The 57,671-nt window shown below is 38.7% G+C and carries 59 protein-coding genes and 1 rRNA gene (1 of these 60 running past the window's edge); 32 read left to right on the top strand and 28 right to left on the bottom strand.

The features are described 5' to 3' along the window. Positions 1-362 carry the 5' end (the start) of a DUF6503 family protein gene (locus CWD91_RS11115; RefSeq protein ID WP_103441032.1) on the bottom strand. It extends 385 nt beyond the left edge of the window, so the window shows 362 of its 747 coding nt (coding positions 1-362); its start codon is at positions 360-362; its stop codon lies off the left edge, out of view. 136 nt (positions 363-498) lie between these two features. Between CWD91_RS11115 and smpB the strand changes: the two genes are divergently transcribed. Continuing rightward, a complete protein-coding gene (smpB, locus tag CWD91_RS11110; protein ID WP_103441031.1) occupies positions 499-960 on the top strand; it encodes an SsrA-binding protein SmpB in 462 nt (153 codons plus the stop codon). 8 nt (positions 961-968) lie between these two features. Here the strand turns inward: smpB and CWD91_RS11105 are convergent, their stop codons facing one another. Next, complete coding sequence (locus tag CWD91_RS11105; protein WP_103441030.1) at positions 969-1,610, bottom strand: protein-L-isoaspartate(D-aspartate) O-methyltransferase; 642 nt, start codon at positions 1,608-1,610, stop codon at positions 969-971. A 276-nt stretch (positions 1,611-1,886) separates the two neighbouring features. Between CWD91_RS11105 and CWD91_RS11100 the strand changes: the two genes are divergently transcribed. The 7 genes from CWD91_RS11100 (at position 1,887) to CWD91_RS11075 (ending at position 8,247) form a co-directional block, all read left to right on the top strand. Continuing rightward, on the top strand, positions 1,887-2,855 hold the full coding sequence (locus CWD91_RS11100; protein WP_103441029.1) for a Gfo/Idh/MocA family protein: 969 nt from the start codon (positions 1,887-1,889) through the stop codon (positions 2,853-2,855). A 72-nt stretch (positions 2,856-2,927) separates the two neighbouring features. Continuing rightward, entirely contained in the window at positions 2,928-3,815 is an 888-nt protein-coding gene (locus tag CWD91_RS11095; RefSeq protein ID WP_103441028.1) for a 3-hydroxyacyl-CoA dehydrogenase family protein, read from the top strand. A gap of 85 nt (positions 3,816-3,900) precedes the next feature. Next, positions 3,901-4,554 carry a YggS family pyridoxal phosphate-dependent enzyme gene (locus tag CWD91_RS11090; protein WP_103441027.1) on the top strand — a complete coding sequence of 218 codons (654 nt, stop codon included), beginning with the start codon at positions 3,901-3,903 and terminating at the stop codon, positions 4,552-4,554. A gap of 71 nt (positions 4,555-4,625) precedes the next feature. After that, a complete protein-coding gene (locus tag CWD91_RS22805; protein WP_192877658.1) occupies positions 4,626-5,993 on the top strand; it encodes an exonuclease domain-containing protein in 1,368 nt (455 codons plus the stop codon). Between the two features lie 3 nt (positions 5,994-5,996). Beyond that, entirely contained in the window at positions 5,997-6,824 is an 828-nt protein-coding gene (locus CWD91_RS22800) for an ion transporter (protein ID WP_192877657.1), read from the top strand. Further along, a complete protein-coding gene (gene miaA / locus CWD91_RS11080; RefSeq protein ID WP_103441026.1) occupies positions 6,824-7,738 on the top strand; it encodes a tRNA (adenosine(37)-N6)-dimethylallyltransferase MiaA in 915 nt (304 codons plus the stop codon). The genes CWD91_RS22800 and miaA overlap by 1 nt, the downstream gene beginning before the upstream one ends. Then, entirely contained in the window at positions 7,735-8,247 is a 513-nt protein-coding gene (locus tag CWD91_RS11075; protein WP_103441025.1) for a gluconokinase, read from the top strand. The genes miaA and CWD91_RS11075 overlap by 4 nt, the downstream gene beginning before the upstream one ends. Positions 8,248-8,445: 198 nt before the next feature. On the opposite strand, the gene CWD91_RS11070 is transcribed toward CWD91_RS11075, so the two are convergent. The 13 genes from CWD91_RS11070 to CWD91_RS11010 all read right to left on the bottom strand — a co-directional run bounded on the left by CWD91_RS11070 (position 8,446) and on the right by CWD91_RS11010 (position 21,153). Next, positions 8,446-9,153: a response regulator transcription factor gene (locus CWD91_RS11070; protein WP_103441024.1), complete on the bottom strand. Its 708-nt coding sequence runs from the start codon at positions 9,151-9,153 to the stop codon at positions 8,446-8,448. A gap of 7 nt (positions 9,154-9,160) precedes the next feature. Further along, entirely contained in the window at positions 9,161-10,735 is a 1,575-nt protein-coding gene (locus CWD91_RS11065) for a sensor histidine kinase (protein WP_103441023.1), read from the bottom strand. Positions 10,736-10,815: 80 nt separating this feature from the next. Then, on the bottom strand, positions 10,816-11,403 hold the full coding sequence (gene coaE, locus CWD91_RS11060) for a dephospho-CoA kinase (RefSeq protein ID WP_103441022.1): 588 nt from the start codon (positions 11,401-11,403) through the stop codon (positions 10,816-10,818). Next, positions 11,400-12,356, bottom strand: a complete 957-nt coding sequence (locus CWD91_RS11055) for a YbbR-like domain-containing protein (RefSeq protein WP_103441021.1) — start codon at positions 12,354-12,356, stop codon at positions 11,400-11,402. Before CWD91_RS11055 ends, coaE begins: the two co-directional genes overlap by 4 nt. 2 nt (positions 12,357-12,358) lie before the next feature. After that, entirely contained in the window at positions 12,359-13,366 is a 1,008-nt protein-coding gene (locus CWD91_RS11050) for a glycosyltransferase (protein WP_103441020.1), read from the bottom strand. A 163-nt stretch (positions 13,367-13,529) separates the two neighbouring features. Beyond that, positions 13,530-14,342, bottom strand: coding sequence for an enoyl-ACP reductase FabI (locus CWD91_RS11045; protein ID WP_103441019.1), 813 nt, complete (start codon positions 14,340-14,342; stop codon positions 13,530-13,532). Between the two features lie 204 nt (positions 14,343-14,546). Further along, complete coding sequence (gene recN, locus CWD91_RS11040; RefSeq protein WP_103441018.1) at positions 14,547-16,199, bottom strand: DNA repair protein RecN; 1,653 nt, start codon at positions 16,197-16,199, stop codon at positions 14,547-14,549. A 122-nt stretch (positions 16,200-16,321) separates the two neighbouring features. Further along, positions 16,322-17,212, bottom strand: a complete 891-nt coding sequence (gene porD, locus CWD91_RS11035) for a type IX secretion system protein PorD (protein ID WP_103441017.1) — start codon at positions 17,210-17,212, stop codon at positions 16,322-16,324. After that, positions 17,205-18,410: a bifunctional phosphopantothenoylcysteine decarboxylase/phosphopantothenate--cysteine ligase CoaBC gene (gene coaBC, locus CWD91_RS11030; protein ID WP_103441016.1), complete on the bottom strand. Its 1,206-nt coding sequence runs from the start codon at positions 18,408-18,410 to the stop codon at positions 17,205-17,207. The genes porD and coaBC overlap by 8 nt, the downstream gene beginning before the upstream one ends. A 3-nt stretch (positions 18,411-18,413) precedes the next feature. Beyond that, on the bottom strand, positions 18,414-18,746 hold the full coding sequence (locus tag CWD91_RS11025; protein WP_103441015.1) for a DNA-directed RNA polymerase subunit omega: 333 nt from the start codon (positions 18,744-18,746) through the stop codon (positions 18,414-18,416). 15 nt (positions 18,747-18,761) lie between these two features. Next, positions 18,762-19,583: an outer membrane protein assembly factor BamD gene (locus CWD91_RS11020; RefSeq protein ID WP_103441014.1), complete on the bottom strand. Its 822-nt coding sequence runs from the start codon at positions 19,581-19,583 to the stop codon at positions 18,762-18,764. Between the two features lie 143 nt (positions 19,584-19,726). Further along, the gene (dapA, locus tag CWD91_RS11015) at positions 19,727-20,617 is read right to left on the bottom strand and encodes a 4-hydroxy-tetrahydrodipicolinate synthase (protein WP_103441013.1); all 891 of its coding nucleotides are present in this window, start codon (positions 20,615-20,617) and stop codon (positions 19,727-19,729) included. Continuing rightward, on the bottom strand, positions 20,617-21,153 hold the full coding sequence (locus tag CWD91_RS11010; RefSeq protein ID WP_103441012.1) for a DUF6913 domain-containing protein: 537 nt from the start codon (positions 21,151-21,153) through the stop codon (positions 20,617-20,619). Before CWD91_RS11010 ends, dapA begins: the two co-directional genes overlap by 1 nt. Positions 21,154-21,224: 71 nt before the next feature. Between CWD91_RS11010 and CWD91_RS11005 the strand changes: the two genes are divergently transcribed. From CWD91_RS11005 to CWD91_RS10975, 7 genes are all read left to right on the top strand, one after another. Continuing rightward, complete coding sequence (locus tag CWD91_RS11005) at positions 21,225-21,989, top strand: 5'-nucleotidase C-terminal domain-containing protein (RefSeq protein ID WP_103441011.1); 765 nt, start codon at positions 21,225-21,227, stop codon at positions 21,987-21,989. A gap of 2 nt (positions 21,990-21,991) precedes the next feature. Then, complete coding sequence (locus CWD91_RS11000) at positions 21,992-22,903, top strand: bifunctional metallophosphatase/5'-nucleotidase (RefSeq protein ID WP_103441010.1); 912 nt, start codon at positions 21,992-21,994, stop codon at positions 22,901-22,903. A gap of 10 nt (positions 22,904-22,913) precedes the next feature. Then, positions 22,914-23,747 (top strand): formate dehydrogenase accessory sulfurtransferase FdhD, encoded by an 834-nt coding sequence (gene fdhD, locus CWD91_RS10995; RefSeq protein WP_103441009.1) that lies wholly within the window; start codon positions 22,914-22,916, stop codon positions 23,745-23,747. Between the two features lie 66 nt (positions 23,748-23,813). Further along, positions 23,814-24,188, top strand: coding sequence for a DUF7009 family protein (locus tag CWD91_RS10990; protein ID WP_103441008.1), 375 nt, complete (start codon positions 23,814-23,816; stop codon positions 24,186-24,188). Continuing rightward, complete coding sequence (locus CWD91_RS10985) at positions 24,188-26,497, top strand: FdhF/YdeP family oxidoreductase (protein WP_103441007.1); 2,310 nt, start codon at positions 24,188-24,190, stop codon at positions 26,495-26,497. Before CWD91_RS10990 ends, CWD91_RS10985 begins: the two co-directional genes overlap by 1 nt. A 59-nt stretch (positions 26,498-26,556) precedes the next feature. Beyond that, positions 26,557-27,006, top strand: a complete 450-nt coding sequence (locus CWD91_RS10980; protein WP_103441006.1) for a GNAT family N-acetyltransferase — start codon at positions 26,557-26,559, stop codon at positions 27,004-27,006. 68 nt (positions 27,007-27,074) lie between these two features. After that, positions 27,075-27,851 carry an NIPSNAP family protein gene (locus CWD91_RS10975; RefSeq protein WP_103441005.1) on the top strand — a complete coding sequence of 259 codons (777 nt, stop codon included), beginning with the start codon at positions 27,075-27,077 and terminating at the stop codon, positions 27,849-27,851. 154 nt (positions 27,852-28,005) lie between these two features. Here the strand turns inward: CWD91_RS10975 and CWD91_RS10970 are convergent, their stop codons facing one another. From CWD91_RS10970 to CWD91_RS10940, 7 genes are all read right to left on the bottom strand, one after another. Further along, positions 28,006-28,314: a hypothetical protein gene (locus CWD91_RS10970; RefSeq protein ID WP_103441004.1), complete on the bottom strand. Its 309-nt coding sequence runs from the start codon at positions 28,312-28,314 to the stop codon at positions 28,006-28,008. Between the two features lie 23 nt (positions 28,315-28,337). After that, on the bottom strand, positions 28,338-29,171 hold the full coding sequence (locus CWD91_RS10965) for a fumarylacetoacetate hydrolase family protein (RefSeq protein WP_103441003.1): 834 nt from the start codon (positions 29,169-29,171) through the stop codon (positions 28,338-28,340). Positions 29,172-29,181: 10 nt separating this feature from the next. After that, positions 29,182-30,516, bottom strand: a complete 1,335-nt coding sequence (locus CWD91_RS10960; RefSeq protein ID WP_103441002.1) for a GntP family permease — start codon at positions 30,514-30,516, stop codon at positions 29,182-29,184. A gap of 94 nt (positions 30,517-30,610) precedes the next feature. Further along, the gene (ligA, locus tag CWD91_RS10955; protein ID WP_103441001.1) at positions 30,611-32,605 is read right to left on the bottom strand and encodes an NAD-dependent DNA ligase LigA; all 1,995 of its coding nucleotides are present in this window, start codon (positions 32,603-32,605) and stop codon (positions 30,611-30,613) included. Next, positions 32,606-33,187, bottom strand: a complete 582-nt coding sequence (locus tag CWD91_RS10950; protein WP_103441000.1) for an LOG family protein — start codon at positions 33,185-33,187, stop codon at positions 32,606-32,608. It abuts the gene before it with no gap. Between the two features lie 85 nt (positions 33,188-33,272). Then, entirely contained in the window at positions 33,273-34,133 is an 861-nt protein-coding gene (gene prmC / locus CWD91_RS10945; RefSeq protein WP_103440999.1) for a peptide chain release factor N(5)-glutamine methyltransferase, read from the bottom strand. A 67-nt stretch (positions 34,134-34,200) separates the two neighbouring features. Next, positions 34,201-34,686: a GNAT family N-acetyltransferase gene (locus CWD91_RS10940; RefSeq protein ID WP_103440998.1), complete on the bottom strand. Its 486-nt coding sequence runs from the start codon at positions 34,684-34,686 to the stop codon at positions 34,201-34,203. Between the two features lie 42 nt (positions 34,687-34,728). On the opposite strand from CWD91_RS10940, the gene ribD reads away from it, so the two are divergent. From ribD to CWD91_RS10920, 4 genes are read left to right on the top strand one after another with little or no spacing between them, the layout of a single operon-like run. Further along, positions 34,729-35,778, top strand: a complete 1,050-nt coding sequence (gene ribD / locus CWD91_RS10935) for a bifunctional diaminohydroxyphosphoribosylaminopyrimidine deaminase/5-amino-6-(5-phosphoribosylamino)uracil reductase RibD (RefSeq protein ID WP_103441419.1) — start codon at positions 34,729-34,731, stop codon at positions 35,776-35,778. After that, a complete protein-coding gene (locus CWD91_RS10930; protein WP_103440997.1) occupies positions 35,771-36,373 on the top strand; it encodes an HAD family hydrolase in 603 nt (200 codons plus the stop codon). Before ribD ends, CWD91_RS10930 begins: the two co-directional genes overlap by 8 nt. A 1-nt stretch (position 36,374) precedes the next feature. After that, positions 36,375-37,238, top strand: a complete 864-nt coding sequence (locus tag CWD91_RS10925; RefSeq protein WP_103440996.1) for a DMT family transporter — start codon at positions 36,375-36,377, stop codon at positions 37,236-37,238. A 9-nt stretch (positions 37,239-37,247) separates the two neighbouring features. Continuing rightward, entirely contained in the window at positions 37,248-37,859 is a 612-nt protein-coding gene (locus CWD91_RS10920; protein WP_103440995.1) for an IMPACT family protein, read from the top strand. Here the strand turns inward: CWD91_RS10920 and CWD91_RS10915 are convergent. Beyond that, positions 37,848-38,246: an acyl-CoA thioesterase gene (locus CWD91_RS10915; protein ID WP_103440994.1), complete on the bottom strand. Its 399-nt coding sequence runs from the start codon at positions 38,244-38,246 to the stop codon at positions 37,848-37,850. The genes CWD91_RS10920 and CWD91_RS10915 overlap by 12 nt on opposite strands. A 199-nt stretch (positions 38,247-38,445) precedes the next feature. Here CWD91_RS10915 and dnaA point away from each other — a divergent pair, with 199 nt between their 5' ends. Genes dnaA through CWD91_RS10900 form a run of 3 tightly spaced genes read left to right on the top strand, consistent with a single transcriptional unit; the run spans position 38,446 to position 41,075 of the window. Then, on the top strand, positions 38,446-39,870 hold the full coding sequence (gene dnaA, locus CWD91_RS10910; RefSeq protein WP_103440993.1) for a chromosomal replication initiator protein DnaA: 1,425 nt from the start codon (positions 38,446-38,448) through the stop codon (positions 39,868-39,870). Positions 39,871-39,883: 13 nt separating this feature from the next. Continuing rightward, complete coding sequence (locus CWD91_RS10905; RefSeq protein WP_103440992.1) at positions 39,884-40,342, top strand: low molecular weight protein-tyrosine-phosphatase; 459 nt, start codon at positions 39,884-39,886, stop codon at positions 40,340-40,342. A 10-nt stretch (positions 40,343-40,352) separates the two neighbouring features. Beyond that, a complete protein-coding gene (locus tag CWD91_RS10900; RefSeq protein ID WP_239985744.1) occupies positions 40,353-41,075 on the top strand; it encodes an SAM-dependent methyltransferase in 723 nt (240 codons plus the stop codon). A gap of 53 nt (positions 41,076-41,128) precedes the next feature. Here CWD91_RS10900 and CWD91_RS10895 read toward each other — a convergent pair whose 3' ends face one another. The 4 genes from CWD91_RS10895 to dapF form a co-directional block, all read right to left on the bottom strand. Next, on the bottom strand, positions 41,129-41,758 hold the full coding sequence (locus tag CWD91_RS10895; protein WP_103440991.1) for a hypothetical protein: 630 nt from the start codon (positions 41,756-41,758) through the stop codon (positions 41,129-41,131). Between the two features lie 157 nt (positions 41,759-41,915). Beyond that, positions 41,916-42,959 (bottom strand): endolytic transglycosylase MltG, encoded by a 1,044-nt coding sequence (gene mltG, locus CWD91_RS10890; RefSeq protein WP_103440990.1) that lies wholly within the window; start codon positions 42,957-42,959, stop codon positions 41,916-41,918. After that, positions 42,959-43,483, bottom strand: coding sequence for a GNAT family N-acetyltransferase (locus CWD91_RS10885; RefSeq protein WP_103440989.1), 525 nt, complete (start codon positions 43,481-43,483; stop codon positions 42,959-42,961). Before CWD91_RS10885 ends, mltG begins: the two co-directional genes overlap by 1 nt. Then, positions 43,470-44,252: a diaminopimelate epimerase gene (gene dapF / locus CWD91_RS10880; RefSeq protein WP_103440988.1), complete on the bottom strand. Its 783-nt coding sequence runs from the start codon at positions 44,250-44,252 to the stop codon at positions 43,470-43,472. The genes CWD91_RS10885 and dapF overlap by 14 nt, the downstream gene beginning before the upstream one ends. Before the next feature lie 127 nt (positions 44,253-44,379). On the opposite strand from dapF, the gene CWD91_RS10875 reads away from it, so the two are divergent. From CWD91_RS10875 to CWD91_RS10830, 10 genes are all read left to right on the top strand, one after another. Beyond that, positions 44,380-45,774 carry a S1C family serine protease gene (locus CWD91_RS10875; protein ID WP_103440987.1) on the top strand — a complete coding sequence of 465 codons (1,395 nt, stop codon included), beginning with the start codon at positions 44,380-44,382 and terminating at the stop codon, positions 45,772-45,774. A gap of 116 nt (positions 45,775-45,890) precedes the next feature. Continuing rightward, complete coding sequence (locus CWD91_RS10870; RefSeq protein WP_103440986.1) at positions 45,891-47,339, top strand: glyceraldehyde-3-phosphate dehydrogenase; 1,449 nt, start codon at positions 45,891-45,893, stop codon at positions 47,337-47,339. Between the two features lie 146 nt (positions 47,340-47,485). Further along, the gene (locus CWD91_RS10865) at positions 47,486-48,106 is read left to right on the top strand and encodes a tRNA (guanine-N1)-methyltransferase (protein ID WP_103440985.1); all 621 of its coding nucleotides are present in this window, start codon (positions 47,486-47,488) and stop codon (positions 48,104-48,106) included. Positions 48,107-48,453: 347 nt separating this feature from the next. After that, positions 48,454-49,131, top strand: coding sequence for a tRNA (guanosine(37)-N1)-methyltransferase TrmD (trmD, locus tag CWD91_RS10860; protein WP_103440984.1), 678 nt, complete (start codon positions 48,454-48,456; stop codon positions 49,129-49,131). Positions 49,132-49,378: 247 nt separating this feature from the next. Further along, positions 49,379-49,729 (top strand): 50S ribosomal protein L19, encoded by a 351-nt coding sequence (rplS, locus tag CWD91_RS10855; RefSeq protein ID WP_103440983.1) that lies wholly within the window; start codon positions 49,379-49,381, stop codon positions 49,727-49,729. A gap of 688 nt (positions 49,730-50,417) precedes the next feature. After that, positions 50,418-52,637, top strand: coding sequence for an NADP-dependent isocitrate dehydrogenase (locus CWD91_RS10850; RefSeq protein WP_103441417.1), 2,220 nt, complete (start codon positions 50,418-50,420; stop codon positions 52,635-52,637). Between the two features lie 120 nt (positions 52,638-52,757). Continuing rightward, on the top strand, positions 52,758-55,133 hold the full coding sequence (locus CWD91_RS10845) for a TonB-dependent receptor (protein ID WP_103440982.1): 2,376 nt from the start codon (positions 52,758-52,760) through the stop codon (positions 55,131-55,133). Between the two features lie 4 nt (positions 55,134-55,137). Further along, on the top strand, positions 55,138-55,971 hold the full coding sequence (locus CWD91_RS10840; RefSeq protein ID WP_103440981.1) for a DUF4249 family protein: 834 nt from the start codon (positions 55,138-55,140) through the stop codon (positions 55,969-55,971). A 36-nt stretch (positions 55,972-56,007) separates the two neighbouring features. Further along, positions 56,008-56,244, top strand: a complete 237-nt coding sequence (locus CWD91_RS10835) for a DUF6095 family protein (protein WP_103440980.1) — start codon at positions 56,008-56,010, stop codon at positions 56,242-56,244. A gap of 200 nt (positions 56,245-56,444) precedes the next feature. Beyond that, complete coding sequence (locus CWD91_RS10830) at positions 56,445-56,966, top strand: 5' nucleotidase, NT5C type (RefSeq protein ID WP_103440979.1); 522 nt, start codon at positions 56,445-56,447, stop codon at positions 56,964-56,966. 610 nt (positions 56,967-57,576) lie between these two features. On the opposite strand, the gene rrf is transcribed toward CWD91_RS10830, so the two are convergent. Further along, positions 57,577-57,671, bottom strand: a 5S ribosomal RNA gene (gene rrf, locus CWD91_RS10825); the annotation flags it as partial.

Genomic DNA, 57,671 nt, shown 5'->3' with positions numbered 1-57,671 from the left:
AACGGAAGATTTGCAAAATAATGTACTGAATTTACCGAATTTGCGAACACATTGGCCATCGAATCTTTTAAAGGTACCAAGCTATCATTAATGAAACGCTTTAAACCATAAGTGCTTTTTACATCCGACACCTTTGTGGAATCTGTGCGCTTTATCCGTTTTAAAATTCTACTACCGTCATTCCATTCAGAGGCATATTGAAAATCTCTAAATTTAAAAGCGATATCGCTGGTTTTATACAAATCCCCACCGCTTACCAATATTGACCTATCCACTATTTCCTGGGCAGAAATTGAGGTCGCCATTTTCTCCTTACATGAAACCATTAATAAAATCAATAACAAAGGGTATACCGTTCTCATCTCAATAATTTTAAGATTAATCGTAAAGTTGTTCCAATCATTACAAAAAAAGAAGCATGTGTCCAATCTTATACGTAAAATCTATACGTAAGCGCTAATTGCCAATCGGATAATTGTTGCTATTTTTGTCAAACATATGCAGAAAAAAATAAACATAAAAAACAAAAGGGCTCGATTTGATTACGAGTTGTTGGACACCTATACTGCGGGCATTGTATTATCCGGTACCGAAATCAAATCCATCAGGGAGGGCCAGGCCTCGATCTCTGAAAGTTTTTGTGAATTTAATGATCTGAGTGAATTATTTGTCATTAATATGCAGGTTGATGAATATTCCCATGGAACCCATTATAACCATAAGCCAAAAGCGGAGCGAAAACTTTTACTGAACCGAGGTGAGCTTAAAAAACTGGAAAAGGAAGTAAAAAATTCGGGCCTTACCATTATCCCTTTGAACCTCTTCCTAAATGACAGGGGGTTGGCCAAAATAAACATTGCTTTGGCTAGGGGTAAAAAATTATATGACAAGCGCGAAACCATAAAAGATCGTGACAACAAGAAAAACCTGGACCGAATTAAAAAAAGTTTTAATAATTAGTGAGTTCCCTAATTCTTATCCTCCAATAAGGGTACAAATCTAAAAGACCCTAATTCTTTTTTCTCAAATTCCTTGGCAGATTTCCGGACATATAAGGTCATTATTTGTTCATCCAATCCCACAGGTATCACCAACCTTCCTCCTATCTTAAGTTGTGCCAACAAAGGATTTGGCACAAATGGAGCCCCGGCAGTTACAATGATACTATCAAAAGGCGCCTCTTCAGGCAACCCCTTATAACCATCCCCGAAAATTACTTTTTTGGGCCTGTACCCCATTTTTTTAAAAAAGAGATTCGTCTTTTTAAAGAGCTCCAGTTGGCGCTCAATGGTATATACCTTGGCCATAAGTTTCAATAAAACGGCAGTTTGGTAACCACTGCCCGTACCTATTTCCAAAATTTTATGATTTGGCTTTACCTGTAAAAGTTCTGACTGGAAGGCCACTGTATACGGCTGGGAGATGGTTTGGTCCGCCCCTATGGGGAAAGCTTTATCCTGATATGCATGATCTTCAAAACTACTATCCAAAAACAAGTGTCTTGGCACTGCGCGGATGGCATTTAGGACGGCATTATCAGCAATTCCCTTTTCTGCAAGAATGTCCGCCAATTTGTTGCGCATTCCGCGATGTTTTAATGTATCTTTCAATTGATTGGTTTTGGTCTGTAAAGTTAAAAAACGAAAAACTTAAAATGAAAAAATCGGGTAAATTACATGCTGCAATCTAACTTATTCTGCTATCTGCTGGTAATTTAAATCTGAATTTATTTTTAATCTCCAAACCAAAGCTCCATTGTCCCCGAATAATTTTTATCAATTTCCTAAATTATATATCGCACAAAAGAAGGTGTATTAAACCTAACTTTTATTTTTTAAGCCCTTAAACTTGCAAACTATCCTTATTTTTGAAGAAAATAAATACATATGCTTAATGTTGGCGTCCTAGGAGCAGGACATTTAGGAAAAATTCATCTTAGATTACTCAATGAGTCCAAAAAATATAATTTAGTAGGATTTTACGACCCAGATGTTATAAATGGGAAAAAAGTAGAAGTGGAATTCGGATATACTTTTTATGAAAACATCAACAAACTAATAGATGCCGTTGACGTTATAGACATTGTTACCCCTACCCTTTCCCACTTCGACTGCGCCAAAAAGGCAATGGAAAAGGGGAAACATGTTTTCATTGAAAAACCCATCACCAACACAATAGCAGAAGCTGATGAATTGTTGCTGTTGGAGAAAAAATATCAGGTAAAAGGACAAGTAGGCCATGTGGAAAGATTTAACCCAGCGTTTATGGCCGTAAAAGGAAACATTAACAACCCCATGTTCATTGAAACCCATAGATTGGCAGAATTCAACCCAAGAGGAACTGATGTGCCGGTTGTTTTGGATTTGATGATCCATGATATCGACGCCATCCTGAGTGTGGTAAAGTCCGAGGTTAAACAAATTAATGCCAGTGGAGTATCTGTGATTAGCAATTCGCCCGATATTGCCAATGCCAGAATAGAGTTCGAGAATGGTTGTGTTGCCAACCTAACAGCAAGTAGAATTTCCTTGAAAAACATGCGTAAGTCACGCTTTTTCCAAAAAGACGCCTATATCGCAGTGGATTTTCTGGAGAAAAAAGTGGAAGTGGTAAAAATGAAGGACGCCCCGGAAAAACCTGGAGATTTTGATATGATCTTGCAGAATGCCGAAGGCGTAAAAAAACAGATCTATTTTGAAAACCCCGACATAGCTTCCAACAATGCTATTCTTGACGAGCTGGAAACCTTCGCGGACGCCATAAACCACAATACCGTCCCTGTGGTAAGTCTGGAACAAGGTACCCGCGCTTTAAGGGTCGCCTTGGAGGTTATTAAATCGTTTCAAAAGGAATAGAAGTAAGGATTAAATATTCTAAAAATCAAACTAACCTATTAGGTCCTAAATTCTAGGTAAAAACATATACAAATGAAAAACATAGCAGTCATCGGAGCCGGTACAATGGGTAATGGCATTGCCCATGTATTTGCACAAAATGGATATAAAACCAACCTCATAGATATTTCTCAGGACTCTTTGGACAGGGGCATGACAACTATAGGTAAAAACCTGGACAGAATGTTGGCCAAGGAGCTTATCACCGAAAATGACAAGAAATCCACCTTGGGCAACATCACTCCCTACACCAAACTTGCGGATGGGGTTGGGAAGGTCGACTTGGTAATTGAGGCCACCACTGAAAACACTGCCCTAAAACTTAAAATCTTCAAAGAATTGGATACCATCTGCGAACCGAGCACGGTTTTGGCAACCAATACCTCATCCATTTCCATAACACAGATAGCTGCCGCCACCAATAGGGCCGACAAGGTTATTGGCATGCATTTTATGAATCCCGTACCCATTATGCAATTGGTAGAGATTATACGGGGTTACAATACTTCCAGTGAGGTGACGAAAACCATTATGGATCTTTCTTTGAAACTTGGAAAAACTCCAACAGAAGTGAATGATTATCCTGGTTTTGTAGCCAACCGCATTTTAATGCCCATGATCAATGAAGCCATAGAAACCTTGTACAATAACGTTGCCGGGGTTAACGAAATAGATACGGTCATGAAATTGGGCATGGCGCATCCAATGGGTCCCTTACAACTGGCAGATTTTATTGGATTGGATGTTTGCCTGTCTATACTAAATGTTATGTATGACGGATTTAAAAATCCCAAATATGCACCGTGTCCCCTATTGGTCAATATGGTAACTGCAGGAAAATTAGGTATTAAATCAGGGGAAGGTTTTTATGATTATTCCCAATACAGAAAGGCCGAGAAAGTTTCAAAACAGTTTACATAACAGTCAATTGAGGCACTATATATAAATTATAGGTTTAATCAATTATAATCCCCAATATGGATTAAGGTCAAATAAAAACAAGCTAATGTCCATTAAAGATAATTTAAAGAAAATCATGGAATCGCTTCCGGCCCACGTTAAACTGGTAGCGGTTTCCAAAACTAAACCTATAGCTGACATATTGGATGCCTATGAGGCCGGACAAAGGGTTTTTGGCGAAAATAAAATCCAGGAAATGACGCAGAAATGGGAAGTTCTTCCAAAGGATATCCAATGGCATATGATTGGCCATATACAGCGTAATAAGGTTAAGTATATGGCGGAATTTGTATCCTTGATCCATGGGGTGGACTCCCTAAAACTATTGAAGGAAATAAATAAACAGGCCAAAACGCACGATCGGGTTATACCTTGTCTCCTACAGATTCACATCGCCGAGGAGGATACTAAATTTGGTTTTGACGAGGATGAATTGAGTGAAATTATAACTTCAACCGACTTTCAACAACTAACTAACATTAGGATAGTTGGTTTAATGGGGATGGCTACTTTTACAGATAACATTCCGCAAATTAGAAAGGAATTTAAACGACTTAAAGGCTTATTTAAAAAAACCAAAACCTTACTTCCCAACCTGTCGGAACTATCAATGGGAATGAGCGGGGATTACGAGATTGCCATTGAGGAAGGCAGCACCATGATACGAGTTGGCAGCAGCATTTTTGGGGCCAGAAATTAGCACAAAAACTTGCCATTTCTTTGAAAAGAGAATATGTATCTTTGTTTATCAATCCGAATTAGAAATAATAGATGTACGTCATATTAGATATTGAAACCACAGGGGGAAAATACAATGAAGAGGGGGTTACAGAAATTGCCATCCATAGATTTGACGGGCATAAGGTGGTTGACCAATTTATAAGCTTGGTAAATCCTGAAAAGGAGATTCAGCCATTTGTGGTCAATCTTACCGGCATCAATAACAATATGCTGCGTACAGCTCCAAAATTTTATGAAGTAGCCAAGCGTATAGTAGAAATTACGGAAGACGCTGTAATCGTAGCCCATAATGCCCAGTTCGACTACCGTATATTACGCACAGAATTTAGAAGGTTAGGATTTAATTTTGAACGCAAGACCCTTTGTACCGTTGAACTTGCAAAGCAATTGCTTCCGGATTCAGAATCCTACAGCCTTGGAAAACTGGTGCGTTCCTTGGGTATCCCCGTAAGTGACCGCCATAGGGCCAATGGGGATGCATTGGCCACTTTACAGCTATTTAAACTTTTACTTTTAAAGGACCTAGATAAAACTATTGTTAGAAGCGTTTTAAGAAGTGAAACTCAAGGCGAGTTGTCACCAAGACAGCTTGATATGGTAGACGAATTGCCTTCAGAAACCGGGGTATACTATTTACACAATAAGGATGGCGATATTATTTTGTTGGGCAAAAGCAGTAACATAAAAAAAAGGGTCAACCAGCATTTTACAAACAATAGCTCCAAGGCCAGGAAAATTCAAAAAGAAACCAAAAGAGTTTCTTATGAAAAAACGGGCAATGAACTTGCTGCACTATTAAAAGAAAATGCTGAATTATTACGAAACAAGCCCAAATACAATTCCTTTTACAAGAGAAGGTTATTTTCACATGGACTATACCAATCCGTTGATGTGAATGGCTATTTAGCACTGACCGCTGAGCCGATCGACCTAAAAAAAAGGCCGGTAGCCACTTTTAACAGCCTTCAAGGTGCCGAGAATTTTCTACATAAGATTAGGGAGGAGTTTCAATTGTGCAATAAAATAAATGGGCTATCGCAGGCTAAAATGCATTGTTCCCATTACGAGGACAAATGTTGCCTTGGAGCCTGTATCGAACAGGAGCCTACAGAATCCTATAATGAAAGAACCAGACAAGCCATTGAAAAATACAGTTTCTCAAAAAAGAGCGTCTTGATCATGGACAGAGGTAGGGAAATTGGCGAACGTTGTGGAATAGAAATCAAAGATGGTGTTTTTAAAGGCCTTGGATATTTTAATTTAAACCATCAAATCAATAATATTCATATCTTGGAATCCATAATAACACCTATGGAAGGAAATGAAAACACGACCCATATCATTTCAAGCTATCTAAGAAAAAAAAAGGTCTTAAAAATTCTAGAACTAAAACACTAAACTTTGAAAGTTAACAAAAGCTGGAAACGCAAGATTCACGAAGTAATCTACGGGACCCATACGCCCGCCGGGAGATTTTTTGATATAATTTTACTTGTTGTAATTGTCTATAGTGTAATCATCGTAATGCTCGAGAGCGTCCCCACCTTTGACGAAAAGCACCATAAATTTTTAAACTATTCGGAATGGACGGTCACTATACTTTTTTCTATTGAATACATTTTAAGAATCGTGTCCATCAACCGGCCCAAAAAGTATATTTTTAGCTTCTTTGGCATAGTGGACCTACTATCCACCATTCCCAAATATCTTTCCCTATTCCTGGTCGGTTCCCAGTTCATTACAGCTTTTCGCATTTTAAGATTATTAAGGGTTTTTAGAATTTTAAAATTAGTACGTTTTGTTGGGGAATCGAACAATCTGATCAGGGCCCTACATGCCAGTAGAACCAAAATATTCGTTTTTGTATTCTTTGTTATTGTAATATCTGTTTTATTGGGAACTGTAATGTATATCGTTGAAGGGCCTACCCATGGTTTTTCCAGTATCCCTCACAGTGTTTATTGGACCATTGTTACCCTTACCACTGTTGGATATGGCGATATTTCCCCAGAAACTCCCTTGGGCCAATTTATCGCAACTCTAATAATGATCATTGGTTATGGAGTAATTGCGGTTCCTACGGGAATTGTTTCTGCTGAATACACTACAGGAGCAATCAATAAAAGAAAATTGGACACAGAGAGAACCTGCCCGGAGTGCGGCACTGAAATAATACGTTTGGATGCACAGTACTGCAGGCAATGTGGACACAGATTAAGTGAAGATTAATGGAGGGTAAAAATCTTATTAGCGTTGTTGGACCAACTGCGATAGGGAAGACATCCTTGGCCATTGCCATTGCCAAACATTACAACACCGAGATCATTTCCGCCGATTCTCGACAGTTTTTCAAAGAGATGTCCATTGGAACTGCGGTACCATCCCCGGATGAGTTAGCTGTTGTTCCACATCATTTTATTCAACACAAAAGCATATTTGAAGATTATTCTGTTGGGGATTTTGAACGGGAAGCCATTAAAAAGCTGGAAGTACTTTTCCAACAATACGATATTGTTGTTATGGTGGGCGGTAGCGGATTATACATTGATGCCATAAAATACGGACTGGATAATTTTCCCTCTATAGACCCAAATGTGCGCGAAAAGCTAAACCTCACTTTAACAAACGAAGGTATTTTAAGCCTTCAGGAGAAACTTAAATCTTTGGATGTGGAATATTACAACAAAGTGGACCTAAACAATCCACATAGGCTAATTAGGGCTCTGGAGGTATGTATTGGCACCGGCCTTCCTTACAGCTCTTTCCTCAATCAAGAAAAAGTACATAGAAATTTTAATTCGATTACCATAGGCATAAGCGCGGAAAGAAAGGCGATCTACGACCGAATAAACCAAAGAGTGGATATAATGTTGGAAGAGGGATTATTGGAAGAGACCAAATCCTTAAAAAAGCATCAGAACCTAAATGCACTACAAACAGTAGGTTATAGGGAACTATTTAGGTATTTAGATGGTGAAGACGATTTGGACACCGCCATTGCAGAAATAAAGAAGAATACCAGGAGGTTTGCAAAAAGGCAATTAACATGGTTGAGAAAAAAAGAGGATATCCTTTGGGTAGACTATGAATATGACCAGGAAGCACTTTTTAGAAAAGTAGAACAAAAAATAGATGGTCTATGACGGACGGTAAAAAAAATATTCTTTTTGTAATCGGTGTTTCCGGAACCGGTAAATCTACAATCGGGAAGTTGCTGGCTGAAAAATTAGACCTCGCTTTTTATGATGGTGACGATTTTCACTCGGAATCCAATATAAAAAAAATGGCCAATAAAAATCCCCTTACGGACGAAGATCGATATGACTGGCTGTTAACGCTGAACCAATTGGCCATAGACAATAAGGAGAAAGGTGCCGTTATTGTCTGTTCCGCATTAAAGGAATCCTATAGAAAATTACTGGAAAGCAAAATTGAAGATTTGGTAATATGGGTTTCCCTGGAAGGCTCTTTCGAATTGCTATTGGACCGATTGCAAAAACGGAAGGGCCACTTTATGCCCGCAGATTTGCTACGCTCCCAACTGGACACCTTTGAAGCTCCTACCAAGGCCATAAAGATATCCATTGAGCCCGGTCCCGAAGAAATTGTGGATCAAATATTGAGGGAATACACCAGAACTAAAGGATATTAAACCCTAAAGCACGCCTTGGCACCCTTAAAGAAGTAGAGACCCAAGGGTAAGTCCATAAAACCAGGAACCCCGCCAAAAAGGCAGGGTTTACTCAATTGTTACATTTCCATGAGGCTGCGGCTATTGTAATGCCAGTCCCATTAATAAAAAATACCAAGGTTTCCCTTAGTACCCTTTAAAATATCTATATGATAAGGACTATTCGCTTTTAATCACCAATCTAAACCCTTCTCCGTGGATATTTAAAATCTCCACATTTTCATCTTTTTTAAGATATTTACGCAATTTTGCAATATAAACGTCCATACTTCGAGAGGTAAAATAATTATCATCCCTCCAGATTTTGGTCAGAGCCAATTCCCTAGGCATTAAATCGTTCTCGTGTAAAGCCAACAGTCTAAGAAGCTCATTCTCCTTAGGGGATAATTTAATAGCCTCTTCCTCCTTAAATTTTAGAAAACGGAGCTTGGAATTCAATTGAAAACCTCCAATGGTAAATTCAAATTGTTTGCTATCCGCAAGGGAATTGGAAGACTTTCTTTGAATTATAGCTTTAAGTTTCATCAGCAGGACTTCCGAATCAAAGGGTTTATTCAAATAATCGTCCGCACCAGCCTTATATCCCTTAAGAACATCTTCTTTCATAGTCTTGGCGGTAAGAAAAACGATTGGTACATTTTCGTTCTTTTCCCGGATTTCCTTTGCAAGGGTAAACCCATCCTTGTAAGGCATCATTACATCCAAGATACAGACGTCAAAATTGTCTTTCTTAAATTTTTCAAATCCTTCCATTCCGTTTTTTGCCAACGTAACGTCAAAATCGTTCATTGCCAAATAATCTTTAAGTACAATTCCGAAATTGGGATCATCCTCTACGAGTAATATTTTCTTATCTGCTGTTTCCATTATTGTTTTAAATTAAAGGCAGTTTTATATAGAAAGTGCTTCCTTTACCTTTTTCACTTTCTGCATAAACCTCACCTTGGTGATCGTCAACTATTTTTTTTACGTAAGCGAGCCCTAACCCGTGCCCCTTAACATTGTGTATATCTCCTGTGTGTTCTCTATAGAACTTTTCAAAAACCTTTTTAAGCACCACTTTGCTCATTCCAGCACCTTGATCCTGGATTTTAATAATGATATAATTTCCGACCACTTCAGTATAAACATCAATCTTTGGCACTTCCGGGGAATACTTCACCGCATTATCCAATATATTCACTATAACATTGGTAAAATGCATTTCATTGGCCAATACCTCCGAACGTTCTGCTTTTAGATGTGGCTTTATATATCCACCCCTATCCGCAACAATTAATTCCACATGGGTAATGGCGTCCTCTATTATGTCGTGCACATCTGCCCTATCCTTACTTATATCCAGTTGATTTTTTTCCAACTTGGATATTCGCAACACATTTTCCACCTGGGCATGCATCCTTTTATTTTCATCCCGGATCATCTGCAAATAGCGCAGCACCTTCTCCTTATCATCTATAATCTTAGGGTTTTTTATAGCTTCAACGGCTAAATTTATCGTTGCAATCGGAGTTTTAAACTCATGTGTCATATTATTGATAAAGTCCGATTTTATCTCCGAAATCTGCTTTTGTCTTATCAACTGATAAATGGCACTGGAATATGCCACTACAATAACCAAGGTAAATGTTAACGACAAAATTGCCATTCCTAGGATAGATTGAATAAGGAACCTTTTCTTTTTGGGAAAAGTGAGCAATAAGGAAAAATTGGTATTCCCCTCACTATCCTTAAATAATGGCGCCTTATAAAGCGTTGTTTGTGTAAACTTGAATTTTCTGGATTTAACTTTGGTGGGTAGGCCTTTGCTATAGACTCCATATTCGTATTCTATATCTATACCCCCATTTTTTAATTCCCTACCTAGAAACAATTCTATTTCCTGTTTGGATACACGTTTGTGGATAGACCTGGATTTTGCCTGTTCCCTAAAAACATCATCCAATGCAGCTTTATCAATAGATGAAAGTCCTCCAATCTTCTCGAGCTTTTGGACTGGTGTCAAGGAATATTGCCTCCCGTCCAGTCCAAAATCTTCTTTATAAATTTCGGTTTTTCTGGTACTGGTAATATTTCTAAAGGTTGTTGTGTCCAAGCCTATATCAAAGAACGTAGATGCCATATTGTAATCCTCCTCCAAAATACCGTGGGTATAAAATCGTATTTCATTGGAATTGATATCCCGATCAAAAAAAAAGAAATTCTTAAGATGGGTAGCCTTTGGTTTACCTATACTATCCTTTAGCTTGTAAAACTCATTAAGATAATCCTGCACTTCCCGTTTTTCAATATTCTCTACAACCCTACTTAAAATTTGGTTGACAGTATTTGAAAATTGTTCTTCTTTATCCGCTACCGACTTATTTATCCAATAGCTCTGTACAAAGATGATTCCAATTAGGGAAAGGCTCATTAAGACTACCAAAAGACCAAATAACCTCTTATTCATTTATTAACAAAATTATAAATTTAACATTTAGCGGATTGTACGTTTAACCTAACCTTAACAAAAATGTTAAAATTACGTTCTTAAGCACTTATTTTAAGAAGTTTATGGTGAATTTGGCAAACTTCTTTTTCAGTAACTTCTAGGTCGATATTTTTAATTATGAAATCTGAAAGTTCCTCCTTTTGGTTGTCGGGCCATTGATGGTTTATGCGTTTCTTTACTTCGGCAGGCGCTATCCCATCCCGATCGACAACCCTTTGAATTCTAATTTCTGTAGGGGCGGTCACCAAGACTATCCTATCGTAAAATTCATTGGTTCCATTTTCAAAAATAATGGCAGCTTCCTGTATTACATAAGGCACCTTCTGTCTCCTGGACCAATTTATAAAATGTCGCCTTACAGCGGGATGCACAATTTTATTCAAGTCCTGTAATAATTCTTTATCCTGGAACACAGATTTAGCTATATACTCCCTGTTCAGCACACCATCCAAATAGCTCTGCTTACCCAATAAGGCTTCAATCTCTTTTCTTATCTTTTTTGAGTGGGACATTAATTTCTTGGCCTCAATGTCCGAATTATAAATTGGTACCCCCAATTTCTGGAACATTTTCCCAACTGTAGATTTTCCACTACCAATTCCTCCTGTCAACCCTACGATCATCATTGCCTCTTAAGGATAAATTCTACTTTATTCTCTCTTAATTGCACCACATTTAGACTATCCGGTTTTTTTACCAATTTCAATTCCAAAATATTTTCGCTTTTGTCCCTTAGGCTCGAATAGTCGGCAGTAACCACAAAATCTGTCACTGCCAATTCCTTAATGGAACTCGAACGGCCCCTGCAAAGAACTGAGGCCATTTCCGGAAATGTCCTTATCTCTACACCTTCAGGCACGTTGACCACCTCGACCGGAACCATGAATACCTTTTCGGAAAATCTAAAAATTTTGGCCGATATGGCAACACTTCGATCAGAGTACTTGGTATTTTTTAAATGGGCGGGAAGATCCAGTTTTAATTTCCTGGAAACATCAGTTGTCGTATGAGGCAAAACCAAAGCTTGAGTAAATATGCCCTTTATAGTATCTATTTCCTTTTTAGGTCCTATTACAGTAATAGAGTCTGGAAGCAATGTATAGCTTTTGTCCATTAAATAATTTTGTTCCAAATCAATGGTCACTTTAGGTATTACGGCAACCTTCTTTCTATAAAGTTTTTGAAAATTAAAGAATAACGTATCCCGATCCATATCCACGACGGAGATAAATTTGGACAGTTGGTTTTCTATCTGACTTCTATAAGTGGATGGAGAAACAAAATATTTGGCACCTCTCTTTTCAAGCTCGGATAAGTCTACCTCCACCGTTTTGTTTTTAAAGCCGAACATTAAAAACTGAAAACCACTTGCCCTAAGTCTTACCTTGATGTTCCTTTTGGAAACTCCATTTAGCAATAAGCTATCAGGGGTGCTACCGTAATAAATATCAAAAGTGGCATTATTGGTATATTGCTCTCCCAAATTGCTTATAAACCAGGCGAGACTGGAACACAGTAGAAAGATCAGCAACAGCTTAACCTTTCTTCTATTGAGTCCGTTTTTAATTCTGTCTATCAATTTTACAATATTTTAAAGAATAGCTTAGGGAATAACTCCTCAGGTTTCTTACTGCTTATCGCCATTAGAATTGAATTTTTCAAGAATCCAAAACCATATCCCACAAATTGGATCACTACCGCAATCAAGGATAGAAATGCGACCTTGAAATTTTTGTTGACCATGAATGAATGTACAAAAAGCAAACCGAAATACAGGGCATATACCCCTAATGGCCATAAAACACCTAACGCCATTATTACAATGCCTCCAACCAATCCCAAGCAGAACAAGGTGGGAAACCAATAGGTAATTTTTGCTGTTCCAGGATGCCAATGATTCAATATGGGCCTAACCATGCCAAATTTCTTGACCTGTATATAAAATTTGTTCCAATCTATCCTACGTTTATGGTAAACAAAGGCGTCTTCAATCAATTTTGTTTCAAAACCAGCTTCCCATATCCTAAAAGTAAGATCAGGGTCTTCCCCTGGATGAATATTCCCATAGCCCCGAGTTTTATTAAAAGCTTCTTTGGATATCCCCATATTAAAACTCCTTGGTTGAAATTTACCGACCGAGGCCTTATTGCCTCTTATTCCTCCAGTGGTAAACACTGAAGTCATAGCATAATTAATGGCCTTTTGCACATTGGTAAAGGTATGGTGGGCTGCATCGGGACCCCCATAACAATCCACATAATTATTGGTCAGAGATTTTTCCACAACGGATAAATACTGTGAAGGAACAATACAGTCGGAATCCAGCACAATAAAATAATTGCCCTTGGCTCGGTCCATTCCATAATTACGTGAATCCCCAGGGCCGGAGTTGTCCTTCTTTAAATAAGTAATCGATAGTTTATCCTTAAACTCTTCCACAATACTCTCAGAACTTTCCGTAGAACCATCCTCCACAATAACTACCTCAAAAGATTTGCCATAGTCCTGTATTGAAAGGCTTTCCAGCAATTCATGGATCTCATTGGGTCGGTTATAAACGGGTACTATAAAAGAAAAGAATAAATTCATTATTGTCTTATGTAAAAAAAGGGGTGGAACAAAAGTATTGGTTTGATTATGATATAGCAGCAATTACCTCATATAAATTCACATTGGGCCAATCCAAAAAACTTACCCAATGTTAAAACGTATTACCCATGTATATCGGGGCTTTCTGGTTAAAACTAAAGGACTATTCCGAAAACCGGTCTATAACCTCCTGACTTACCCCGGTATTGGAAAAACCACCGTCATGAAACAAATTTTGCATCGTAACCTTTTTGGTCAGATCAGAAAACAGAGTAACGGTATAGTCCGCACAATCCTGGGCGGTTGCATTTCCTAAAGGCGACATCTTTTCTGCATAGGAAATGAAGTTGTCAAAACCTTTAACTCCTTGTCCGGCTGTGGTAGGTGTTGGGGATTGGGAAATGGTGTTCACCCTAACTTTCTTCTCCTTTCCGAAAAAGTATCCAAAACTGCGTGCTACCGATTCCAAATAGGCTTTATTGTCTGCCATATCATTATAATCCGGAAAGGTGCGTTGTGCCGCCATATAGGTCAAAGCTACAATACTACCCCACTCGTTCATGGCATCGGCCTTATATAAACATTGCATTACTTTGTGAAAGGAAAGGGCAGATACATCCCAGCCTTTGGTAGTGAAATCATATTTTTCATCCACATAGGCCCGGCCTTTTCGTACGTTGACGGACATTCCTATGGCGTGCAGTACAAAGTCTATCTTCCCCCCTAAAATCTCCATGGATTTTGTTACCAAATTTTCCAAGTCCTCTTCGCTGGTAGCATCGGCGGGAATAATCTTAGAACCTGTCTTTTTGGCAAGCTCATCTATCTGCCCCATACGCATTCCTATAGGCGCATTGGTAAGAACAAAGGTACCCCCTTCGGCATGAATGGTTTCTGCAGTTTTCCATGCAATAGAATTGGCATCCAGTGCCCCAAAAATAATTCCCTTCTTCCCTTTCAATAAATTAAACGACATAGTCTATTTTCTTTGTGAATTTTAGATCGTCAAAGATATTAAAAATTAACCGGTAGACCGAAAAAAGTAGAAGGTAGAAAAGTTGGACACCCTTTTGTTGGGGCTTTGTATTATAAGGGTTATAATCAGAAAGGCAGCAATGTTGTTATACCTTAAAACAGCACTAAATTGAATTCGAGATTTCCCTATCCAATCAAGCTAAGATTAATCCAGTAACTGCCTGGCATGGGCCAAAGCTGAATCGGATAAAGTCTTACCCCCTAGCATTTCGGCCAGCTCCACTATTCGTTCTTCCGAAGAAAGTTTTTTCATTTTAGTATTGGTCCCCATCAATTCCTCCTCCTTGTAAACTTTAAAATGGTGCACTCCCTTGGCGGCCACCTGCGGTAGATGGGTTATGGAAAATATTTGCATGGTATTGCTCATATCCTGCATAATATCTCCCATCTTATTGGAAATTTCTCCAGAAACCCCGGTATCTATTTCATCGAACATCATTGTGGGCAGATGCTCATATTTTGCCAAAATGGCCTTAATGGTCAACATAATCCTGGACAGCTCACCGCCCGAAGCCACTTTTTTAAGGTCGCCATAATCAGATCCCTTGTTCGCTGAAAACAAAAAGATTAAGTCATCCTTACCGGTCGACTTAAATTCTTTTGCAGGATTAATTTCTATTTTAAAGGTAGCACTTGCCATCCCTAAGTCGACCAAAGTATCTTCCAGTTGTTTTTTCAAATTTGGAACAACCGACTTTCTTTTCTTACTCAAATTGGAAGCTTCCGTATTCAAGTCTGACACCAAAAGCTGTAATTCCTTCTTTTTACGATCAATATCCACGACCACATTCTCAGTGGCACTCACCTTTTCGTCCAGATTATTCCTTACCTCCAGCAATTCTGTAATACTCTGTACCTTGTGTTTCTTTTGAAGGTCATACAGCAATTGCAACTTGGCATTTACCTGCTCCAACATTTGTGGATCCGCCTCAACCTTCTCATTTAGTATATTAAGTTCATTGGAGATATCATCCAACTCAATAAACACCGATTTTATGCGCTCATTTATATCGGAATATTGATGACCAAAACTAGCTAGTTTATTGGATACCTGTTTCAACTCCGCAAGTAAGTTCACAACCCCAATCTGCTCTTCATTTAACAGCTGTTGTCCATGGGACAATTGTTCCAAAATAATTTCCACATTGTTAAGCTGTTCATATTGCTCCTCCAACTCTTCCAATATCCCCTCTTTTAATGGTGCCGAATTTAATTCCTGCAACAAAAAGCTGTTATACTCGTGCTCCTTGGTGGCGCTATTCTGAAAATCTTCCAGATTTTGCAATTCCTTTAATGTGGACTGGTATAACACTAACTTGGACACATACTCCTTTATGCCTTTGCCATTGTCTGCCAAGGCATCTATCACCTTCAGTTGAAAATCATTATCTGCAAGGCGTAAAGTTTGATGCTGTGAATGTACGTCTATCAATTGATCACCTAATTGGGAAAGAATGTCCAAGGTTACAGGCGAATCATTGATAAAGGCCCTGGATTTACCACTAGGTAAAATCTCCCTCCTAATTATGGTTTTTTTCTCGTAATCAAGATCATTTTCTGCAAAAAAAGCTTCTAGACCATATTTGGAAATTTCAAATTCTGCCTCCACTATACATTTATTATCCTTCTCCCGTAAAGAGGAAAGATCTGCCCTTTTACCCAGTACCAAGGATAGTCCACCCAATAAAATAGATTTACCAGCACCTGTTTCACCGGTTATTACCGTAAAGCCATTGGTGAACTTAACGTTCAAATGATCTATTAAAGCGTAATTTTTTATGGAGAGATTTGTCAGCAATGTTTATGTTCTAATATTGCCGTAAAGATAATTTATATTGCTTTGGAAAAAAATGTGGGATAAAAAATTTCTCAACCAATTCCTTAAAGACCAAGGGCCAAAATTTAAAGAGTAGAATCCTATTAAAATTTTATTTCATTCCAAGTGGAAGAATATAGAGGTGCTATTTTATTCAAGGTTTGCTTTAATTGTACAATATCCACTTTAGGACCATCGGAAAATACATTTTGAATCTCTTCCGACTTTGCATCAAAAAAAGTTTGAATCAAAAAAGCATTGGGATGCCTTCCTATCATAGTTTCGAACAATCGCATGGTACCAGCAATCACTTGCTTCCCTGTACTATTATTATCTGCCAATACATCCAATCCCTTTCTATGGTAATTGTACATGGCTATTCTGTATTCCCTGTAGGAGTTGGACATAAGGTTGTCTACCAACTCGAACCTACTTCTGTCCCCGGAGGTCTGTGCCCATCCCGAAAAACCTGCACTTTGGGCCAAAGTAACAATTTGTTGGGCTTTTTTATAAAATTCACTTCCGCCTTCCAAAGCAAATGTATCTGCATCCAATCCCAAAATTATATAAGTATAGAAAGCCAGCACTCCTACCAAATTGGAATCTATGTTGTTTTCATTGAAGACCAAAGGCTGAAACTCAATGTAATTAAAGCTCAACTGATTGTCCTTATAATTAAAAATGGGACTTGTATAAGAAGTATTAAAAACCGGTCTTGAAGATTGAATCTGAATATTCCCTTTAAACCTGTTGGATTCATACTCGGTTATGGTTATAAACATTTGGGCATTAACCCTTTCATTTTCCTTATAAACCCTATTGGACCATCTATTTTTATTGACAAAATCGTTCAAGGAACGCTCCAATGTCTTAAAAATTTGCTGATTGGTCTGCCCTACCTGATCTGAATTTATGGTAACGACACAATTTAATTCCTGGGCTTCAACAGTTATGGAAGCTATAAAACAAATTATGATCAAAAGTAGATTACGCATAGATCCTATTGGTGATTTCATTTAAAATATCCGAGGCTACCTCTGCCTTGGTTTTTAACTCAAACGTTTTTATATCCAAATTCTTATCTATGAACGATACTTTGTTGGTGAGTTTTCCAAAACCTGCACCTTTATCGTTGAGGGAATTTAAGACAATAGCGTCCAGATTTTTCCTTTTCAATTTTCCAATGGCGTTTTCCTCTTCATTTTCCGTTTCCAGGGCAAATCCTACCAAAAACTGTTTTTCCTTCATTTCTCCCAAGGAAAATAGGATATCCTTGTTTTTCACCAAGCTAATACTAAACTCTTCAGAAGATTTCTTTATTTTCTGTTCGGCTACAGATTTTGGTTTGTAATCCGCTACTGCCGCAGCACAAATAACCACGTCCATATCTTTGTACAGGGCAATGGTTTCCGTATACATTTCATCGGCAGAAGTTACTTTAATCAATTGAATATTTGAATGCTGAATGGCTAGATGCGAAGGCCCTGAAACCAGATATACCATAGCACCCAGTTTAGCGGCATTTCTTGCCAACTCGTACCCCATTAATCCTGTAGAATGATTGCCAATAAACCTAACGGGATCAATGGCTTCATAAGTGGGTCCGGCTGTAATCAATATCTTTTTACCGCTCAATGGCAGCCCTTTACCTAGGTGATCATTGAGAAATTCAACAATATCCTCAGGTTCTGCCATTCGGCCCTCCCCTATCAATCCACTGGCCAGTTCACCAGAAGTTGCCGGAATCATAATATTCCCAAAAGATAATAGCTTTTGAAAAGTAGCTGAAGTGGAAGGATGTTTAAACATGTCCAGATCCATTGCGGGAGCAAAGTAAACAGGGCATTTGGCCGATAAATAAGTAGCCATTAATAAGTTATCGCAGGTACCGTTGGCCATTTTGGACAAGGTATTGGCGGTGGCCGGAGCAATAAGAACAATGTCTGCCCAAAGCCCCAATTCTACATGATTGTTCCAGGAAACACTGCCATCTTCCTCATTAATAAACGAAGAATGAACCGCATTCTTGGACAGGGTAGCCAAGGTTAGGGGAGTAACAAAAGAGCTGGCGCTATCCGTTAAAACAACTTTAACGTTAGCGCCAGCTTTTATAAGTAAACGGACCAAAAAGGTGGTTTTATAAGCAGCTATACCCCCAGTAATTCCTAAAAGTATATTCTTACCGCTCAACATCCTTTAAGCGTCTTTCTCTGTATTCCTATGATAAATTTTATCATCTAACCACTCCTTTACTGCCAATGCGTGTGGTTTGGGCAATTTTTCGTAGAATTTTGAAACCTCGATCTGTTCTTTGTTCTCAAAAACTTCCTCCAGACTATCACTATAGGTTGCAAATTCCTCCAACTTCTCCAAAAGCTCTTTTTTAATTTCAGAATTTATCTGAACAGCTCTTTTCGCAGTGATGGAAATAGCCTCATAGATATTCCCAGTTCTGGCATCAAAATCATTTTTATTGATAGTTACCGTGGAAACAGGAGCTTTCGAATTCTTTAAATCGTTCATATTCATATCAAAAATGTATATTTATTTGGAATAAACTTCTAATTCTTTTTCAACTTTTTCCAAAGTCTTATCGGCATCCTTAAGATACTTGGACTCAGGAAATGATTTTTTTAATGCCGTATAAGCGGACTTGGCACTATTTAATCGCTCTTTTTTAAGATATGAAACACTATTCATCGCTAAATTGGTGGCTGCATCAAACTTATAATAAAGGGCATCTTCACGGTAAACAGAACCAGGGTTATCGGATACAAAATTATCAAAAGCGGTAACTGCTGGAGTTAAAAAGGTGTAATCAAATTCACCGATGGTATTAAACTGCTTTGCTATCTCATAGGATTTGCGCTCCTTCTTTGTCGTTAATTCCTTTGCCATAATATTGGCTTCTATTAAATATTCCGATTCTGGATATGCATTAATGAAATTTTGCAATTTTATCAATGCCTTGTCGGTATCTGTTTGATCTAGGGAATATTTTGGAGATAATTTATAGTAACTTTTTGCACCATAAAATCCTGCTTCGGCAGCTTTGTCACTTTTGGGGTAAGACTTTAAAAACCTTTCAAACTGGTAGCCGGCCATATTGTAGTCCTTAGTTTGGAAATAAGAATCCGCAAGAAAGAACATAACCCGTTCCCCTTGTGGCTTGCCTATGTACTTAGGAGCAATCTGTTCCAATAAACGGTTCGCCCTTTTAAAATCTCCAGCATCATAAAATTTTTCGGCCAGATCATATTTGGCCTTAACATCTTCATTTTTAAGCACCTTTTGGTACTCACTACAAGAGCTAAGGAATACAACCAATAATAAAAAGGAAAATATACGCTTCATTTTTAAAAACATTTTGCAAAATTAAGGATTCTAAACGGATATAAAAAACATTTTTATCGCGCTAAAATAGCCTGCAACTTTACCAACGACAACATTTTTATGCAAGTTTTAACTTTGTGGGCATAAATTCCTAAAGTAGGTATGATCGTATTTTGCTATACTGCCGTCTTGAGCAAGCTGTTTAAAAAGCTCTTAATGGTCTTTTTTAGAGTTCCGGTAGCCTCTACCAATGGCAATCTAACAACTGCAGTACCTAAACCAACAGCCTCCAATAATGCCTTTATCCCAGCAGGATTTCCCTCTTTAAAAATTAAATCCATACCATCCTGTAGGGCGTAATGCAAATTAAAGGCTTCCTTAACCTTTCCAGCCAATCCAAATCGGATCATTTGGGAAAATTCCGAAGCCACTCCCTGACCTAATACCGATATTACCCCGGAACCACCGGCCAATACCGTGGAAAGAGCCGTAAAATCATCACCGGATATCACCATGAAATCTGCAGGCTTACCCTTAATGATGCGCATTATTTGAACCATATCGCCGCAAGCCTCCTTAATTCCTATAATATTATTGAAATCGTTGGCCAACCTCAAAACCGTTTCAGGAAGCATGTTGCTACCCGTCCTTCCTGGTACATTGTACAATATTATAGGCTTGGACGACACCAAGGAAATAGCTTTGAAATGTTGGTAAATACCCTCTTGGGTTGGTCTGTTATAATAAGGCGAAACCGATAAAATAGCCACGAAATCCTTTAAATCGGTTTCCTGAAGCTCTTCCACTACAGCTGCCGTGTTATTACCCCCTATTCCCAAGACCAACGGAAGCCTTCCGGCATTGGCATCAACAACGGTATCTATAACTAGTTGCTTTTCTTTTTTTGTAAGTACAACAGACTCACCGGTTGTACCTAGAACAACCAAATAATCTATTCCACCATCTACACAATAATTTACGATTTTGGATAATGCAATCGTATCTATAGAGAAATCCTCCTTAAAAGGAGTCACCAAAGCAACACCTGTACCAACTAACTGTTCCATTACTTAATTTCATTTAAAACCCTTAAATATTTCCGCAATTCCTTTTTAAAGGCCTGGAAATCCTTAATGGGAGTATTCAATATCAAATCATTTAAATTTTTATCCACATCACCAAAGCCTACCTTTAATCTTGCCTTTGTCTTTAAAGTCATTAACTGCAATAATAATTTTTCATCCGTATAATAATTTACCAATAGATCATATTCCCTGTTTAAAAACTCTAAGGCATAACTGTTTTCAATATTGGCTTTCCACCCTAAATCCTTATCGGAAAAAACTGGGGTGGAATATGGAGAATTTTTATCGTAAAATTTCTTGTAACCAATTATTTTTACCGAATTGGGCCTTAAAGAAAATTCATCCACAAACTCATAAAAGGCGTTAGTATTTTCAAACGCATCCAAATCCACAATACAGCCTACAGAACTTATACCTTTTTCCCTATTCACCACCTGTGAAGGGGCATTCAATCCCCGTAGTAAAAACTTTTTACCGGCCCTAAATTTAATTTTTTCCTTAAGCGTTTTTAAAAACATGTATTTTTACATTTTCAAGAATGTAAATGTAAATATTCTCAACGCAATATTTACACGAAGGTAAGAAGTATATGAATTTAAAAAACAAACATTTTGTTATAATTGTAACATGTGTAATCTTCCTAGCGTGTAAAGAATCTATTCCCAAGCTTGGAAATATTGAAGGGCAACGGATTCAGATCAATTACTCCGCTACTCCAAAAGATTCCGTTGAAATCTATATCTCTCCTTATCGCAACAGGATCAACGAGGTATTGGACAGCGTTTTGGCTTTTGCTCCAAAAGCCATATCCAAAACGGAAGGAACATTGAATACAACCGCTGGCAATTTAATGGCGGACATTGTAATGCATGAGGTAGATCCCGTTTTTAAAGCTAGAACGGGTAAGAATGTAGATTTTGTACTTCTTAATTTCGGAAGTATCCGCTCTGTAATTTCCGCAGGGAATATTACCGAGCGCACTGCCTTTGAGGTGATGCCCTTTGAAAATTCGGTGGTTATCGCAGAATTGGACGGCAAAACCGTTAGAGCAATGGTATCGTTCCTAATAAAGTCGACCGTTGCCCATCCCATTTCAGGGATTCAAATAATTTTGGATAAAAATAAAAGTTTACAGGAGGTCAACATTCAAGGAAAGCCCTTTGATGAGAACAGGACTTATTATGTAGCAACATCGGATTATTTGGTCACAGGTGGGGATAAAATGGATTTTTTTAAAGATTATATTTCATTGACCGATTCTGATTATTTGATTAGAAATACCTTGATCGATTATTTTAAGAAAATGGATACTATAACCCCATTTGAAGATGATCGATTTATAAAAATTGATTAATTATGGATCGTAGAAAATTTATAACCAGAACTGCAGCTTCTTCCACGTTTATTGGCTTAGGAGGTCTATCGATGAATTCTTGCCATAATTCGTCCAGTAAGCGTATTACCATCTTGCACACCAATGATGTACATAGCCATATAGACCCCTTTCCAAACAACCATTCCGCTTATCCCAACTTGGGCGGTGTGGCCAGAAGAGCAACTATAGTGGACCAAATAAGAAAAGAAAACCCAAATACACTTTTGTTCGATGCCGGGGATATTTTTCAAGGAACTCCTTACTTCAATTTTTATGGGGGCGAATTGGAATTTAAATTGATGAGCATGTTAAAATATGATGCCGCCACCATTGGCAATCACGATTTCGACAATGGTCTCGATGGTCTTGCCGCGCAACTTCCTTATGCAAAATTTGATTTTTTATCGGCCAACTACGATTTTAGTAATACGACGATGGACGGGCACGTAAATCCTTATAAGATATATATTTTAGACGGAATAAAGATTGGAGTTTTCGGATTGGGAATAGAGCTTGCCGGTTTAGTAACCAAAAAGCTGTACCAAGAAACCGTTTATCTAGATCCCATTGAGATTGCCCAAGAAATAAGCCGTACCTTAAAGGAAGAAGAGAAATGTGATCTAATTATCTGTCTTTCCCATTTAGGATACCAATACCAAAATCCACAAAAACCGGACGACCTAAAACTTGCGGCCAGCACAGAAAATATAGATTTAATTATTGGTGGCCATACGCATACATTTTTGGATCGGCCAACTATAACCAACAATAGAAAAAACCAACAAACATTGGTAAACCAAGTAGGTTGTTTTGGTATTAATTTAGGCCGAATCGATTTTTATTTTGACGACGGAAAGCAAAATGCTTCAGAGGGCGTGTCCATCAAGGTTTAAACTCAAAATTATGATTCAGGAAAAAGTTAAATCTATAGTCTCCAAAAAAATTATTAAAATACTTGGAGACGACCTTGTAGAACACGCAGATGCCATAGCCGTTGAGGAACCCCTGGAAATAAGCATCAGCCTTATAAAAGTGGATCCACCCATTACCAATAAAAGTATTTCCATAACCATGAGGACCCCTGGCCATGATCGAGATCTTGCCATAGGATTTCTTTTCACCGAAGGAATTATCATTGCCTCCCATCAAATTTCAGGAGTTATTCTTGATGATAATAGCGTTGAGGTCCAATTAAACAATTCTGAAGAAGTAGATCTTAGCAAACTGGAAAGACATTTTTACACCAGCAGTAGTTGTGGTGTTTGTGGCAAAGCCAGTATTGAAGCTTTAAAAACAGTATGTCGTCTACCCTCCTCCCCATCGGATTTTCTAATTGAAAAAAATCTCATTAAATCCTTTCCCGGGATTCTTCAGCAACAACAGAATATCTTTAACAATACCGGAGGCATACATGCAGCCGCCCTATTCAATACCCAAGGACAACTAATTAATGTTCGGGAAGATGTTGGCAGGCATAATGCCTTGGATAAACTCATAGGCAATAGTCTTCAACAAGAGAATTTGCCCTTAAACCAATATTTATTATTTCTGAGTGGTAGAGCCAGTTTTGAATTGATACAAAAGGCGGCCATGGCTGGAATTCATTTCATTATGGCTGTCGGAGCACCATCCAGCTTGGCTGTGGAATTGGCCGAGGAACATGACATTACCCTTATCGGCTTTCTAAGTGAAACCCGCTATAACATCTACACCGGAGCAAATCGAATTAAAATATAGGTATCTTAACTTTGAAGCTAATTGTGTAATCCATAACTTTATATACTGATATAAAATTTGGTTTGAATGAAAATTAGGATACAGGGCAATTCAATACGCTACAGGCTCACAAAGTCCGAAGTAACTGCATTACAAGAGAAAGGTTGTTTTGAAGAGCATACCTCCTTTAACGGTAAAAACTTTGGCTATCGAGTATTGGCTAAAGAGGGTATCACCGCCCTCCAAGCGGATTTCCTAAATAATACCATTACTTTATTTCTTCCCAAAGTTGAAAGCGAAAAATGGCCGGATATAGATCTAGTGGGTTATTCGAATGATATGACTTTGGACAATGGACAAACTTTACGCCTTCTCTTGGAAAAAGATTTTGTTTGTTTGGATGAGCGTATTGAAGATCAATCGGATAATTACCCCAACCCCGCGGCAACAAGCAAATCCTAATGGCCAAAAATCCAGAAAAAACCAGTCCAAGTCCAACAGCTCCGGCAATATTAACCGGTCTAAAAACTGCAGAACCCAAGAAAGTTGCTGCAGGTATTCCTGCTGTTTTTTCTTCAGCCAAACATGTTTTAGGGGAAATGGGACTCGGTCGAGGATTAAAAGCACTTGCCAACCTCAACCAAAAAGGTGGAATTGACTGTCCAGGATGTGCCTGGCCAGACCCGGACGATGAGCGAAGCTCAATAGCAGAATATTGCGAAAATGGCGCCAAAGCCATTGCCGAAGAGGCCACTACCAAAAAATTGGACGCTAAATTTTTTAAAGAAAACAGAGTTTCCCAACTTTCCATGCTTTCCGATTACGAAATAGGCAAAAAAGGGAGGTTGGCCCAACCCATGTACTTGCCCGAAGGGTCCGACTTTTATCAGGAAATAACATGGGAAGGGGCTTTTGATAAAATAGCAGAACATCTCAATAAATTAAATAGTCCTGATGAGGCTATATTTTACACCTCTGGTAGAACTAGTAATGAGGCCGCTTTTCTATACCAGCTTTTTGTCAGGGAATACGGCACCAATAATATGCCGGACTGCAGCAATATGTGCCACGAAAGTAGTGGCGTGGCTCTTACGGATACCCTTGGCATAGGTAAGGGATCGGTAAAACTGGAAGATTTTTACAACACTGAGGTAATTCTGATCCTAGGACAAAATCCCGGGACAAATCACCCAAGAATGCTAAGTGCCCTTAAAAGGGCAAAAGAAAATGGTACCACCATAATTTCTATAAACCCTATTATCGAGACAGGTCTTTTAAATTTCAACAATCCCCAAGAAATAAAGGGGGCATTGGGAATAAAGACCAAATTAACCGATATATACCTCCAAGTAAAAATAAATGGGGATATGGCCCTGCTCCAGGCATTGGTAAAACTTATGCTGGCCATAGAAGACAGGCGTCCAGGTACTGTTTTCGATCATTCATTTATTGATAAAAAAACCCTGGGATTTAAAGATTACTTGAACCACATAAGAACACTTAATTTAAATGAACTTGTAGCTGAATCTGGAATACCCCTGGAAACCCTGCAAACTGTTGCCAATATCCTAAGCACCAAAAATAAAATTATTGCCTGTTGGGCCATGGGCCTTACACAACACAAAAATTCTGTTAATACAATAAAAGAAATTGTCAACCTTTTGTTATTAAAGGGAAGCATAGGAAAACCCGGTGCCGGTACATGCCCTGTCCGAGGCCACAGCAACGTCCAGGGGGACCGAACCATGGGTATTTACGAAAAGCCTCCAAAATCATTGTTGGACAGCCTGGAAAAAGTATTCCAATTTAGTCCACCTCGAAAACATGGATTTGACACAGTGGAAAGTATTAAAGCCATGCACTCCGGTAAAGCTAAAGTCTTTTTTGCAATGGGAGGTAATTTTTTATCGGCAACCCCGGACACCTTATATACAGCAGAAGCACTTCAGAAATGTGACCTTACCGTACAAGTTTCCACCAAGCTCAACCGTAGCCACCTTATCCATGGCAAGGAAGCTATTATCCTGCCCTGTTTGGGAAGGACGGACAAAGATATTGTCAATGGGGAATTACAATTTGTAAGTGTTGAAAATTCAATGGGAATTGTGCATAGCTCCAAAGGAAGTCTAAACCCCATATCCTCCAAATTGTTAAGTGAACCTACCATTGTTTGCCATTTGGCCATGGCCGCTTTGAAAAACTCCAAGGTGGACTGGAAAAAATACCTGGAACATTACGACCATATTAGGGACAGTATCCAAAAATGTATTCCAGGATTTGAGAACTACAACCAAAAGATAAGACAGCCTTCAGGCTTCTATTTGCCTAATGGGGCACGGGACAATTCCTATAATACTACAACTGGGAAGGCCCATTTCAGTATCTCCAATAGTGAGGCCATTATTTTACAATCAGATGAACTTCTAATGATGACCATACGTAGCCACGATCAGTTTAACACCACTATTTATGGACTTAATGATCGATATAGAGGTATTTTTAATGAACGAAGGATTATATTGATGAATCCCAAAGATATGGAAGAGCACCAGCTCAATGAACGCGATCTGGTAGACCTATTTAATTATCACGACAATAAGGAACGTGTGGCCCAAAAGTTTATAGTAATTCCATACGATATCCCCCAACAATGCTGTGCAACCTACTTTCCTGAGGCCAATGTTTTGGTCCCATTAAACAGTACGGCCGACCAAAGCAATACCCCTACTTCCAAATCGGTGATTATTAAAGTAAAAAAACATGCCTCCTAGACCTTACAAGAAACAAAATCCAGGACTATTGGGTCATACTTGAAGAAAATCATATTACCATGGTAATCATTAAAAGAAGTAATTCCAAAAATTTGGATTTTATAGCGCTGGTTAAATTACTCGATTCCGATTTGAAACAAAGGGATGGGGATGAGCATGACTTCTATGCGCAATTCAATGGCATAGTAAACCTACCTTTTGTAGTTTTGGCTTATCGGGATAATAAACCGGTAGGTTGTGGCGCAATAAAGGAATACAATTCCACCACCATGGAGATAAAAAGAATGTTTGTTGCAACAAACGAACGCGGAAAGGGAATTGCTTCAATGATTTTAAAGGAGCTTGAAAAATGGGCAGCGGAAAAGAATTGCAGTTCCTGTATTCTGGAAACAGGACTTAGACAGCCAGAGGCCATTTCACTCTATAAAAAAAATGGTTACCTCCCTATTCCCAACTACGGACAATACAAAGGAATGGTCAACAGTGTTTGCTTTATTAAAAAACTATGACATTATTTACTAAAACACTACCTTACCAATCTCTAATAAAATTAAATTATTTATCTTAATCCAGCGCAATGCAAAAAGCCTTATATCTTTCTTTCCTCCTGTTTTTATTTACTATCGGTACATGGTGCCAGGCCCAGCAACGTGAATATTATCAACTTAAAACCTTCCTCTTGGACACCGAGGAACAGGAAATAAGTACTGACAAATATCTGAGCGAGGCCTTATTGCCCGCACTTAAAAAACTGAATATAAAGAACGTGGGCGTGTTAAAACCTAGAACCATAGATTCTTTAAATCCCAGAAGTATAAAAGTATTGATTCCAATGAAAGGTCCTGGCGATTTGGAAACAATAGAGACCAAACTTCAAAAGGATAAGGTTTATATGGCAGCTTCCAAGGATTTTTTGGATGCACCCTATAAAAACCCACCTTTCAGTAGGGTCGAATCTGTCCTTTTAAAGGCATTTGTGGATATGCCCAAGATGAAGCCATCACCTTTAAGCGGACCCCGTAAAGACCGAATCTATGAATTGAGAAGTTACGAATCGGCGACAGAGGCCAAATACATAAACAAGGTGGAGATGTTCAACAAAGGTGGGGAGGTAACACTTTTTGACAATTTAGGGTTTAATGCCGTTTTTTATGGGGAGGTACTTTCAGGACCCCATATGCCCAACCTCATGTATATGACCACATTTGAAAATCAGGCCAGTAGGGATGCCCATTGGAAATCATTTTCCGATTCACCCGTTTGGAATAAATTAAAAGCGGACCCAAGGTACCAAAACAATGTTTCCAAGAACGTCACCCGCTTTTTCTACCCTACTGAATATTCTGATTATTAATCATAACTCCGTTTTGTATCCAGACCTTGGAAATAAAGGAGAAAAACCATGTTGGGGATAAAAAAATTTTATTACAAAAAAGGCCGCGAAACTATATCACGGCCTTTTGTTTTTACCTAATAACCACTAAAATTTTAGCCAGAAACAGCCGTTACTACCGCTGTTGTGCCAAAAAATACTCCGTCAATTGCCGTTGTTCATCCTCCAAGTCTATGCTGGGAAATTTTTTCCCTGCCATTCCATACCAATAACCCGCATTAAATTTATCCCCTTCCTTTCTATGTAAATAAGCATGGATCCAGCTCCCATTGTTATCATGCATGTCCTGCGCAATATTGTGTGACGACTCCCAATCTCCCTTAACATCGAACCACATGGCCCTCAAGGCTCCGGACCAAGTAAGCGGTGGCGAGTGTTGCGTAAGGGTTTTTTCAAATTCCTTGTAACTTTTTGGAATGGACATTATACCTATATTAATTTGACAAATTATGCTACAGTATTGGATAGGGTCCCTATTGAATCTACTGTAATATTAATAACATCCCCGTGATCAAGGGTAAAGGAATCGGGTGGCACCACACCGGTCCCGGTCATTAAAAGACTGCCATAAGGGAAAGACATTTCGCGATAAAGGTAATGGACAAGATCGGTAAGTTTTCTTTTCATTTGTCCCACCTCGGTCTCACCCTCGAATACGTTATTACCGTTACGAACAATTTGAATTTTGATCTTGGTATCCATAGAAATGGGTTCCTTGGTAAGCCAAATACAAGGCCCTATAGCCGCAGCACCATCATAACTCTTGGCCTGTGGGAGATATAAGGGATTCTCCCCTTCAATATCCCTAGAACTCATGTCGTTACCAATGGTATACCCTATTATTTTGGCATTGGGAGTTATTACCAATGTCAATTCCGGCTCGGGAACGTTCCATTTGGAATCCCTTCTAATCCTAACATCCTGCTTATGCCCTACTGCCCGGCTAGCAGTACTTTTAAAAAACAATTCAGGCCTTTCAGCATTATAGACCCGGTCATAAAAATCACCTCCCCCGGCATCTTTGGATTCTTCAATGCGGGCCTCCCTACTCTTATAATAGGTTACTCCGGATGCCCAAATTTCTTGGCGCCCCACTGGTGGCACTAAACTGTTGGTCAATATGGTATCGCTATTTTCAATAGGATCAAGCTTGGAAATCAAGGTCAGGGTACTGGCAAAAATGTCATCGTCCGCAATAAACGAATCCCAATCCATATCGGTTAGATAAAATTTATGGTTATTTTCAATTAGAATACCTTGGTTGGTCTTAAAAACTTTCATCCTATTTAAATTATATTAATAAACTTATTATGGTTAAAACTATCATTGCCGAAAAACCCAAAATGGCAGTCCCTAAACTATGTGTCCTATATCCTTGATTTACTTTCATATCACTTAGCTGGGTAACCACCCAAAAAAAACTATCATTGGCATGGGAGACCAAAGATGCACCAGCCCCAATGGCAATGACCGCCAAAGCTTTTGATACCTCTGTATCAAAACCCATTGCAGGCATCAAAGGGGCAATAATGGATGCTGTTGTAATAATGGCTACCGTAGAGGAGCCCTGGGCTGTCTTAATACCTGCGGCAATTAAGAATGGTAGCCATATCCCCAAATTTCCGTTGGAAACATTGTTCTCCAGCAAGGAACTAATGTCCGAAGTCTCTAGTACTTTTCCAAATGCCCCGCCAGCCCCTGTTATTAATATGATAATGGCTGCAGAGGTAAGTGCCTCCCCTATCCAACCCGAGGTACTTAACATTTCCTTATCCAATTTCTTGGGCAGGGTAAATGACAGTACCATTCCGATCAACAGGGCTACCACTGGGTTGCCCACAAATCCTATTGCGTGCTTAAAAGTTCCGTCCCCAAACGGCAGGGTTGGGTATTCGGCAAAAGACCTCAACACGATAAGAATTATGGGAACCACTATAGGAATAAAGGATTTAAAAACCGATGGAGCGTTTTCCAGCTGGGAATTAATTTGCTCCTCCGTTAGCTTTGGCGCGGGATCAATGAAAATTTTGGAACCTATTTTTTTGGCAAACAAAATACAGACCAACAAGGCCGGTATACTGGTCATTAGCCCAAAGAGAATAACCTGACCCAAATCTGCACCCAAGATTCCTGCAGCAGCGATGGGTCCCGGAGTTGGCGGCACCATAGTGTGCGAAGCCATTAAACCTAGAGACAAGGCCACTATTGTTCCCGCCAAGGACAATTTTGCCTTTTTTGTCAGCGCCCTATTTAATGGGGAGACAATAATAAATCCGCTATCGGCAAATACCGGTATGGATACAAAATAACCAATAAAGCCCATGGCCATATGTACCCTCTTAGGACCAATAATCTTTAAGACAAGGTTGGCCAAGGTATAGGCTCCGCCAGATTTTTCCAGAAAAGTCCCTATAATTAAACCCGCTATAATTATGATACCAATACCACCTATCGTAGCACCAAATCCATCGTTAATAGTTCTTATGAGTTCATCCAATGGGAGTCCTGAAAAAATACCGAACAACAAGCTGGCTGCCAGTAAAGCCAAAAATGGGTGAAGCTTAAAACGGGTGGAAGCCACAATAATGAAAACAATACAGATTAGCAGTAGCAGGATGGTATACATAATTCTTATTTAGTGTAGCACTTTTTAAACTTCATAATCTTCCTAAACTATCTGTAGCATACATTGATTATCTTCATTCTTCATAATAGGCCAATTATAGCATACCCATAAAATCGGTCTCCGAAATAATGGGCACTCCCAAACTTTCTGCTTTCGTCCTTTTACTGGGACCCATCTTATCTCCTGCCACAAGATAAGAAGTTTTTGAGGAAATACTGGACCCCACTTTTCCGCCATTATCTTCGATCAATTTTTTAAGTTCATCCCTACTGAGGTTTTCGAAAACACCCGACACTACGAAGGTATATCCTTTCAAAAGATCCGTCTGATTTTGAAGCTTGTCAGCTGAGACTTCCAATTGTACTCCGTATTTCCTTAATCTAGAAATGATTACCAAATTGATCTCATTCTGAAAAAATGACACCACACTTTCCGCAATACGCTGCCCAATCTCGTCCACCCCCATCAATTCCTCTTCACTGGCTATCATTAGGGCGTCAATATTTTTATAAGCCTTCGCCAGTTTCTTGGCCACTGTTTCTCCTACAAACCTAATTCCCAGGGCAAACAAAACCCGTTCAAAAGGAATTTTGACAGATTCAGCAACTCCCTTTACCAGGTTTTCGGCCGACTTTTCAGCCATTCGTTCCAAGGGTATCAATTGTTCCGTGGTAAGTAAATATAGATCTGCATAGTTTTTAATAAGTCCCTCCTTAAAAAGAAGTTCAACGGTTTCTCCACCCAAACCTTCTATATCCAAAGCCTTACGGGAAATATAATGTTGAATACGGCCTGTAATCTGGGGAGGACATCCATATTCATTGGGACAATAGTGCTTGGCATCTCCCTCCGTTCTTTCCAGTAGGGTATTGCATTCGGGACAATGATCTATGTAGTTGGTAGGCTGGGAATCGGCAGGTCTTTGACTGAAATCCACACCCACGATTTTTGGGATTATTTCCCCCCCTTTTTCCACAAAAACGGTATCCCCCGCCCTAATATCCAGTTTTTCTATTTGGTCGGCATTATGAAGGGAAGCTCTTTTTACGGTAGTTCCTGCCAAAAGTACAGGTTCCAAATTGGCTACAGGGGTTATTGCCCCTGTACGTCCTACTTGGTATGTAATCTCATTCAAAATAGTAGAAACCTGCTCGGTCTTAAATTTATAGGCCATAGCCCAACGTGGAGATTTGGAAGTATACCCCAATTCTTCCTGATGTTGTATGCTATTCACTTTAATTACCACCCCATCGGTCTCATAGGGCAGTTCATGTCTATGCTTATCCCAGTAATCAATAAATTCCAGAACGTCATCCGTAGTTTTGCATAATTTGGCCGCTATAGGGACCTTAAATCCCCAATTTCTGGCTTTTTCCAGCATTTGGAACTGTGACTCCATTCCCAGATTTACTCCCACTATACTGTACAACAAACAATCAAGAGGACGTTCGGCAACAAGGGCGCTGTCCTGTAATTTTAAACTGCCTGAAGCTGTATTTCTTGGATTCATGTAGGGGTCTTCCCCGTTCTCCAACCTCTCTTGGTTCATCTTTGCAAACCCTTCAAAAGGAAGAACGATCTCTCCCCGAATATCAAATTTGGGCGGGTAATCCCCTTTTAATTGCAAGGGTACCGATCTAATGGTCTTTATATTATTGGTAACGTCATCGCCCTGAAACCCATCACCTCGAGTAAGTCCGCGTACCAGCCTACCATCCTCGTAAGTTAAGCTTATAGACGCCCCGTCGTATTTTAGTTCACAGGTAAATTCCACTGGGGCATCTCCCAATATTTTTTGAATGCGTTTTTCCCAATCTTCCAGATCTTCTTTGGAATAGGAATTGTCCAATGAATACATGCGATGCTCATGCACAAGTGTTTCAAAATTCTTGGTGATGGTTCCACCTACCCTTAAAGAGGGGGAACTGGCATCATAGAATTCAGGATATTTATCTTCAAGGGCCTGCAGTTCCTTTAGTTTCGTATCAAACTCAAAATCCGAAATGGTGGCATTGTCCAGCACATAATAATTATAATTATGCTCCCTAAGTTCGGTTCTAAGGTTTTCTATTTTCTGTTTAATTTCCATTTATAGCTGTTCCTTTTTAATCCACTTTGGCAATGGCAAGGGTTGGTAGTTTTTCATTTTATGTATAAGTCCGTCAATAGAATTATCTATTAACAATATATCGTAATATTCCTGTTTCAGGAATCCCTTACGTACCATGGTCCGCAACATGGCAAGCAGTTCATCATAAAATCCATTGACATTCAAAAGACCAATTGGTTTTTGATGGAGGCCAAGTTGTGCCCATGTAATCATCTCGAATAATTCCTCCATGGTACCATATCCACCGGGAAGTGCTATAATTCCATCGGAAAGGTCGTGCATCCTTAATTTGCGTTTATGCATATTCTTCGTAATAATCAGTTCGGTAAGTCCAGAATGAAAAACCTCCTTCAGTTTTAGAAAATCCGGAATAACGCCTATAACCTTACCATGGTTCTCCAAGGCACCTTGTGCCAATTTTCCCATAATGCCAATTTTTGCAGCCCCATAGACCAAGGTAATCCCCTCATCCGCCAACCTTGCCCCCAATTGATAGGCGCAATCCACAATTTCCCGATCATTGCCCTCACTGCTCCCACAAAATACAACTACGCTTTTCATAATTTACACAACTCCTTAAGAAGAAATATTTGAGTGTACAACCATTTGGCAGACAGTAATCCTTCGTTAAAAATCAATACAAAAATCAGGAATTAAGCATTCCTTTCAACATCCTATCATTACCAGAAATATCCTTTCTGAGTTCAATATCCGAAAAATTTCCATTTTCCAAAAGTTCTTTAGTCTCCTCGCCTAAATATTGATTGACCTCAAAGAATAAAACACCACTTTTCTTTAAATGACCTTTAGCAAATTGGACAATTTTTTTATAGAATATTAAAGGGTCTTTATCGGAAACAAAAAGTGCAGACCTAGGTTCATGGTCCAAAACATTATTTTTCATTTTCATTTTTTCCAATTCCCTGACATAGGGAGGATTAGACACAATTACATCAAATTCACCTTTAAAGCCCAACATAGTAAGGATATCCGCTTCAATAAACGCTATGTCGACTTTATTTTCTTTCGCATTCCTTTCAGCTACCTGGATGGCTCCTTGTGAAATATCCATGGCAACCACTTTGGCATTGGGCAGGTTTTTGGCCAGGGCAATGGCAATACACCCACTTCCTGTTCCAATATCCAATATTTTTATCTCCTTGGTAGAATCCTGCCTTTGTAGCTCATCCAGGACCCAATACACCAATTCTTCTGTTTCCGGTCGAGGAATCAGAACATTTTCGTCTACATTAAACTCAAGATCACAAAAATGGGCTTTCCCCAAAATATATTGAATGGGACGTTCCTCCTTTAATTGGCTCAAAGCATAAAATAAGTGTTCCTCCTTTTCTTTGGACACTACCAGATTGGGCTCCAAGACCAAAACAAATCTTTCCAAACCCAGATAATGACCTATTACCAAATAAAAAAAGCTATCTACCTCTTCTTTTGGGAAGAGGGAATCTAGCTCTAGATGGTAAATTTCTTTAATCTCCTTTAATAACATACCAACTTTTTGCAAACCGTATTATCAATATGGAACTTAACAGCATTCCGTATTCCTTCAGTGTTTTCTATAAACTTTTAAGCATCCAAACTGAGCATGAATAATGGCCGGTATTTCCCATAGGCCCATCTATATAATGAAATCCTGTCCTTAAATACAATTTTTGGGCATCCTCCATATAGGGCATGGTTTCCAAGTAGCACTGCTCATAGCCATATTTAATAGCTCTATTTATACAAACATTGATCATCTTAAGGCCCAATCCCCTCCCCCTGGCCTCTTCCAGAAAATACATTTTCTGCACTTCGCATACGTTCCCTACATAATTTTCCAATTGGGCAATTCCCGCACATCCTATAATAATGCCATTTTCCTCGGCCACAAAATAATCGGCCCTTGGAACATCATAATTTTCATACATCCGATCCAAAGCTTTATCGGCATAGGCAGTACCAATCTTAGGAACACCCAAATCCTCCAAAACTTTCCTTATCACCCTTGCAACCTCCTCATTGTCATTAGGCTTAATTTCTCTTATAGTAGTGACTAACATATGTTTACTAAAAATCTACTAATATTGTTCTATTTTTACGAAGTGAAGATACACGAAAAATATATTTCAAGATGTATACAACTTGCCAAAAATGGACTGGGAACTACCTACCCCAATCCCATGGTGGGCAGTATTATTGTTCATGGGGATACTATTATAGGAGAGGGCTACACCAGTCCCTATGGCGGTCCCCATGCCGAAGTCAATGCCATAAATTCCGTAAAAGACAAGGCACTGTTAAATCAGGCCACCATATACGTAACCTTGGAACCATGTTCCCATTACGGCAAAACCCCTCCCTGTGCAGACTTAATTATAAAGCATGGGATTCCCAACGTAATTGTAGGCCTCTTGGACCCACACGAAAAAGTTGCGGGCAAAGGTATTGAAAAACTAAGGGCTGCCGGCTGCCAGGTTAGTGTTGGTGTTCTTGAGAAGGAGTGCCGGGAACACCATAGAAGATTTTTGACCTTTCACACCAAAAAGAGGCCCTATATTATTTTGAAATGGGCAGAAACGGCTGATGGATTTATAGCTCCAAGCCAAGAAAAAAGAAGTAACAATCTACAACCTTTTTGGATTACCAACCCGTATTCCCAGCAATTGGTACACAAATGGCGTAGTCAGGAACAGGCCATTTTAGTAGGGACCAATACCGTATTGGCCGATAACCCCCAGCTGAACGTTCGTCATTGGAAAGGTAAGGATCCCATTAGAATTGTTTTGGACAGGAAATTAAAAATAAATAGCAAATACCATGTATTGGACGGTAGCGTAAAAACCATCATCCTCAGCGGCCATGATCATAAAAAGTCCGAGGGCGAAATTTTATATGAGGAAATTGATTTTAGAAATAATATAGCTCCTCAAATTTGCACCATTCTCTATAAACATAACATATTGAGTGTCATTATTGAAGGTGGGGCCAAAACACTTCAGAGCTTTATAGATACGGAACTATGGGATGAAGCCAGGGTATTTAAAGGCAAAACTACATTTGGGGAAGGTCTAAGAGCTCCAGTAATCCATGGTATTACCACTTGTGAAAAGCAAATAGAATCAGATACACTAACACTCATTAAACATGATTAAAAACATCATATTCGATTTTGGGGATATTTTTATCAACCTGGACAAACAGGTAGTTTTTAAAGCATTGGAAAATAAAAATATCCAAGAATTTCTACCTAAATATCATTCCATAAATGAGGAATTTGAAGTTGGCAAGATTGGCCCTCAGGAATTTGTAGACTTATTGCAACCAGATTTTCCCCACCTCACATCCAAATCGATCATCGATATTTGGAATTCCATGTTGTTGGATTTTCCTGAATATCGTCTCAACTTTTTAGAAAACCTGGATAAAGAAAAAAAATATAGACTATTCCTTTTAAGCAATACCAATGCCTTGCACATCCCCCATGTGGGACAGATTATGGGTGCCGAAAATTACGGGCGGTTCAAAAACTCTTTTGAACAATTTTATTTATCGCATGAAATCAAATTAAGAAAACCCAATAAAGAAATATTCCAATTTGTATTGGAGCAAAACAATCTGAGTCCGGAGGATACCCTATTTATTGACGACACCAAAGAAAATACGGATGCCGCCAAGGAATTGGGAATATATACCTGGAACCTACAGGTTGGCAAGGAAGACGTTATTCAACTAAAGGAAAGACTGTAACATGTTGGACCTAGGTTTAAGCGTACTGTTTTCCAGTTTAATTTTTGTTGTTTTCAAACTATTTGACACCTATAAGGTAGAAACTTTAATTGCCATTATAATTAATTATGTAGTTGCCTCGGCGGCTGGCATGATCTTATATGAAAAAAACATTGTTTTCTTGGAAGTCCCTACAAAACCATGGTTTCTGGGCACTTTGGTTTTGGGTATATTGTTTATCCTTGTATTTAATCTTATGGCCGCTACCTCACAAAAAAGTGGGGTTTCAGTGGCTTCGGTAGCTACTAAGATGTCGCTCGTAATTCCAGTTATCTTTGGTTTGTTGGTATATGATGAGCAACTAGGGGCCTTAAAAACCATAGGCATTATTTTGGCCCTGGCCGCAGTATATTTCGCTTCTGTAAAGGAAAGGGATATACTGATAAAGAAGAATGTCCTGATACTTCCTGTCATGGTTTTTATAGGTTCGGGCATAATAGATACCAGCATTAAGTATTTGGAGGAAACACTGGTTCCCAAGGATGAGTTTCCCCTGTTTTCCGCAGTGGTTTTTGGTTCTGCCGCAATAACCGGCATTATTTATATCAGCTTAAAATCTTTTAAAACACGTTCTACGCCAAGTATTACAACTGCTCTTGGCGGAATTGGACTGGGCATCCTAAATTATTTTTCTATATATTACCTATTGCGTGCTTTACAACAAGAAAACCTTAACAGTGCATCTGTTTTTACAATAAATAATGTAGCCATCGTAATGTTCTCTACGCTTTTGGGGGTTTTGCTGTTCAAGGAGCGTATCAGCGTCAAAAATTGGATGGGAATTACACTAGCTGTCATCAGTATTATCCTGGTCGCTTTTTTTTAATGGAACAATATGGAGTTGGACACCTACAAAACCTTGGAATCACCCTCAAAGGAGATTTTATTCAAAGAACGAAAAAGCAAGTTTTTCGGATATGCTTTCCCTTTAAAGGACGAAGAAGAAGTAAAGCCTATAATTGAAGAATTACGTAAACTTCACCATACGGCCAACCACGTTTGTTACGCTTGGCAATTGGGGTTTGAGGAGGTCAGCTATAGGGCGAATGATGACGGCGAACCCAATAACTCAGCTGGAATGCCCATCTATGGCCAAATACAGTCGTTTGGCATCACAAATGTCCTTGTTGCCGTGGTTCGTATTTTTGGCGGCACCAAACTAGGGGTCGGAGGATTAATATCCGCATATAGAACTGCAGCGCAAATGGCACTCGGTTCTGCCCAAATAATTGAAAAGACATTGCAGCAAAGATATTTGCTTTCTTTCGAATATTCCGACATGGATAAGGTTATGAGAACCATTAAGCAACATCAAATGGAAATTACGGCCCAAAAAATGGATATGGATTGCGCAATTGAAATATCCGTTAGAAAAAACGAGGCTGATCCTACCGAAATTATTTTTGCGGCAATGTATCCGGTGAAAATAAAAAAACTAGATATTTAGATTGTCCAAGATATAGCTCGGACATTTTATAGGCTTATTCGTTTTCATATCTATAAATGCCAAAACGGTATTGGCCTCTATCAACAATTCCTTGGCCTCATTGCGTATCTCATAGTCAAATTCTATTCTAACCATCGGTCTCTTGCGAATAAAGGTCTTTACTGTTAAAAGATCATCATAAACTGCTGATTTCCTGTATGTAATATTTAAGGAAATTACAGGCAACATTATTCCGTTTTCCTCCATCGTTTTGTAGGAAATGCCCATGGACCTCAGCCACTCTACCCGTCCCATCTCTAGATATTGCGGGTAATTCCCATGATAAACCACCCCCATTTGATCCGTTTCGCCGTATCTAACCCTAAAAGAAAATTCATTAAAATCCATGTTATTCCGTGTAAAACCTTTATATTTAAAAGTGTGAAAAATTTGTGGTACAACATGAGAAAAAAAAAGCGAAAATTCAACCTCTTTGGATTTTTTTTTTAGAATATTTGTTCACATATTTGCCCACTTGATAATCCCAATTAACCTGGCTGAATATCATCAGTAATTTACACTAACCAAAAAAAAGAAAACTTTAAAAATGAGTGTTACTGCAACGTCCGTATGGAACCATTGTTTGGGCTTTATTAAAGACAATATCCAACCGCAGGCATTCAAAACTTGGTTCGAACCAATAAAACCTGTTAAACTTTCAGATAATGCCTTGAGCATTCAAGTTCCTAGTAAATTCTTTTATGAATGGCTGGAAGAGCACTACGTTAAACTATTAAAAGTTGCGCTCACCAAAGAATTGGGTGAGACCGCCAAATTGGTGTACATCATTAAAATGGAAAACACCTATGGCAATCGCGAACCTTTTACAGAAAAAATACCGAGTTCCAATAGGTCCCATGTAGAGCCTCAAGAATTGGACGTAGCCATAAAATCCAAAAACCCGGAATTAAAGAATCCCTTTGTAATTCCAGGGATAAGAAACATAAAAATTGAGTCCCAATTAAATCCAAGTTATAATTTCGACAATTTCTTGGAAGGTGATTCCAATAGGTTGGCCAGGTCGGCCGGCATGGCAGTTGCCAATAAACCCGGTGGAACCTCTTTTAACCCACTACTGGTTTTTGGTGGTGTTGGTTTGGGAAAAACACATTTGGCACATGCCATAGGCGTTGAGATAAAGGATAAATACCCAGAAAGAACGGTACTTTACATCTCTGCCGAAAAATTTACCCAGCAATATATTGAGTCCGTAAAAAAGAACACTAGAAACGATTTTATTCATTTCTACCAATTGATCGATGTGCTCATTATTGATGACGTACAATTTCTGTCAGGTAAGTCAGGAACACAGGATGTTTTCTTCCACATTTTTAATCATTTGCACCAAAATGGAAAGCAAGTAATCCTAACTTCGGATAAGGCACCTGTTGATATGCAGGACATAGAACAGCGTTTGCTTTCCCGTTTTAAATGGGGATTGTCAGCGGAACTTCAAACACCCGACTACGAAACAAGGATATCGATCTTAAAAAATAAATTGTATCGAGATGGCGTAGAAATGCCCGAAGATATCATAGACTACGTTGCCAAACACATAAAAACCAATATTCGGGAATTGGAAGGGGCCATAATTTCACTAATTGCCCAGTCCTCCTTCAACAAGAAGGAAGTTACTCTTGAATTGGCCCAACTGGTCGTGGAGAAATTCGTAAAGAACACCAAAAGGGAAGTGTCCATAGATTATATCCAAAAAGTGGTTTCCGACTATTTTGAAATGGATGTGGCCACTTTACAGTCAAAAACCAGAAAAAGGCATATTGTACAAGCCAGACAATTGGCCATGTTCTTTGCTAAAAAATTCACCAAGGCCTCCTTGGCAAGTATTGGATCCCAAATTGGAAAAAGAGACCATGCTACGGTATTGCACGCTTGCAAAACTGTGGATAACCTGGCAGAAACCGACAAACAGTTCCGAAAATACATAGACGACTTAACAAAGAAGTTTTCCTAATATTGACATAAGTATGGGTGCCAAAGTCCTTATGGTCTGCTTAGGGAATATATGTAGGTCGCCATTGGCCGAAGGTATTCTAAAAAGCAAGCTGGATAAGGAAAATTTCCATGTGGATTCGGCAGGTACAGCTAGTTATCATATTGGAAAAAAACCGGATGATCGATCTATTTCGATAGCAAAAAGATACGGGATCGATATTAGCCAGCAACGCTGTAGGCAATTTACCTTCAAAGATTTTAGTGATTTTGATTTTATTTTTGCCATGGACAACAGTAATTATGAAAACGTAATTGCCCTTGCCAAAAATAAGAACGATAAAGCAAAAGTGAAGTTACTGCTTTATAAAACAAATACTACCAACAAAGAAGTTCCTGACCCCTATTATGGTGGTGACGACGGTTTTGAAGAAATATTTCATTTAATAGACTCGGCATGCAACCTAATTGCCCAAGACCTAATGCATAAATAATGTAATACCTATGAACCAAACAATGGGCAATATTGGCAAACTCTATTTAATCCCAACCACCTTGGGCGACAATGAACCCTTGGAGGTGCTACCAATATCCATTAAAAGGACCATTGAACATATTGATCACTACATAGTGGAAAATGAAAAAACTGCTAGACACTTTATCAAAAAAATAAGTTCTAAGAAATCCCAACCCAGCTTACACATTAACCTTCTAAACAAATTTACAGAGCCAGCAATCCTTCCCACTTTTTTAGACTCTTGTTTTGAGGGGTATAATGTGGGCATACTATCCGAAGCAGGTTGTCCTGGAATTGCCGATCCCGGCGCCGATATAGTCCGAATTGCACATCAAAAAGGTATTCAGGTTGTGCCTTTGGTAGGCCCCTCCTCTATCCTATTGGCCTTAATGGCCAGTGGTTTAAATGGTCAAAGTTTTGCTTTTAATGGCTATCTTCCCATAGAGGCAGGGGAAAGAAAAAAAAGCATCAAGAAGTTTGAAAAACTATCTAGGGATTTTGATCAATCACAAATATTCATTGAAACACCTTATAGAAACGATAAACTGCTGGCCGAATTAATAAAATCACTCTCCCCCCAAACTTTGGTTTGCATTGCCTGTGACATTACCCTTCCCACAGAATTTATCGCCACCAAACAGGTTGCAGATTGGCAAAGAGCTTCGGTGGATCTTCATAAAAGACCCACTATTTTCATTATTCACGCATAAAAAAACCCTAGCAATATTGCCAGGGTCCTTCCATTTTCATAATTATAAACTCTTTATATTCTTGGATTTCTTTTGGGGGTTACATGGGAAATATCATAACCTGAGAATTTTTTGATGTAATATGAAACGGACGAACCAAAGTCGTCATCCACATTTAATTCCCCATAGGACCGTAAATACTTTTTTACATTCCCCGCCCCTGCCAAATGTGCAGCAGCTAGAATACCCGATTCCGTAATCTCCTGACCATTAATTACTACGCCAACAAAACGTTTAATATCCCTTCTCAAAATCCACTTATTCCTTGAAAGATTGGTATGAAATACCCTTTCTTGCAGAACTGGATCGTTTAGAAATAATGTAGCGTTGTAAACACCAAGTAGTTCCAGGGTACCAATACCAAATTGATACTTTCCTAAATAACCTAATGCGTTGGTAGTAAAATAATTTCCTTGAGATTCCTTAAAGGCTAATGCCTCTTTAAACCCATTATAGGATGTTCCTAAAAAGGGTGGCGCAGCCATAGTCGTTTTTAAAACAGTTTTGTGTTTGGGATACAAAACTTCGGTAGGTCCATTTACTCTAAAAGCCTCAGGAATAACCATTTTTACTGGCTTAAACCCATAACTAATAAAAATAAAAATCATGATAACGGGGAACAAATAACTTGTCCACTTTCTCATATTTTTGTTTTCTTAAGACTTACAACCAAAAAAGGGTTTGCTTAAATTTCACTTTACAAAGATATGCCCGTTTTTTAAAAACCGACCCACTTTAACGCAACTTTGTACAAAATGTTATAAATATTGGATAAATGACACAAATTTAAGGACCATTGGCTCACCGGTTGATCTTTTGACTATTGATCCATCGGATATACTGCTCTTTATTGCGGTTATGTTGCGCCAATGTTTTCGCAAACTTGTGATAACCAAAGTTTTCCACATTGGCAACGAAGTAATAATATTCATGCCTTTCCGGATTTAAAACGGCATCGATTGCCGAAATATCTGGCATGGCAATAGGTCCCGGAGGCAAACCGGTTACCTTATAGGTATTATAAGGGGAGTCCAATTCCAAATCCTTGTACAGCACCCTTTTTATGATGGTATCAAAATTACCCGTATGAAGTTTTATGGCATAGATTACTGTGGGATCTGCCTGAAGCATCATCCCAGTTCTCAATCGGTTGAGATACACACCGGCCACCCTTGGTCTTTCATCTACTTTTGCCGTCTCCTTATGTACAATGGAAGCCAAAGTGATCACTTCCGAAGAATTTAGTCCCAAAGCCTTCGCCTTAGCTTGGCGACTATCGTTCCAAAATCTAGTGTATTCCTTGAACATCCTTTCTTTAAAGCCTTCAGCAGATGTATTCCAGAAAAACTCATAACTGTTGGGAATATACATGGACAGCGCTGTCTTATCATTAAACCCCTTTGTTTTTAAAAACTCTTGATCCATAAAGTGACTCAACAAACTGATGCTATCCGCTTCTATCTGAAGGGATATTCTACCAGCTAAATCCGCCAAGGTTTCCTGATTGTTAAAAGCGACCTTAACAGGAATATTGCCACTTCGTAGGGAATTTACAATATCGTTATTGTTCATTCCCTTTTTTATGGCATATTTTCCAGCCTTTACATTATCACTATAGCCCTTTTTATCCGCAGCAGATCCAAAAGTTTTCATATCCTTCAATAGTGGGTCCACAATTCCCTTTAGCTGTTCAAAGTTTGAATCTGAAGGAATATAGACATAGGCAACCTCGTCGTTAAATTGGGTGTTTGGTATAAAAAAGGCGGTGTAAACCATATATGCGAAGGCACCACCAATCAACATTCCCACAATAACAATAACCAGTAAAATTTTCTTTATATACATTAGCTATTTATCTTTTGAAACAAGATTTCATTTTTAAAAGTACCATTGGAATAAATCCAATCCCTTTTTATCCCTACTTTCTGGAACCCAAGTTTAGAAAACAAATGTATACTGGGAGCATTATCCTCCAATACATTGGCATAAATTTGTCTCATTCCCAAAACTGAAAAAGCATAATTACAGAGTATGGTAATGGCTTCGGCACCTACCCCCTTGTTCCTGTCAATTTTACTACTCACGATAATTCCCATTCCCACCCTTAAATTCTTGGGGTCGAAATCAAACAAATCTATTAAACCAACTACAGTCCCTTTCAGATTACAAATGCATAACCGTAATTGCTTTACCTCATAAATATCTTTATGCGCATTTTCCAGATAAAGCTTTAATACGTGTTTGGAATAAGGTGCTGTGGTCTCGCTTATTTCCCAAATTTCAGGATCGTTCTCCAACTGATACAGAAAATCCAAATCTTCCGGCTCCAAGCCTCTTAAATATATGTTTTCACCCTTAAGTCCCAACATTTACCCCTCCTTTAAAAACAAGTTGTGCAGGACCGGTCAACCATATCTGGTTATACCCATTTTCCTTACTTTGAAACTTAACTTCCAAGTTACCCCCCGGCGTAACAATTTTTACAGTATCACCATTGGTTTTACCCGAATGGTGCATTGCCAAGGCAACTGCAGTAACTCCCGTTCCACAAGATAAGGTTTCATCTTCTACTCCACGCTCGTAGGTCCTCACATTAAAAGTGTCCTCTCCGGCCAAAGCTACAAAGTTAATGTTACTGCCTTGCTCGCCGTATAATCCGTAACGCAACTTTTTTCCTTCCTTGCGAACATTAAAATCCTGGAGTCCGTCCACCAATTGAACGTGATGTGGGGAACCCGTATTTAAAAACAAAGAATTGGGTTTTTCCTTTATTTCCTTAACATCCTGCATTTGCAGACTAACAATACCATTATCTATTGTGGCATTATGAAGTCCGTCGACTGCTAAAAAGGAGGTGTTTTTATCCACAATCCCCAAGTAATTGGCAAAGGCTACGATACACCTACCACCATTGCCGCACATGGAACTTTGTCTACCGTCTGAATTGTAGTAGACCATTTTAAAATCCGCTGTCTTATCATTTTCCAGTAAAATAAGCCCATCGGCACCAATACCAAATCTTCTATCGCATAAAAATGAGACCAACTCAACATTGTCCTTTGGAAACACATCCTGACGATTATCGATCATCACAAAGTCATTTCCCGTTCCCTGATATTTATAAAAATTTAATAGCATATCGTAATTTAAGAGGCAAAGATATAATTTTATTAAGGTTTTGTTATCAGTTAAAAACTCGTTAAAGCCAAATAATTGGTATGGAATTGTGTTAATTTTACATCAGCGAATTAAAAAAAATGTTTTTATGAAGAAATTTGGAAGTTTATTATTGGTTTCTGTTTTTGCAGGTGCTATTACTTTAGGTGCTTACAAACTTTTTTTGGAGAAACCAAATTATGCAGTAATTCAGCAGGAAAATGGGGCAAACATGATTACATCGAGCTACACCCCTACCTCTGCCCTGGGCTCTGGAATTAACGAGGTTGATTTTACCATGGCTGCCCAGAACACGGTGAATGCTGTGGTACACGTTAAAAATGTAGCCGCCAGCAAAGGACCATCCAATATTATGGAATTTTTTTACGGCTATGGTGGGAGTCCAACACCTCAGGTGGGTACTGGTTCTGGAGTAATCATCTCACAGGATGGATATATTGTTACCAATAACCACGTAATTGCCAATGCCGACCAACTACAGGTTACTTTAAATAATAATAAAACCTATGATGCCGAGCTAATTGGCACCGACCCTAATTCTGATATTGCACTTATTAAGATCAAAGTTGACCGACAATTACCTTATTTGGCTTTTGGGGATTCGGACAATACAAAGGTAGGCGAATGGGTACTTGCCGTGGGAAATCCTTTTAATTTAACCTCTACGGTTACAGCCGGTATAGTTAGTGCCAAAGCTAGGGCATTGGCCAGTCTAGACCAGTCGTTTATACAAACCGATGCAGCTGTAAACCCTGGCAATAGTGGTGGTGCGTTGGTAAACACCAATGGTGATCTTATAGGCATCAATACTGCAATTACCTCGCAAACAGGCTCCTATGTGGGATATTCTTTTGCGGTACCAAGTAATATTGCAAAGAAAGTGGTTGAGGACATTATGGAATATGGCAACGTACAGAAAGGTATTTTAGGTATCAATACCGTTCCTATGAACAGTCCTTATGCCGTTGAAAATGGAATTAACGAAATTGATGGAGTCTATATAGCCGGCGTTGAGGAAGATTCCGGAGCATTTGATGCTGATTTGAAAGAAGGTGATATTATAAAAAATATCGATAATGTTGAAATCCACAAATTCGCAGACCTAATAGGATACATCTCTTCCAAGAGACCAGGGGACGAATTATTGGTCACCGTGTTACGCGGTGAAGAGCGTTTGGACTTCCCTGTAATGCTAAAAGAAAGGCAAACCATCATTATTCCTGTATTGGGTTTTGAGGTTAAAAACCTGACCGAGGATGAGAAAAAAAGCTTTAAGACCAAGAAAGGCGTTAAAATTATAGGAGTCCCCGAAACATATAGAAATTATGGTTTCGAAGGAAAAGTTTTACTTTCCTTTGGGGATGAGGAAATAATTGATATACAGGATGCCAAAAACAAGTTCGGCAAAATCTCTAGGTATGATAGGTCAAGTATCACCATGCTGAATAAAAAAGGAGAAAAAGAACGACTAATAATTCAATAATATTTGCAGTATAGACAAGCGTCCCGAATGGGGCGCTTTTTTTATGCATATATTTTTTTACGAAAACGTTTGAAATCTATAATTTTACCCAAAATCCAGCAAATCGACAAAAACCTATGAGCCCTACAAAATTATATGAAAAGGAATTGGCCTTCCAAGCAGACAGAAGGAAGGCTACCACCGAATTCATTAAAATTGCCAGTGATTTATGGTACGACAAGTCCATAGAAATAGTGCTATTTAAAAATCAGGTTATTGATAAGAACGTAAGCGACATTATAAACCTACATGAGTATGCAGGCGAATTTGTTCAAAAACCAATTTCAATTTTCGATTCGGTCGAAATATTAAGAACTATTTACGACATACAATTGCCACCTTCAAAACTGGACATCGGAAAACTCACTTATGAATATCATTCCGAGGACAATAATTATAATGATGTAAAGGCATTTGTAATCGATAAGCTAAAAAGCGCCAAATCCAGTAATGAAATAATACCCAAAGATGTGGTGCTATACGGTTTCGGAAGAATTGGTAGATTATTGGCGAGGGAATTAATGGCAAAAACCGGCAAAGGTAATCAGTTAAGGCTTAGAGCCATTGTAACAAGGGGCAACCTTACGCCCGAAATACTGGAAAAAAGGGCAAACTTGTTAAGAACCGATTCCATTCACGGACAATTTATGGGAACTGTTGATGTGGACTTTAAAAACAGTGCCATGTCCATTAACGGAACTACCGTTCATATTATTAGCGCGGAATGTCCAGAGGACATAGACTATACGCTACACGGAATTAACAATGCCCTGATCATAGATAACACTGGAGCCTTTAGGGATAAAGAAGCCTTGAGTCGACATCTAAAGTCCAAAGGGAGTGGCCAGGTACTACTAACGGCCCCAGGCAAGGAGATCCCCAACGTTGTTCATGGGGTTAACCACACGGAATTTGACCCGGACATTGTAAAAATATTTTCTGCTGCCTCCTGTACCACAAATGCCATAACGCCTATATTAAAAGTGGTGGACGATTCTTTGGAAATAATAAAAGGACATATAGAAACTATTCATGCCTATACCAATGATCAAAATTTGGTAGATAATATGCACGGAAAATATAGACGAGGTAGAGCGGCTGCACTCAATATGGTAATTACGGAAACAGGTGCCGGAAAGGCCGTGGCCAAGGCCCTTCCCCAGTTGGCAGGCAAGTTGACATCAAATGCCATTAGGGTACCCGTGCCAAACGGCTCTTTGGCGATATTGAATTTGGAGATAAAAAACAAAACCTCAAAAGCAGCATTGAACACCATAGTCAAAAAATATGCCTTGGAAGGTGATCTGGTGGAACAAATAAAGTATTCCTTGAGCAATGAACTGGTTTCAACAGACATAGTTGGCACATCTGCACCAGCCATATATGACAGTACGGCAACCATAGTATCTGAAGACGGAAAGAACTTGGTACTGTATATCTGGTATGACAATGAATTTGGGTATTCACATCAGGTAATACGTCTTGCCAAGTACATCGCCAAAGTTCGCAGGTATACATATTACTAAAATCTTATATGAGTATAATAAATTATAAAATAGTTGGTTATCCTTATTAGCTAATGGTACGTTATAATTCCATTTTTTTTTAATTATGGGAATATTAAAGTATTTTAGCCCTCTCTAAATCATTATTAACAATAAGAATTACATAAATGAAAATCTCGAGAATACTCTTTATCGTAATGGCTCTATTGTCATTTAACCTACACTTTGCCCAGGATTCCCAGGAGGAAGATAAACTTTCCTTGGACGAAGGCCCTATTAGCTCCCAATTTGAATTTATCTCCAAAAAATCTGGCAATTATAGAGCCGATGGGGTAAGATATGAGGTTGTAAAGGAATTCAACTTGGGTAAATTAAGGCAGAATGTGCTGGATTCCCTTAACGCCTATAATAAAAAGGTCAATGAACTAAATGGGACCATTGCAGGACATGTTGAAACTATTGACGGCCTGAACAAAAAACTAAAAGAGACCACCGATAATCTTTCCTCCGTAACAGAAGAAAAGGATAGCATGTCGTTTTTAGGAATTCTGGTTGCCAAAAGCACATACAATTTTATCCTGTGGACCATAATCACTGCCTTACTACTGTTTTTGTTATTTTTTATATATAAATTCAGAAATAGCAATATACTTACCCAAGAAGCCAAATCTACACTTGCAGAGGTTGAAACGGAATATGAGGATCACCGTAGAAGAGCATTGGAAAGAGAGCAAAAAATTAGCAGGCAGCTCCAAGACGAGATCAATAAACACAAAAAATCCAAATAATATAATAAGCTCCTTTTTTAGGAGCTTATTTAGGAAAACAATCCAGGGGAACACCATGGACCATATTGACTCTAGGAAAAAGTTGCATTAAGAGTTTAATTATGAAATTTTACATCAGCTATAAAATGTAGTTTATATTTTTTTTCTATGCCTGCAATAATTATTACCTTTTCCATAATGGTATTCATTATTTGGTTTCTTACCGAGAATAAATCCCTCTATTATTAATAGCCACTTCACATAGTGCCCAAAAGGGTAGGTACATTTTATAAATGAATGGGATTGCAGCTAATTTTACTACTTTTGAACACACCCTGAAAAAACATTAATTGTTATCGATTTTACCCATGCGAATAGATATAATTACCGTATTGCCAGAATTACTTAAAAGCCCATTTGAAGCGTCCATTCTTAAAAGAGCCATAGAAAAAGGCATAGTGGAAGTCCATATGCATAATTTAAGGGATTACACGGATAAAAGTTACAATCAGGTAGATGATTATCAATTTGGGGGTGGTGCCGGCATGGTATTGATGATAGAGCCGATCGACAAATGTATTACTGCCTTAAGAAGTCAGCGTGAATACGATGAAGTAATTTACATGACCCCGGACGGAAAAACGTTGAATCAAAAGATGGCCAACGGGCTGTCATTGTTAAATAATGTCATTATTCTATGTGGCCATTACAAGGGAGTTGACCAACGGGTAAGGGACCTGTTTATTACCAAGGAAATATCTATTGGTGATTATGTATTGTCCGGGGGTGAATTGGGTGCGGCAGTGTTGTGCGATACCGTTATTCGTCTTATTCCTGGAGTGTTGAACAACGAAACCTCTGCCCTTACGGATACATTTCAGGATAATTTACTTGCCCCGCCAGTGTATACCAGACCAGCGGAATACAAGGGCTATAAAGTACCGGATATTTTATTGAGCGGAAACTTTCCAGAGATAGAGACATGGCGTGAGGAGGAGGCTTACAAAAGAACAGAGCAGCTTCGTCCCGATTTGCTAAATGAATAATGATCCTACTAAAAACATTGATCAAGAAGGAAATAAAGTCTGTTTGGTTGAGCCCTTAAAAATTTAAATCCCCTATAAACAGTAAGGAACCAACAATAAAAAAAGGTAAATATTTTTGGTAGGGATTGGCGATAAAAAACACATAATCGCTTGTAGATTATAAATAATATACTATTTTTGCACTCCATTAAATCAACCTCTGACGATAATCGTGAAAGTTGGTCTAAGTAAACAATAATATAATACAATGGAAGAGTTATTAAAATTTGTAGAAAACGAATTTATTCCGAAAAAGGATTTTCCAAAATTTTCAGCAGGAGACACTATTACTGTGTACTATGAAATTAAGGAAGGTGAGAAAACAAGAACACAGTTTTTTAAAGGTGTTGTTATTCAAAGAAGAGGAACAGGGGCAACCGAAACATTTACAATACGTAAAATGTCAGGTACCGTTGGTGTAGAGCGTATATTCCCTATCAATATGCCAGCTTTGCAAAAGATAGAGGTCAACAAAAAAGGTAAAGTTCGTAGATCACGTATTTTCTACTTTAGAGGCCTTACTGGTAAAAAAGCTAGAATTAAAGAGGTTCGCTCTTAAAAAGCATACCGAATATAGAAAAAGCACCCTTGTCTTCGGCCATAGGGTGCTTTTTCATTTATAAACATTTGTTCACAAACTAAGTTCACAAGGTGTTGATAATAAATTCGTTACAAAATTTGCTTTTTAGCCAAAAATTATCTACTTTTAAAATGTGGCTGGTAATTCGTTACACGGATTAATGAATGTCACATAAAGTTTACGTTCTTTATCTCATTGTTATTTGTCCTTCTAAAGTGTTTTACACGATAGATTGCAGTCAGTTTATTTGCTTACAATAGTAAGGGAATGGAATTGTAAATATTTTGATATTGCTAATGTAAGATCTAGGTTGTACGTTAAGAATACCAAATATTTGAACATTGAGGAGAAACATCTTTGTTACTTAGTTGAATTATTAAGTACGAAATGTTTCAAACGTTGAAATAGCGACGCAAATGCAATCAATGGTTGCCGTTTTGTAAAAAACAGAACAACAAGTTTGTAAACTATTTCTAGAAAGCCATATCAAGGTAATTTTACAATGATATGGCTTTTATTTTTGATAAAATTTCAACTTCAATATAAAGAATTTTACCTTCCCTACTTTTCTCCTTTACTTTTAGGTAATATTAGGTCCCTTCCAAGTTTATTTGGCATTTTTAAAATTGTATATTTGCTCCGCTTAAACTTAAAAATCTTAATTATAATGCCAAAAATTTTATATACCAAAACAGACGAAGCCCCTGCGTTAGCAACACAATCATTTCTACCTATTATTAAGGCATTTACAAAAACAGCTGGTATAGATGTCCAACTTAAGGATATTTCCCTAGCCGGTAGAATAATTGCTGTATTTCCAGAATACCTTAAAAAGGAACAGCAGATTTCGGACGATTTGGTAGAATTGGGAAATTTGGCCAAAATGCCTGAAACCAATATCATAAAGCTTCCAAATGTAAGTGCATCCGTTCCCCAATTAAACGAAGCCATAGCTGAATTGCAAAGTAAGGGATATAACATTCCAAACTATCCGGATCATCCGAAAAATGATGTTGACAAAGATGTAAAGTCCAGATATGACAAAATAAAAGGAAGCGCCGTGAATCCCGTTTTACGGGAAGGCAACTCGGATCGAAGAGCTCCACGGGCAGTAAAGAATTACGCCAAGAAACATCCGCATTCCATGGGTGCATGGAGTGCAGATTCCAAAACACATGTGGCCACCATGACCCATGGCGATTTTAAATCCAACGAGAAATCGGTTACATTAAAGGCTCCAACCTCCGTAAATATAGAACTAACTAAAACCGATGGCTCCAAAATCCTATTAAAGGAGAATATTAAACTTCTGGAAGGCGAAATAATAGATGCTACGGTATTAAGCAAAAAAGCATTGATAACGTTCCTACAGGAGCAGGTAAAAGACGCCAAAGAGAAAGGGGTTTTGTACTCCGTACATTTGAAAGCAACAATGATGAAGGTTTCGGACCCCGTCATATTCGGTCATGCCGTAAAAGTATTTTTTGCGAATGTTTTCGAAAAACACAGTGCCGCGTTTGATAAAATTGGCATCAATGCCAACGATGGTCTGGAAAATTTACTTAAAAAAATAAAGGGTCTTCCTGATTCTGAAAGGAAACAGATAGAATTGGATATAGAGAATACCATAAAAAATGGACCAGCATTGGCAATGGTTAATTCGGAAAAGGGTATTACCAACCTACATGTTCCAAGCGATATCATTATTGATGCCTCAATGCCGGCCATGATACGCAATTCAGGTAAAATGTGGAATTCCGAGGGAAAAGCTCAGGATACAAAGGCTGTGATTCCGGATAGTAGTTATGCCGGAATTTATACCGAGACTATAAACTTCTGCAAAAAACACGGAGCCTTTGACCCTACAACCATGGGCACAGTGCCCAATATAGGATTAATGGCCCAAAAAGCGGAGGAATATGGTTCCCATGACAAAACTTTTGAAATTAAGGCCAACGGTAAGGTTTCCGTAGTAGACCTTAATAGCGGCAATATTCTAATTGAGCACAATGTAGAAGTTGGGGATATTTGGAGAATGTGCCAGGTAAAGGATGCACCAATCCAAGACTGGGTTAAACTTGCCGTATCCAGGGCTAAAGCCACCAATATACCTGCCATATTTTGGTTGGATGAGAAAAGGGCCCACGATGCAGAATTAATTAAAAAGGTAAACACCTATTTGGCCGATCATGACACCACAGGATTGGATATAAGGATAATGTCTCCAGAAAAAGCGACCGTATTTACATTGGAAAGGTTAAAGGACGGCAAGGATACAATATCCGTATCCGGTAACGTGTTAAGAGATTATTTAACGGATCTTTTTCCCATTTTGGAAGTAGGTACCAGCGCTAAAATGTTGTCCATTGTACCCCTTATGAACGGTGGCGGACTTTTCGAAACAGGTGCTGGTGGCTCCGCCCCCAAACACGTGGAACAGTTTTTATCCGAAGGCCACCTTAGGTGGGACTCCTTAGGTGAATTTTTGGCCCTTGGAGTATCTTTGGAATTTTTTGGTGAAAAAAACAACAATAAGCAAGCATTGGTCTTGGCCGATGCCCTAGACGAGGCTACAGAACAGTTTTTAGAAAACGACAACTCCCCATCAAGAAAAGTCGGCGAATTGGACAATAGGGGAAGTCATTTTTATTTGGCCCTATATTGGGCCAATGCCTTGGCCAAACAAAATAAAGATCAAGAACTTAAAACTATTTTTACCCCCATTGCCGAAAAGCTTTCCAATGGAAGGGATGAAATTTTAAAACAGTTGAATGATGCCCAAGGAGCAGCAGTCAATATTGGAGGTTATTATTTGCCCGATGCCGATCTTATAAGTCGGGCCATGAGACCCAGCAAAACATTTAATTCCATTTTGGAAACTATATAAACATATATTTACTTTATTCCTAAGACCTTTTCAAATTCTGAAAAGGTCTTTTGATTTTAAGTAATTACAAACTTTTTTCTTCTTAAATATTATCAATACTTTTAATGAAAATAGCTGTTAATGGGAAAAAATCTATGTATACCTTTATTTGTTCTACTATTTTTTTCAATACATATATTTTCCCAGGAACGGTTTACCCTCAGCGGTACAATCACCGAAATATCCAGTAACGAGACACTGATCGGAGTTACAGTTGCGGTGCCATCATTAAGTACCGGTGTTATTACCAATGAATACGGTTTCTATTCCATTACCTTGCCCAAAGGAAGTTATGAGGTTCAAATAAGCTCTTTGGGATACCAGGATATTATCCAAAATATAGACCTTTCCTACGATCAAAAAATAAACTTTCAATTAATGGAAGTTGCGGAACAATTGGAAGAGGTAATAGTTACGGAGGACGTAGAAAAATTAAATATTCGCAAACCTCAAATGAGCGTTAACTCCCTATCTGTGGAAACCATAAAAAAAATACCGGTTATATTAGGGGAAGCGGATATTATAAAGTCCATTCTCCTTCTCCCAGGAGTAAGTAATGCTGGCGAAGGGGCATCAGGATTCAATGTAAGGGGTGGCGCAGTGGATCAAAACCTTATTCTATTGGATGAGGCTACCATTTTCAATTCCTCCCACCTATTCGGTTTTTTCTCAGTCTTCAATCCGGACGCTATAAAGGATGTAAAGTTATTCAAAGGGGGTATCCCCTCACGCTATGGCGGTAGGCTTTCCTCGGTTTTGGAGATTTTTCAAAAAGAAGGGAACAGCAAAGAACTGAAAGTTAACGGTGGCATAGGCGCTGTGGCAAGTAGGCTTTTGGTAGAGGGACCAATAATTAAGGATCAAGCAGCCTTTCTTATAGGTGGTAGGGCATCTTACGCCCATTTGTTCCTACCGCTTTTCGACATAGATAATACGGCGTATTTCTACGATTTAAATACAAAATTGAACTTCAAATTAAATGAGCGCAATAATATTTATTTATCAGGATATTTTGGTAGGGATGTCTTTAGCATAAGCGAGAGCTTTGTGAATACCTATGGCAATGCCGTACTGAATTTCAGGTGGAACCATTTATTCTCGGACAAACTGTTCTCTAATTTGTCTTTGATATATTCTGACTATTACTACGGTTTAAAACTGGATTTTGTTGGATTCAAATGGAATTCGGGAATTCAAAATTTTAATTTGAAATACGATTTCAAACATTATTTGAGCAATAATTTTCAAATAAATTACGGAATCAATAATATATATTATCGCTTTAATCCAGGGAAAATTGAACCCAGCGATTCTGAATCGGGAATTATTGAAAATCAGTTGATCCAAAAATATGCCAATGAATTTGCCTTATATGTAGATATAGAGCAGGACCTTACTGAAAAATTAAGTTTACAGTATGGGTTACGACTTAGTAATTTCATACGCTTCGGACAGGATGAGCTAAATGTCTATGAAAATAACAATCCCGTTTATTTTGATCCCTTCCTGCAGATATACAAAGAAGCGGATCCGTTAAGCGTTACATATCCCAAACGAAGTGAAAAATTAGCCACCTTTACTAATTTGGAGCCCCGATTGGCATTGGCCTATACACTTAATCCCGATAATTCTATAAAAGCTAGTTACACCAGATTGACCCAATATCTTCATCTGCTTTCCAATACCAGTTCCCCTACCCCGTTGGATGTATGGACACCAAGCGGGCCCTTTGTAAAGCCGCAATTATTGGACCAATACGCATTGGGTTATTTCAAAAACTTAAAGAACGGGGAATATTCTTTGGAGACCGAAGTTTTTTATAAGGACATTCAAAATCGTATAGATTATATAGACGGTGCCAACTTAATTGCGAATGACGCTATAGAGCAGGTAATCCTGAATGGGGAAGCCAGGGCTTATGGATTTGAGTTGTTATTAAGGAAAAATCAAGATAGGTTCCAAGGTTGGTTGGCATATACCCTTTCCAGGTCGGAACAAAGGACCCCCGGCAGAAATGCTTCGGAAACGGGAATTAATTCAGGAAATTGGTACAACACTCCCTACGACAAGACCCATGACATTTCTCTATATGCAAATTATGAACTAAATGAAAAGTGGAGTTTTAATAGTAATTTTGTGTTTCAGACCGGCCAACCTACCAATTATCCTATTGGGCAGTTCGAATTCCAAAATCTAGCGGTGCCATACTATGGACCAAGAAATAAGCAACGACTTCCCGCCTATCATAGAATCGATTTTTCGGCCACGCTTACACCACGGAAAAACAAGGGAAGAAAGCTTAAATCTGAATGGGTCTTTAGCATTTATAACTTGTACAATAGAAGAAATGCGGCTTCGATTGGATTTAGCCGCAATGGGGACACTGGGGTAAATGAAGCTGTCCGTACCTCAATTTTTGGTCTAGTACCTGCTGCAACTTATAACTTCAAATTCTAATAAAATGAAGAACGTCTTATTTTTAATCGTTTGTTTTTTAACTTTTGGTTGTCAGGATGTAATTGAAGTTGACCTTCCTACTGAAGAACCAAGATTGGTCATTGATGCCTTGATCAATTTGGAAGATATGGATAACCCTTCAGTATTGGTCCAAATTAAGGCCAGTATAACCAGTTCGTTCTTTGAAGAGGTTCAACCTACCCAATTACAGGAAATCTCACTAACAAATACGGACTCAGGGGCTGAATTAATCTTATCGGAATCCAGTCCAGGTACAGGTATTTATGAAAATATATGGAATCTGGAAGAATTGACCCAAGGAAATTTAGAACTTCGCATAGAGCACGACGGACAAAAGTATTTGGCCAAAACCAAATTTGTTCCTGCAGTTCCCATAGACTCCTTGGAGCAGGGAACAACTACCTTATTTGGAGATGATGAAACCGAAGTAGTCGTTACTTTTACCGATAATGGTGAACGGGATGATTATTATTTGTTCGATTTTGATTTTGGTGAGTACTTGGTTACCGAGGATGAATTTTATCAGGGAAAGCAATTTCAGTTTTCGTTTTTTTATGACAGCAAGGTGGAAGACGAAAGAGAAGTGAAAATTAGCATTTTAGGGGTGGATAAGGATTTTTTTAATTATATGAACCAATTGATTTTTCAGAGTGGACCTGACACAGGACCGTTTAGTACCCCGGCCACGACGGTTAAAGGAAATATTATTAATATTACCGGCAGTAGTGATAGTTTTATTGGAAACGAAACCCCTTTCGCTTTGGGATATTTTGCCGTGTGTCAGACTTTTTCAGATTTCCTTTTGATAAAAAAATAATCCATCCATGAATAGAGTACCCCAATAAACCAGCCTATGAGAACAAACAAAGCCCTATTGTTAAAAGGCCTAAAATTTATAGCCTATACCATAGCCCTCATGTTTACGGCCCCATTAATAATTTATCAGGCCTTTAAAAATGAAGGTCATCCCCTATATTGGCCGGTTCTGATTATTGGTCTAATATTGGCAATTGCCGCCATTAGCCTTGGCTTTTATAGTATGAAATTAATTATGGATGCCCTGTTCAACAAGAATCACAAGCAAGATTAAATTTTATCGACCTTTATTGCCTTAAGCCTTACAGCTCCTTTTTTTTTGCCGGACAAGTTTAAAGTTCAGACTAAGGTCATTCCTTTACTCCCATTAATCGCTTAATAAACCCTTCCATTGCATTATCAAGTTATAACCAAATCATAATCGATCCGGTCTTCCATGGAAAATGGTTATTTTCGTATTTAAAAATTAAATCAATGACCTTATTCGTAGATATGGACGAGGTGTTTGCAGATGCGTATAACGCACACATAACACTATACAATGCGGAATTTAATGAAAACCTTACCGAATTGGACTGTTTGGGCCGGGAGGTTTGGCAAAGCGTTCCCGAAGAACGACAACTTAGTGTAAGAAACCATGCTAGGACGGATGGTTTCTTCAGAACACTGGAGCCCATCAAGGACAGCAAAGAGATTTTAAAGGAACTCTCCATGAAATATGATCTTTACGTAGCCTCTGCCGCTATGGAATATCCCAATTCACTGAGAGAGAAAAGCGACTGGCTGGATGAGCATTTTCCATTTATACACTGGAGAAACCGTATTCTCTGCGGAAGCAAGCATATTCTTTCCGGAGATATTTTAATTGATGATCGCAGTTACAACCTGGAATATTTCAAGGGAAGAAAAATATTATTTACTTCCCCTCACAATATACACACTACGGGATATGAACGTGCCGACAATTGGTTGGAAGTAGGTAATTTACTGCTGTAAGTATTTAAAGTGCCCAGGATAAAGGAAATGTAACAATTGTTCAATGTAACAATTGCTTAATGTATCAATTAAGTGATCTTGAAATTGAAAGATTTGAAGATGGGCAGATTTGGAACTGTAGCAATAAATCGATGTACCAATTGCTTAATGTACCAATGAATCAATGCAACAATTGGTTAATTTGAAAATACAACAATTTGGTGATTTGGAACTGTAGCAATTGTTCAATGTACCGATTGCTTGATGAACCTATTAATGGCCGTCCCTGGGTACAAACGCAGTGAAGTACAAAGGGATACGGGAATTAATCACGCAATAGGCGTGCCCTTTTGTCGGATATGGAACAAAAAAAGTCCCCCCATCTTGCGATGAAGGGACTTCAAAAAAAGGCGGCGGCCTATTGGTGACAAGCCCGATACTGCAAGCATAGCGAAGCAGTATCGGATGCTGGAACCGATCACGCAAAAGGCGTGCATTCAATGACCGTCCCTGGGTACAAACGCAGTGCAGTACAAAGGGATACGGGAATTAATCACGCCCTGGGCGTGCCCTTTTGTCGGATATGGAACAAAAAAAAAGTCCCCCCATCTTGCGATGAAGGGACTTCAAAAAAAGGCGGCGGCCTACTCTCCCACTTGGTGTAGCAGTACCATCGGCGCAGACGGGCTTAACTTCCCTGTTCGGAATGGTAAGGGGTGGGCCCCG

Source organism: Arenibacter hampyeongensis (assembly GCF_002909255.1).
GTDB classification, from domain to species: Bacteria; Bacteroidota; Bacteroidia; order Flavobacteriales; family Flavobacteriaceae; genus Arenibacter; species Arenibacter hampyeongensis.
This window is presented reverse-complemented; position numbering and strand designations above follow the sequence as displayed.

Bases quoted from the DNA above. Each gene is read 5' to 3' on its own strand.
- smpB (WP_103441031.1), top strand. From the start codon at position 499: ATGCAGAAAAAAATAAACATAAAAAACAAAAGGGCTCGATTTGATTAC.
- CWD91_RS11100 (WP_103441029.1), top strand. From the start codon at position 1,887: ATGCTTAATGTTGGCGTCCTAGGAGCAGGACATTTAGGAAAAATTCAT.
- CWD91_RS11095 (WP_103441028.1), top strand. From the start codon at position 2,928: ATGAAAAACATAGCAGTCATCGGAGCCGGTACAATGGGTAATGGCATT.
- CWD91_RS11090 (WP_103441027.1), top strand. From the start codon at position 3,901: ATGTCCATTAAAGATAATTTAAAGAAAATCATGGAATCGCTTCCGGCC.
- CWD91_RS22805 (WP_192877658.1), top strand. From the start codon at position 4,626: ATGTACGTCATATTAGATATTGAAACCACAGGGGGAAAATACAATGAA.
- miaA (WP_103441026.1), top strand. From the start codon at position 6,824: ATGGAGGGTAAAAATCTTATTAGCGTTGTTGGACCAACTGCGATAGGG.
- CWD91_RS11075 (WP_103441025.1), top strand. From the start codon at position 7,735: ATGACGGACGGTAAAAAAAATATTCTTTTTGTAATCGGTGTTTCCGGA.
- CWD91_RS11070 (WP_103441024.1), bottom strand. From the start codon at position 9,153: ATGGAAACAGCAGATAAGAAAATATTACTCGTAGAGGATGATCCCAAT.
- CWD91_RS11065 (WP_103441023.1), bottom strand. From the start codon at position 10,735: ATGAATAAGAGGTTATTTGGTCTTTTGGTAGTCTTAATGAGCCTTTCC.
- coaE (WP_103441022.1), bottom strand. From the start codon at position 11,403: ATGATGATCGTAGGGTTGACAGGAGGAATTGGTAGTGGAAAATCTACA.
- CWD91_RS11050 (WP_103441020.1), bottom strand. From the start codon at position 13,366: ATGAATTTATTCTTTTCTTTTATAGTACCCGTTTATAACCGACCCAAT.
- CWD91_RS11045 (WP_103441019.1), bottom strand. From the start codon at position 14,342: ATGTCGTTTAATTTATTGAAAGGGAAGAAGGGAATTATTTTTGGGGCA.
- porD (WP_103441017.1), bottom strand. From the start codon at position 17,212: ATGCGTAATCTACTTTTGATCATAATTTGTTTTATAGCTTCCATAACT.
- coaBC (WP_103441016.1), bottom strand. From the start codon at position 18,410: ATGTTGAGCGGTAAGAATATACTTTTAGGAATTACTGGGGGTATAGCT.
- CWD91_RS11025 (WP_103441015.1), bottom strand. From the start codon at position 18,746: ATGAATATGAACGATTTAAAGAATTCGAAAGCTCCTGTTTCCACGGTA.
- CWD91_RS11020 (WP_103441014.1), bottom strand. From the start codon at position 19,583: ATGTTTTTAAAAATGAAGCGTATATTTTCCTTTTTATTATTGGTTGTA.
- dapA (WP_103441013.1), bottom strand. From the start codon at position 20,617: ATGGAACAGTTAGTTGGTACAGGTGTTGCTTTGGTGACTCCTTTTAAG.
- CWD91_RS11010 (WP_103441012.1), bottom strand. From the start codon at position 21,153: ATGTTTTTAAAAACGCTTAAGGAAAAAATTAAATTTAGGGCCGGTAAA.
- CWD91_RS11005 (WP_103441011.1), top strand. From the start codon at position 21,225: ATGAATTTAAAAAACAAACATTTTGTTATAATTGTAACATGTGTAATC.
- CWD91_RS11000 (WP_103441010.1), top strand. From the start codon at position 21,992: ATGGATCGTAGAAAATTTATAACCAGAACTGCAGCTTCTTCCACGTTT.
- fdhD (WP_103441009.1), top strand. From the start codon at position 22,914: ATGATTCAGGAAAAAGTTAAATCTATAGTCTCCAAAAAAATTATTAAA.
- CWD91_RS10990 (WP_103441008.1), top strand. From the start codon at position 23,814: ATGAAAATTAGGATACAGGGCAATTCAATACGCTACAGGCTCACAAAG.
- CWD91_RS10985 (WP_103441007.1), top strand. From the start codon at position 24,188: ATGGCCAAAAATCCAGAAAAAACCAGTCCAAGTCCAACAGCTCCGGCA.
- CWD91_RS10980 (WP_103441006.1), top strand. From the start codon at position 26,557: ATGGTAATCATTAAAAGAAGTAATTCCAAAAATTTGGATTTTATAGCG.
- CWD91_RS10975 (WP_103441005.1), top strand. From the start codon at position 27,075: ATGCAAAAAGCCTTATATCTTTCTTTCCTCCTGTTTTTATTTACTATC.
- CWD91_RS10970 (WP_103441004.1), bottom strand. From the start codon at position 28,314: ATGTCCATTCCAAAAAGTTACAAGGAATTTGAAAAAACCCTTACGCAA.
- CWD91_RS10965 (WP_103441003.1), bottom strand. From the start codon at position 29,171: ATGAAAGTTTTTAAGACCAACCAAGGTATTCTAATTGAAAATAACCAT.
- CWD91_RS10960 (WP_103441002.1), bottom strand. From the start codon at position 30,516: ATGTATACCATCCTGCTACTGCTAATCTGTATTGTTTTCATTATTGTG.
- ligA (WP_103441001.1), bottom strand. From the start codon at position 32,605: ATGGAAATTAAACAGAAAATAGAAAACCTTAGAACCGAACTTAGGGAG.
- CWD91_RS10950 (WP_103441000.1), bottom strand. From the start codon at position 33,187: ATGAAAAGCGTAGTTGTATTTTGTGGGAGCAGTGAGGGCAATGATCGG.
- prmC (WP_103440999.1), bottom strand. From the start codon at position 34,133: ATGTTATTAAAGGAGATTAAAGAAATTTACCATCTAGAGCTAGATTCC.
- CWD91_RS10940 (WP_103440998.1), bottom strand. From the start codon at position 34,686: ATGTTAGTCACTACTATAAGAGAAATTAAGCCTAATGACAATGAGGAG.
- CWD91_RS10930 (WP_103440997.1), top strand. From the start codon at position 35,771: ATGATTAAAAACATCATATTCGATTTTGGGGATATTTTTATCAACCTG.
- CWD91_RS10925 (WP_103440996.1), top strand. From the start codon at position 36,375: ATGTTGGACCTAGGTTTAAGCGTACTGTTTTCCAGTTTAATTTTTGTT.
- CWD91_RS10920 (WP_103440995.1), top strand. From the start codon at position 37,248: ATGGAGTTGGACACCTACAAAACCTTGGAATCACCCTCAAAGGAGATT.
- CWD91_RS10915 (WP_103440994.1), bottom strand. From the start codon at position 38,246: ATGGATTTTAATGAATTTTCTTTTAGGGTTAGATACGGCGAAACGGAT.
- dnaA (WP_103440993.1), top strand. From the start codon at position 38,446: ATGAGTGTTACTGCAACGTCCGTATGGAACCATTGTTTGGGCTTTATT.
- CWD91_RS10905 (WP_103440992.1), top strand. From the start codon at position 39,884: ATGGGTGCCAAAGTCCTTATGGTCTGCTTAGGGAATATATGTAGGTCG.
- CWD91_RS10900 (WP_239985744.1), top strand. From the start codon at position 40,353: ATGAACCAAACAATGGGCAATATTGGCAAACTCTATTTAATCCCAACC.
- CWD91_RS10895 (WP_103440991.1), bottom strand. From the start codon at position 41,758: ATGAGAAAGTGGACAAGTTATTTGTTCCCCGTTATCATGATTTTTATT.
- mltG (WP_103440990.1), bottom strand. From the start codon at position 42,959: ATGTATATAAAGAAAATTTTACTGGTTATTGTTATTGTGGGAATGTTG.
- CWD91_RS10885 (WP_103440989.1), bottom strand. From the start codon at position 43,483: ATGTTGGGACTTAAGGGTGAAAACATATATTTAAGAGGCTTGGAGCCG.
- dapF (WP_103440988.1), bottom strand. From the start codon at position 44,252: ATGCTATTAAATTTTTATAAATATCAGGGAACGGGAAATGACTTTGTG.
- CWD91_RS10875 (WP_103440987.1), top strand. From the start codon at position 44,380: ATGAAGAAATTTGGAAGTTTATTATTGGTTTCTGTTTTTGCAGGTGCT.
- CWD91_RS10870 (WP_103440986.1), top strand. From the start codon at position 45,891: ATGAGCCCTACAAAATTATATGAAAAGGAATTGGCCTTCCAAGCAGAC.
- CWD91_RS10865 (WP_103440985.1), top strand. From the start codon at position 47,486: ATGAAAATCTCGAGAATACTCTTTATCGTAATGGCTCTATTGTCATTT.
- trmD (WP_103440984.1), top strand. From the start codon at position 48,454: ATGCGAATAGATATAATTACCGTATTGCCAGAATTACTTAAAAGCCCA.
- rplS (WP_103440983.1), top strand. From the start codon at position 49,379: ATGGAAGAGTTATTAAAATTTGTAGAAAACGAATTTATTCCGAAAAAG.
- CWD91_RS10850 (WP_103441417.1), top strand. From the start codon at position 50,418: ATGCCAAAAATTTTATATACCAAAACAGACGAAGCCCCTGCGTTAGCA.
- CWD91_RS10845 (WP_103440982.1), top strand. From the start codon at position 52,758: ATGGGAAAAAATCTATGTATACCTTTATTTGTTCTACTATTTTTTTCA.
- CWD91_RS10840 (WP_103440981.1), top strand. From the start codon at position 55,138: ATGAAGAACGTCTTATTTTTAATCGTTTGTTTTTTAACTTTTGGTTGT.
- CWD91_RS10835 (WP_103440980.1), top strand. From the start codon at position 56,008: ATGAGAACAAACAAAGCCCTATTGTTAAAAGGCCTAAAATTTATAGCC.
- CWD91_RS10830 (WP_103440979.1), top strand. From the start codon at position 56,445: ATGACCTTATTCGTAGATATGGACGAGGTGTTTGCAGATGCGTATAAC.